A 42,330-nucleotide genomic window follows, 5' to 3' on the forward strand; every position below is an offset into this window, starting at 1 on the left:
GCGAAACGATTCACCAACGAGAACAATTTCTTGTTCTATGCCTGCATACTGTATTAAGTGTTTAGGAAGCACTATCCTGCCTTGTTTATCTAATTCAGTTTCTGTTATACTTCCAACATATAATGAACGTAACTCCATGACGTCTTTTTTAAATTGCGGTAAAATTGATAAACGCTGGATAATAATTTCATATATTGTTGCTGGATATAACCAAAGACAATGTTCAAATCCGCGTGATATTACAATTTTTCCTTGCGATGTTTCACGAAAGATATCAGCAAATTCACGCGGCATACTTATACGGAAATTACTATCAATCCGATGATATTTTTCACCTCGAAATTTTGTTAACATATCTGTAAAATTCTTATTCCATTTTTTTCCATTTATTTCCAGCGCAATAAGTGTATACCTATTTAATCTATTTTGTCAAGTAAAAAAAACTAAATTATCATTTTTTTGTTAACAATTGATTTTATTATTGTTATGTATGTAACTGTTATACCGATGGTTTTAATTGGAAAAAATTGTTTTTTTACAGGTTATTAGCGAATTTATAAAATGATGAATTTAATTTCATTGGGTGTAAACTTAAATCCAATTAACTAGATTAAAAATTTCAAATCTATAGTTGGCGCTTTTTCTTGACAGCAAATCCCTTATTTCTTTAAAATGATTATCACTTTAAACTATTTCAAAAAACAAAAATAATAGAAAAACACACGATAATGAATAGAAAAACTTTTTATGTAACAACACCGATTTATTATATTAATGATGTTCCGCATCTAGGACATGCTTATACTACTATTGCGTCAGATGTTGTGGCGCGGCATAAACGTCTGCAAGGTTATGAGGTATACTTCTTAACTGGGGTAGATGAACATGGTCAAAAAGTTCAGGATGCAGCGGACGCAAAAGGAATAGACCCGCAATCGTTCGTTAACCAAACTGTAGTGCGATTTACTGACTTATGGAAACGATTAAATATTTCCTATACTGATTTTATTCGAACTACGGAACCCCGACATCGACGATGTGTCCAGAAATTTTTTAACGATTTATTAGCTAAAGGTCATATATATAAAGGTATGTATGAAGGGTGGTACTGTATTCCCTGCGAAACGTTCTTTCCTGAAAGCCAGTTAAAACCGGGAAACATTTGTCCTGATTGCGGCCGAACCACACAACGCTTGCGAGAAGAAAGCTATTTTTTTGCATTATCCAAATGGCAAAACCACTGGTTACAATACATTGATTCTCATCCGGACTGTTTGGTTCCAGAAAGCCGAAGAAACGAAATAGTTAATTTCGTAAAAACTGAATTGCGTGATTTATCAATTAGTCGGACAACGCTCAAATGGGGAATTCCGGTTCCAAACGATCCAGGTCACGTTTTTTATGTTTGGTTTGATGCATTAATCAATTATATTTCTGCAATCGGTTATGAAAATAACGAAACGAAATTTAAAAAATATTGGCCTGCAGATGTGCATTTTATCGGAAAAGAAATATTGCGTTTTCATTCGATAATCTGGTTTAGCATGTTGTTTGCCGCAGGACTCGAACCCCCGAAGAAAGTTTTTGCCCATGGTTGGTGGACAGTTGATGGTGAAAAAATGAGTAAATCGAAAGGAAATGTCGTGGATCCCCATGTAATGATTGATCGTTATGGAGTGGATGCATTCAGGTACTTCTTGTTGCGAGAAGTACCATTTGGTGCGGACGGTGATTTTTCAGAGACATCGCTGCGATTACGGTTCGATAGCGATTTAGCAAATGATCTTGGTAATCTCCTATATCGAAGTTTGGTAATGTTTGAAAAATATTTTAATGGGAAAATTCCGACTCCAGGAATAAAACATGAACTTGATACCCAGATTGGTATCCTTCGCAACAAAACAATTCAATCCGCAATCACTCACTACGATAACTTTGCGTTCAGTCATGCTTTATCAGACATTTGGGAATTAATTCGACGGACTAATAAGTATATTGATGAAACAGCACCATGGTCTTATTTTAAAGATAGGAATATTGACCGCGTTGCGACCATTCTTTATGAAATTGCGGAAACAATACGGATTATTGCGTTATTATTATATCCGGTTATGCCGACAACCGCACAACAAATATGGTCTGAACTGGGACTCGAAGTAAAAATCGAAAACGAAACGTATGTAACCCTCACTTCAGAAAATATAATGAAACCAGGATTACAAACTCGACGTGGTAATCCATTATTTCCCCGGTTACAGTCAAAAGGGTAATCCTATGGAAACTATTGAACGACTCAAACAGCAAGTTATTGCCGAAATAGATAAAAATGCACAAGAATTAATTGCATTAAGCATCCAACTCCATGATAATCCGGAGTTATCATTTCAGGAATTCAACGCTGTAGAATGGTTGACTACATATTTATTTAAAAATGGATTCCAAATTGAAAAAGGCATTGCAGAGTTACCAACCGCATTTCGTGCAACTTATAAAGGCACTGAAGACCAGCCAATTATTGGGTTACTAGCAGAATATGATGCGCTACCGAAAATCGGGCATGGTTGCGGGCATAATATTATGGGTGTGGCTGGACCAGGCGCGGCAGTTGCGGTGAAAAATGTTGTACCAGATTTGCCTGGTATCATTCAGGTTATTGGAACCCCTGCAGAAGAAAATGGTGGCGGAAAAATTCTTTTAGCAAAGAAAGGAATTTTTGACCCGTTATCCGTAGCTATGATGGTTCATCCCGGAACAAGAACTGAGGTGGATTATAAAAATATTGCATGTCAATCATTGAAAGTCGAATTTTTCGGTAAATCATCACATGCATCTGCTGCTCCGGAAAAAGGGATTAATGCGTTAGATGCCATCATTCTTTCATACAATATGATCAATGCTTTACGTCAGCATATTCGACAAGATTCGCGAATTCACGGGATTATAACCCATGGGGGAGAAGCTGCAAATATTGTTCCTGCATATGCGTCGGCATCATTTACAGTTCGTTCACCTGATGATAACTATTTAGATGAATTGTTAGAAAAAGTTTTGAATTGCTTTCGTGCAGCTAGCTTGGCGACAGGCGCAAAATTCGAATATCAATTATCGGCAACTCGGTATGCGAGTATGCGAACGAATAAAACATTAGCATTGGCTTTTGAAAAAAATTATCGGAAACTTGGAGTCGAAGTTCAGGAACGAAATCCTGATGCAGGAATGGGCAGTAGCGATATGGGCAATGTTAGTCAAATTGTACCGGCAATACATCCCTCAATAGCTATCGCTCCAGAAACCGTGCAAGAACATTCAATAGATTTTGCTAACGCAGCAATTTCACAAGCCGGACATCAAGGACTGCTAAATGCAGCTAAAGCACTGGCTATGACGACAATAGACTTACTTTTTGATCCTTACCTTCTAATCAATGTGAGAAATGAATTCCAAGAAACAGTTTTACACTAATAATACTAAGGTCCGTGTCGAGTTACAAATCCTTTACTAATAATTCCATTGGTCGGGTCATATTCATATTCTGGTAAACCGATTTCTCGTTCTACAAAAAATGGTATACCAGCTTCTTTAACCCGAGTCCGTTGAGGACCATAACTTGCCAGCCGCCATTTAGCATGCTCATACACTTTGGTCCAAGAATTTGCAAACGGGTCTAGATAGGGTATAATTTGTTCTCGCGTATAATAAATATAGGTGTTATACTGGTCTGTTCGGCTATACCCACTCGGTCCTGCTGTCCACGAATCGCTTCCCGGATTCAGCATATCTTTTGGTATCGAAGAGATATAGGCAATCGGGGTACTTAAGCTTACCAATCGCGGTAAATAATATGGATTGAAATCAGGTGTTCCCCATCCTGGCGGACCACTGCCCCCAATGTTTGCCCAGTAACATAATGGATATGCAGTATTATCTACGTAATAGGACTCTAACGCAGTAGCTAAGGTCTGCATTTCTTTATTAACGCGCGCCACTTTCGTTCGTGTCTGTGCTGCAAGAAAATTGACTATTGCAATAGCTGCAAGAATTGCAATTATTGCGACAACAATCAGTAATTCGATTAATGTAAATCCATAGCTGGCTTTTCTTACGGTCATTTGGGTCATATATTTTTTCCTTTTACCACGTTCTCTTTTGTATAATATGTTTAATTTTCTTTTAAGTTATGTTCACGGCTTGTTTGCATGCTTGTATGATATCTGTTTTTTCATCAGTTGGTACAGCCCGTCCTTCAATTTCAATCCCTTTGGCGACTAACTCATTAAATATTGCACAATCTTCATCGTTAACTGAAACAGATTTTGTAATTTGCCGTTTGCCAGGCTCAAATCGCATTCCGCCAACATTAATACTCTTTACAGCCACACCTCTATTGACTAATTCAAGAACATCTTTAGGACGGGATAGTAATAATATGATATTATCTTTTGCGAAAATATTTTGTTTAATTTTTTCTGCTGCTTCTGCAACAGGAAGAATCGTTACTTTTAATTCCCGGGGAACTACCATCTCGTATAACGCTTTTTGCATTGCATCTTTTGCTACGACATCATCCGCTACAATGATATGGTTTGCATTTAGATACCGGACCCAGCCTACTACCACTTGACCGTGAATTAGTCGATCATCAATTCGAATTAATTTAAGTCCCATAATAAAACAGAATGAAATATTTTGATTTATGACTGTTTTTGTTCTTTCAATTTGATACGACAAAGTTCTGTCGCATTAACCACACCTTCTTTTCCCTTTTCTACAACGCGTTTCGCCAATTCTGATAACGAATATTTATCGCAATTATATATTGCTTCTAATAGCATCGAAAGATTAACACCACAAATTACTTCGATAGGGATATTTTTTCCATACATCCCCAAACAAATATTCGCGGTGCTGCCTCCGAAGATATCTACGAGAACCAGCACGCCATCTCCACGCTCAGCGCTGCGAATTGTTTTTTCAACCTTTTCACAAAGTTGTTGTCTAGATTCATTTGCAGAAAAGGTTATAATAGATACCGCATTACATTCTCCGGCTATTCCGCGACAAACTTGCATCATTTCAGTTGCTAAATTACCGTGAGTAATTAAAACGATACCAACCATAATTCGATATTATAGGATATTATAAAAAGAGAAATTAAACAATACTTTTCCCCCAGGAAGGCTAATTTTATTTTTTCGCAATGATTTTGAAGTAATTAACTGTTGATGAAAGTTTACAAAATCAACAAGACTATGCTATATTATGTACAATGTTATGTTATGTTCCTTCGGTTTTTTGCCATAAACTTCATAAAAAGACTTGACAGAACCTAGCCTATTGGTATATAAGTATATATGTAAACATTATCAATAATTTAACATATTTATTATTTTTCATTTTTTAAATAAAAATTCGCATTTTTTACTTGACAAACTTCTCAAGTAGAGATAAACTTATTTTTGTAAACATAATTTTGTTACTTTATTTTTTGAAAGGAAAGGAGGGAAGAATATGAAGAAAAGTTTATCGCTGTTAGCGATAATCGCCTTAATGGCTACCTATGCGATAGCACAGGCCCCGGTTTATATAGGTGTTCCGGATGTAAAACTCTACGCCGGAAAAAGTCTTTCATCTGCATTTGACTTGGAAGTATATAATACCAAGGACGCCGCTACCACTTGGAGCGTAGTAACCGGGACTGATGTTGCTTCAATAAGTGGCAGTAGTCCGAACTATTATGGTCTTGTGGAAGCTTCATCCACTTGGCGTGCTGTTGCATTTAAAGGCGTCAACGAAGGTGGCGAAGGGATAGCCAATCAAGTAGTGAAATATTCTACTTACTTGGTGAAAAAACTCGGGAGAGTAGCGCTTGGTAGTCCAAGTGATTCAGCGACCGTAGATTTATCTGCTATGGTTAATGCTGCAGGAACACCGAGTTATCCTGGCAATGCGGTTTGGCCAGAATCATTTGCGGATGCGAACGCAGTAGTTGCTGAATCTGGAATCACCGCGAGTATTGATACTGGAACAAAACTGCTCACCGTTAGTAACTCTGCTGCTCTATCAGGAAAGAAACTTGTTCGGATTGAAGCTGGTCCCTCTGCAACTATAAATCCTGCGGATTATGATAAGGGTATTCTTCAAGTATATCCGAATCTCGTGGTTAATGGAAAGTTCAATTCAGGATTATCTGATTGGACTACTCAAGTCTACGGTGACGGTACTGGTATTGGTACAGTGACGGTTGAAGCCAACTACTTAGGCAAGACCAATGTATTTAAAGTTGCCCAGACACCCGGACAAAAAGCGAAAACCACCCAGGTAATTTCGGTTACTCCAAATCAATGGTATACAGCACGCGCGAAAGTTGCCACTGACGCAACTAATATCTAAGCTTCGAAACAGAAAATGTATCTCTACCTGATGGATTTTGCAGGTGGTTCAATTACCCGAAGCGCACATGATATCATCCAGCCAGGACAGGCTGATACAGGTTGGAACGATATGGAAATTTCGTTCTATGCGCGAACCAGTTCACTTGCAGTGCAATTTGTTAGCATTATGGCTGCTGCGTCATCAGCTGGTGCTGCATTGTATTGGGATGATATCGAAGTATTCGCCGCTCCTCCATCAGTTGACGATGCTGAGTTGACGTACGGTAATACAAAAGTTGCGGTTAACAATGGTAGTTTCGATTCTAATACGAGTGGATGGATCTACCAAATTTACGGAGATGGTACAGGAACTGGTACTATCACTTGGGCAGCAAGCCAGAGTGGACGTTCTGGTGTACTCTCCATCAGCCAAGTTGCTGGTGAAAAGATAAAAATATCCCAGTATGGCACCGGAATGGCACAAGAATTTACGCCAGGCAAAAGTGTAAAGCTTTCTGCGTATGTTCTAACCAATGCAGCTGCTGGACAGGGTGGAAAATACTATCTCTATGGATACTCACAATTAGCGGGTTATACTTCTACCAAGAAAAGCTTTGCCGCCATCATTCAACCTGGTGCAATTGGTTCCAGCACGTGGGAAGAAATTAAGGTCGGTGGAATACCAGTAACGCCATATAGTACTCTGCAAGTCGTAGCTATTACGCCGACTGGTAAAGCTGCTCAGACGCATTACGTAGATGATATCACCGTAGCCATGGATAAAGACCCAATCTACTTCTGGGATAGCGCTTTATTCCCATAATAGATTGGTGCAACTTTATCGAGGAACAGTCTAGAATTTACTAGACATTGTAGGGGGAAACAAAATGTTTCCCCCTTTTTTATTTTCAGAAAGTTTAGCGCAAATGTATGTGGTCACGCCTTGAACGAATTAAATTGAAATTTAACCTACCCTTAATCGTAGTAATTCTTTTCTTTTTTTTCTATTTTTTTGATATTCTATTTTTGCGCGGCATGTTTTTCTCATCAGATTTACGGTCGAATGAATTTCAACTCCGTGTCTATCTTGGGCGAACGTTACACCAAGGAAAATTTCCGTTATGGGCGCCAGAATTATTTTGCGGATATCCTCTCCTCGGCGATTATATGGCAGGATTATATTATCCGATAAGTTTAATCTTTTTTTATCTTTTACCAGACATTGCGGCGTTTAATTATTTTATCCTTGTCCATTATCTTCTCATCATGATTTTCGTCTACTATTATGCTCGATTGATTGGTATTTCAAATTGGGGTGCGATGCTCAGTTCGCTCGTATTTACTTTCGGTGGACATACGATTGTTCGTACGGCACAATCTACTCATCTGGTTGCGTTAACCGCATTTCCGATGGTGTTAACCTTGCTAGAATTATATTATCAAAAGAAAAAGCGTCTGTTTTTTATTCTGGCTGCGGTAATCAATGCGATAAGCATATTTAACGGTCATCCAAAAATAATCGGGTTTACGACCATTTTTGCCCTGATTTACCTTGTTATACGAGAGGGAAGCGTTAAACATATTCGAACGATATCGTATTGGAAACAAGCGGGGCTCAATATTTTAATTTTTCTCAGTATAACGATGGGGATTAGTGCAATTCAAATGATTCCTTTCTTTGAACAACAGCAATTCTCGTATCGTGCTGGTGGAGATACCTATGAAAATGCAACCTCTGGTTCTTTCCCTTGGTCTAGATTAATCACACTAATTTACCCCTACTATTTTGGCGGACCCTATGCCTCTCCGGAACTATCATCTATTTTTGTTGAAACCAGCATCTATATGGGAATTGTCAGTTTATTTTTAATCTTGATTGCATTGATACTGCGAAAGCAAGAATTCTATACTAAAATTTATATTTATACCCTCATCATTTCATTCATTTTAGCGCTGGGTAATAATACTCCACTTTATCGTCTTGTATATCCTATACCATTTTTTAGCCATAGCCGAGTCCCGTCGAAAATATTATTTATTACGTCATTTGCCGGCGCGATACTTGCAGGTATTGGATTTGACAGTATTTCTACTTTTTTAACGAAACTTCGAAATACAAACCTTGCTCGGACTATCTTCCGAGAAAGCATCATCATCGGAATTCCTATGCTTATTATCTTCGGTTTAGCTATAACACATACCTATCGTTTAGAACAATTCTCATCCGGAATTTTAGGAACCGATTTTCTTTACGCGCATATCATTTGGCAAACCGGATTGGTTTTCATTACTATCATCCTGATTCTTGTGTGGATTACACAGAGGAAATTATCTCTCAACCTATTAAAAAGCCTTTTTATTGGACTACTATTTATTGACCTGTTCTGGTTTAGCTCTATTCTTAAACAGGACTTAAACAAAGCAATACCTCGTGAATTGAGTCTGCAACCTCCGGCTGTGGTTGCAATTATTAAACAAGATAAATCGGAACTTTATCGCGTGTATAGTTTTTCTAATCAGCTTTATGAAGGATACGATGATATTCATGATAGTATCAGTTTATTAACACGGTTCTCAGGATTATATTATGGTATTCCAACGTTTCATCTGTATGGTCCAGCGAAAATACTCCGCTACTATGAATACCTTGGTGAAATTGAAGCACCGTGGATTAAAATGGCTGAATCGCAACGGACCGAAATGTTGTATAAGAAACTTCCGCTATTATCCGCTGCTAATGTTAAATATATTATTACGAAAATTCCTCTATCACATCCGAATTTGGAATTAGTGAACAAGGGTGGAATTAAAGTATATCGGTTAAAATCGTTCTTACCGCAAACCTATTTTGTTCCTAACGGAGTTGCCTTGAACGATAAGCAGGATATTTTAACCTATTTAAATCGGCCTGAATTCAATCCTGCAGAAGTGGTCATATTAGAGAAATATCCGAACTCGACCTATTTGCAACGGATAAACAATCAATCTGTGAACAATGCTACCATTCGGATTATTGATCAATCGCACCATAAAATCATTTTGGAAACGACCTCAACCGATTCCGGTTTTCTTGTTTTAAGTCAATATTATTATCCCGGCTGGCAAGCGAAACTTGATAATGCCAAAGTACCAATTTATCAAGCGAATTATCTATTTCGTGCGATTGAACTTCCATCTGGAACACATAGGGTAACGTTTCTTTTCCGTCCAAAATCATTCCTTATAGGATGTGGTATATCTGTTGTTACTGTAATTGTTCTTATCGTTTATTTCTTCTTCTTGTTTTATAGACAGCGGAATATCTCATCAACTACTCCTTTCTTGCATTAAACTCGATAATTCGATACAATGGTAAATGATTTTTCATAATGCGTATGACCAAGAAAAGAAAATTAGTTTTTGAATTTGGTTGGGTACTAGTGCTAATTATTTTCTGCGGATGGCTTTTTTTCTTTTACCATCGCTCCCCGCAATATAATATTCTCTTAATCACTTTGGATACTGTTCGTCCAGATTTTTTGGGATGTTACGGTAATCCGCAGGTTAAAACGCCTAATATAGATACCTTAGCCAAACAAGGTGTATTATTTTCTACTGCAGTCTGCGAAATGCCGACAACGACACCATCGCATGCGTCTATTTTAACTTCATTATATCCGCGCGTACACGGAATTTTAACGAACGCATGGAAATTAAACGATAACATTACGACACTGCCGGAAATTCTTAAAGTAAACGGGTATACGACTGGTGGATTTGTCAGTGTTCGGCATCTTGAAAAAAAACTTGGGTTCGCCCAAGGATTTGATACCTTTGATGATAATTTTTCCGGTCTACACCGGAATGCAACCCAAGTAACTGATGTTTCGTTACAGTGGCTCAATTCAGTTAAGAAAAAGAAATGGTTTGCTTGGATTCATTATTTTGATGCGCATAGTCCTTATGAACCGCCGGAACAGTTTGCGCAACTTTATCCTGCGGTAAATAATGGTAGTCAGATGTATGGGAGTTTCAGTCAAATTAGTGCGTTTGAAGAGAAAAAATATATCCCAACGCAAAAAGATATTGAACGAATGCAAGCGTTATACGCGGCTGAAATATCGTATGTTGATAACGAACTAGGGCGTTTATTCAATTCGTTAGATAAAATGGGGCTGCGAAAGAACACAATTATTATAGTTCTCGCTGACCATGGAGAAAGTTTTGACCACGACATATATGCCGCACACGGTCAATCGCTATACGATAGTTCAATTCGAATTCCGTTAATCATTTCCGCACCGCAACTCTTACCAAAAGGAAAACGAATTGACTCACTCGTTCGAACCATTGATGTTATGCCAACGATTTTGGATTTCCTGCGCATAAAATCTGAAACCTTAATGCAAGGGAAAAGTCTTGTTCCAATGATTCGAAATCAACAAACACCTGGAGAACCTTATGTGGTTATCGAACGGCGACATTTTGAAAGTAAAAAGGATTGTTTGCGACGCCATATTCCGTTCGGGGCTCGATACGCTGTCCGTTCAGCAAACTGGAAATATATCTGGAGTGAAACTGCGCCTGAAGAATTATACCATTTACAACGGGACAACCTTGAATTAATAAATATTGCCGAACAGAATCAAAACATAAAAACTGAATATTATAATTACCTGCAGAAATGGTTGCAAGAAAATAGCCGACTCCGGCAATGGGCGTATCAAAAAATTGATGCAGAAACCGCTGAACAACTTCGTAGTCTTGGGTATATACAATAGTTAAACTTCCATATAAAAATCTTTCCCTCCCAATTCAAAATTAACTCAAATTTACATTGTATCCTTAATTGCAATGATTTGAATTGTTCTTTCTAAGTTTATATGGAGTTGAGTGGGTATTGCTTTGAGCAATACCCACTCAACTCCACTATCAGAAACCACGAAAGGAATAGATGGAGTGAGAAAAAGTGGTAAGTTTTAGGAGTTATTGTATATACCCGAGAGACCGGAGCCGTTCTTTAATTTCATCGTCATATTGAGTTTGGGCAGAACTAACCTGTTTTATCTTGAGCCCATCATACGACGGTATTGTCTTCGATAAGTTGAATTGAGCTAGATATTCCGAAATAAAAGCTTCCTTTAATACTTTCCCATCCATATCATCTGCTATGGGTAATCCGGCAGCCGCCAATATGGTAGGAGTAATATCTAAAACGGTAGCAGAATAAATTCGTTCATTCTTTTTAAATTGCGGGCCGGATACAATGATAATACCCGGCGGAGCGTGGAGGTGTGTTCCAGCAAAAGGCAACGTTCCACTTGCTTCCATTCCATGGTCAGAGACGATAATAACGATCGTATGCGAATCGGTTGGTTTGAGCAATTCAGCGAGTAACTCATCCATATATTGATAATAATGCTCAATGATTTTGCTAAATTTAGCTCTATCAGATTTTAAAACATCTGGTGAAATATGAGGAAATTTTTCCGGTTCATAGGTATGCCAATACATATGCTGGATTCCGTCGAGTCCGCGAAGATATATAGCAAAAAAATCAGGTTGATATTTCTGATATAAGTATTTGCCGGCATTGAAATAGAAATCGTCTTCGATAAAATATCGTTTAAGTGGCGCTAATAAACTTGGAGCATAGGGTGCAACATTCCGTAATTGTTCAAAGGTTGCTGTATCCAACATAATGAATCGCTGAAAATCCTGAATGGTTAACTGTTCCGGCTTTCTTTCAAACCGACGAATTGTATCTTCTAAAAATGCTGGATGGATTGATTGCGGACGAAATGTATTCGTCATTTTTTCAACCAACATAAATCCATTTAAGTTGGTATCGACGGGCCATGATGGCCACCAACCAACAATCCCTACTCGATACTTATTCTCATTTAAAATCTCCCAGATTGTTGCGGCACGAATGTCGCGAGCAGAAACTATTCTGGTTTGAACTATTTTTAATCGCGAAAAAAAGTTCCGTAGCCATCTATATCCAAGACTATCTAAATAATCATCTTGAACTAGATGTTGACTCGTATCTTCATGATAATAAATCGGGGTTCGGATGCCAGGTATGGTTAAACTCAAAAAAGAAAATATTCCGTGTTTCTGTGGTAATTTTCCCGTAGCAATTGAAGTCCAGATTAAAGGCGATATTGACGGTTTGAGCGTGGTTAGTGGTCCAGAAACACCGGACTGCATCAATTTGGCAACTTGGGGTAATTTATGTTGCTGAACCAGCGAATGTAATACTTTCCAATCCATAGCATCAATTCCAATAAGCATAATTTTCTGTCTTTTGTTCATTCCACTTGCGGTAAAAGATACAGGGCTAGCAAATGATTGGTGGTGAGCTTTGGCTTGGAATAATGCAGAAACACTTACGGTTACTGTTACACCAGCCAAGATAATATACAGTGTATAGATAATGATTCGTTTGAATTTTCTAGCTAATCCATTATATCGACGAATACTAACCCAACTTAAGCTCGCAATTATGCTTAACAGAAAAAGATTATAGAATAGCTTATTGAATCCATTGGGATTCCCTAAAAGATGTTCAAAAAAGGTTCGACTTGGTAGGTAAAACAATCCGGTTACGTAAATTATCTGGTGATAAAAATAATTTTTTTCTGCGGATAATTTTATCCGAAATAAATGCTGTGCATCATATAAAATAAACTGGATAACGAATCCCAATAACACTGCTATCGCTGTATAAATCAAAATTAAATATACTGTTAATAATCCTGCATCAACTGGATGAAACCACAAATGATTCAACCAAATTAACCAAAAACTCACATACCAACCAAAAATAATGCCGGTGGGCAACCAAATGTGCACTAGATAATTTTTCATAATTAGTCGGAATTCACGATGGTTCTGACAGCCATAATCAATCAAAATTATTAACAACCTGTTTTCTATTATATATTATATCATTAGATGACTAAATGACTGGCTGATAAATGCAAGTTTGGTATTTATGATAAAATATATGTTATAAAGATTCTCGATATTGAATTTAGTGGTTCTATATAGTCGCGGAGATTATGACTTTTGTAATGGCGGAAACTTTCATTGCGCAGAAAAAACGAAAAATCCCTTTTAAATTCTCATACCCTGCCGTGGGTATTTTTTGATTTTTCTTAATTGCTCAACAGAATATTACTCCGATTATCGGGATTTTAACAAGTTATTGGCACCAAAACGGAATTGAACACAGGTTGGTATAACCAAGCGAAAATTATATTCATTTTTGTATTAAATTAAACAAATGAAACGATTTCTACTGTTGCAGTACTAGTTTTACCGCTTAGTAACCTCAATAGCATAGGTTAGTATTAGAATCTTATCAAATACGCTAGATATGGATGTATGTTTGCGGCATTATAATGCCGGAGTATTGAATACATCTCTAAATAGATAACTCCAATGCTCTCGCAGATTATTTTAGTCACGATTGCAATCCGTTTATTTTGCCTACGGATATTTCGGTATCTTTTGCCGCCAGGAAAATATATTTCTTTTACTGAACAGGTAGTTGAACATTTACAGATATTGTCTAAAAAACTTAACGCCACTTTCCTTACTCGGTGGGTAATTAGAGAGCTACAACTCTGTTATCGGTTTCACATTACTCGAGCGAATCAATGGTCTGAAAAAAAACGATATAACCAAAAGTTAAATGAAATCGAAAGCCAACAGCAAGTACTGCAAGTATATTCTTATCCGACACGGATGTCTATTGAAATAACGCGAAATTGTAATTTGCGATGTCAGATATGTCCCCAGAGCTTTCTTGAAGTTGATGGACAAGAAATCTCATCCGATACCATTGATGCTGTAAAATCGCTTATTCCATATCAAGACTACATCGCAGTATTTGGATTCGGTGAATCGTTAACTGCACCACATTTTTTTGATTATCTTGCACGATTACCTTTTACGAACGAACAAACGGTTGCGCTGATTACAAACGGTATTTTGATGACTAAAGAAATATCTCGGCAAATTATCACTAGCCCGATTAATGTTCTGTTGATTTCTCTGGATACGGTAAATCCACAAACGTATCACTTTATTCGCGGAGTGAATTTTTTGCCTCGTCTCATTGAACATATCGAACAATTGAACGAATTAAAATCACAACTGCACACCAATAAACCACAGTTACGGTTAGGGTTTGTAGCTATGAAACGAAATATTGCTGAATTACCTGATTTTATCCGATTCGCCCATCGTGTTGGTGCAGAAGATGTTGATGTCGGGTACCTGAATGTTTTCCGAGAAGAATTGCGTGAAGAATCATTGTATTATGAACCGGAGCTAACGCTTCGATACTTGCTAGAAGCAAAGCAAATCGCGCAAGAACTTAATGTTCGGTTGAATATTCCCGAGTTAGAACGATTTGAGGTAACCAAACAAGGATTTATACTCCGTGAGAAAACTAAGAAACCTTGTGTCGAACCATGGCAGTTTGTTTATATCAATAGTAATGGAACAGTTACTCCCTGCTGTATAAATACGTCTATCCTTGGCGATATTTCTAAAACTCCGTTTTCATTAATCTGGAATAATGAGCTATATCGGCGATTTCGAAAACAAGTCAATACAGCCACCGCACCATATCGTTGCCGATATTGTTTCGATTGTCGCTATAAAGATATTCAAAATATTAATCAGCATATGATTGTGTTACATTCTGCTTAATCAAAATTATCGAATATGTATGAACCATTGGCTATATACTAAGCTCCAACATCTTGAACGGAAACAATTGCGCTCCCGACTTTGGTCATATCCCAGCACACTGTTGGTTGAACCAACGAACCGATGTAATATAGATTGTGTAATGTGTTTTCGTCATTTCAGTCATAATTATTCCATTGGGGATATGCTCCCAATCACTTGGGAAAAATTAGTTCCCATTCTACCTTATGTGCAGGAAGTGAATCTGCAGGCACGAGGAGAACCGCTGTTACATAAACAACTATTATCCTGGGTTAAACAAGCTAAATCCGCTGGAACGAAAGTCAGCTTTTTTACGCATGGTATGCTATTAACTGATGAGATAAACCAACAATTAGTTTCAATTCCCCTAGATTTACTGACGATTTCGCTTGATGCCGCTACTAAAACTCGATTTGAAAATATTCGGCTTCGTGCAGATTTTGATACGATTATTTCCAATATGAAGAATCTCGTTGCATATAAACGGAAAAGAAAAAGCTCGGTTCCGGAATTGAATTTTCATTTTGTTGCAATGCGACAGAATATAGAAGAGTTGCCGGATTTAATTAAACTTGCGAAAGAATTTGATGTAACCAAAGTTATCGTTGAACATCTATGGGTATTTGATATATCAATCATTCATGAAACTTTGTTTTTAGAACCGGAACGAATGCGGCAATATTTCGAGTTAGCGCGAAAAACCGCTCAAGCATTGAACGTAAATTTGGTTTTACCTTCTGAAGAACCGATAAAATTCTGTGAACCTGCAATATTACAACAATCTGGATTAACCCAATTTGAATTTTTAATGCAGAATGAACTTACTCCGACTACACCTAGTAATTTCTACTGTTTAGAACCATGGCAAATTGCCATAATTTATTGGAACGGCGATATTAGTCCTTGTTGTTATACAGACCGCATTATGGGCAATCTGCAGTTGCAAAGTTTCCGCGAAATCTGGAATAACGAACAGTATCGCATGTTTCGGGATCATATCAGAAGTGGCCGATTGCCTAAGGAATGTATCCATTGTCGTCGATTGCAAAAAAGATTGTAGCAGACAATAAATATGTATGAAACCTGCAGTTATTGTTAAAAATGTTTGGAAACAATTTATTTTATATCACCAATTACATGGTACACTTCGCGAAACGATATTGCGATTAAGCTCGGTTCGAAACTTAAGCCATGAAAAATTCTGGGCTTTGAAAGATATAAGTTTCGAGGTTCAACCTGGCGAGACGCTCGGGATCATTGGAGAAAATGGCTCCGGTAAAACCACCTTACTGCGGATTATTCTTGGCATTACTCCCCCTACCCGAGGAAGTGTTGAAATTAACGGACAACTTTCTGCTTTGCTAGAGTTAGCTGCCGGATTTCATCCAGACCTAACTGGGAAAGAAAATATCTATTTAAACGGTGCTATTCTCGGATTATCGAGATCAGAAATTTCACGGAAAATAGACGCTATAATCGAGTTTGCGGAATTAGAAAAATTTATTGATGTCCCTATCAAACATTATTCGGCGGGCATGTATCTACGACTCGGGTTCTCAATTGCTGTCAATATCAATCCGGATATTCTGTTAATTGACGAAGTCCTAGCTGTAGGTGATCAATCGTTTGCTCAAAAGTGTTATGAGAAAATCAACGAATTTAAACGAAACAATAAAACCATCATATTAGTTTCGCATGATTATGGTGCAGTTGAGCGACTCTGTAATCGAGTCATCTACCTCGAGAAGGGAATAATTAAAGAAATTGGTAATGCTAAGTATATTGTGCAAAAACATTTACGTGAGATTGTCGAACGTGAATTGAAATATAAAATACAACAACAGAGCATCCAAAAAATTAGTACGGTCAGTACCCCGCTCCGCTGGGGTACAAATGAAATTCAATATACTCGCATTCGCCTATTGGATGAACACCGAAACGAAAAATATGTTTTCCAACCGGGCGAATATTTAGAAATTGAATTAGAGTATATGGCGCACCAGCCGATTATTGAACCATACTTTGGCATTGGAATTGAAACAGAAGATAAGATTTATATTACCGGTACAAACACTAAACTTCAAGAAATACGCGTCGGTACTGTTTTGGGAAAAGGCAGGATTCGAATCATTTTCCCTCAGTTTAATGTTACCGGCGGAAAATTCTTATTAACTGCGGGAATATTTCGAGACCCAACTAATGAATATACCGCTTATGATTATTATTGTAGTTGCGCATCATTTTATGTGGATAGAACATATGTCAAAGAGGAAGGAATTGTATTATCTCCCCACAAATGGATACATGAAAAAATAGATTAACCTAATAATCTACCTAAAGAAGCATTATTCAAGTATATTCGTTATTATATGAACATCACTTTAATTGCACCACCTTGGTATTTTCTCGATGAGGTTATTTGGTTATCTCAAAATCTGGGACTTGGTTATATTGCAAGTACCTTAGAAAATCAAGGACACCAAGTAACAATCATTGATGCTCTTACTGAGGGAATTGAAATTGTTACCCCTGTCCAGACTAAATATCTTAAGGTTAACAGAATTGGACTCCCTTACAATACTATTGCAGAAAAAATATCACCCAAGACCGATTTAATTGGAATAACCGCTCCGTTTACCGACCATGCTACCATTGTTAAAGAACTCAGTAAGGTGATTAAACAAAATTTCCCGAACATTCCGATTGTGCTGGGAGGAGTATATCCTTCTACCCTTCCAGAACAAGCGCTAACAGATTCGATAGATTTTGTTGTTCGAGGTGAAGGAGAAAACCCTATATCACAATTAGCTGCTGGGACGCCAGTCAAATCAATTCGGGGATTAGTATTCAAAGAAAATGATACCATAATTAATACCGGACAAGCGGAACCTATCATCAATCTTGATGATATTCCATATCCAGCTCGGCATCTCCTACCCATCGAACGCTATATTACCTGTTCACCTCGCAAACGACGTAATCGAAGAACAATAAGTATGATTACCTCTCGCGGGTGTCCCTATCACTGCACCTTCTGTTCAATTCATAAGGTTAATGGATATCGTTGGCGATATCGTTCTCCAGAAAATGTATTGAACGAAATCAAAGAGGTGGTTAAACAGTACCAGATTCAGCATATTGAATTTGAAGATGATAATATTACCATGGATCCCAAACGGGCAGAGAGATTATTTGAACAACTTGCGGTATATAATGGAACGCTAAACGGTGCACTTACTTGGTCTACACCAAATGGAGTTCGTATCGATACATTAAATCGAGATTTATTAAAACTTATGCGTGATTCAGGTTGTGAATCCCTGTATTTTGGTATTGAAAGTGGCGATCCCAAAATATTAATGGCAATGAAAAAACAACTCGATTTAACAAAAGTAGAACAAGTAACTGAATGGTGTGGAGAACTTGGAATACCAGCATATGGATTTTTAATTCTTGGATATCCTGGAGAAGACCATACTAGTTTTAAACGAACGATTAAATATTGTAAGCGATTATTGAAAAAAGGATTACGCGGATTTTGGTGTTTTTTTGTTAGCGCATATCCCGAAACCGAACTATATACGATTGCTAAACAAAAAGGGTATCTTATGTATGACGATACTGAAAACGTCCTGCGTTTATTTGATTATTCTACAGGACGACGAGATGTAATTGACCTTATCACCCCAGATTTTACTCCCGAAGAACTAAAGTGGCGACTAACCTATGCATATTCACAATTAGCTCCGCAAGGGTTCCGACCCAAACTGACCATAACTACACGTATAAAAAATGCTATAAGAATGGCTTTTTAAATTAAGGTATTGTTTGACGTTAACGAATGTAAACTATTTTTAAACCAACCACAATTCTGTACTCTAGATTACAATAATGAACTCACCGTTTTAAAACCTACTCTATCCGTTTTCAGTTTCATATTTACAAATCATTGTAATTTTTGTAGTTATAGGTGGCGCCTTATAAATTAAGGAAATTGCTTTTTTTGGCATAACCTGTGCTTTTTTATCTTATGTAATTTATAACCGAACATACGAAGGAGAAATTGTTATGGAAAAATTATTAACGACAAAAGAAGCAGCAGAATATTTGCGGTTTAATCCACGATATTTAACTCGATTGGTTCGTGAAGGTAAAATTCCGGCTCGTAAAATTGGACATGAATGGCGGTTCCGGATGGATTTATTAGAAAAATGGGCGTGGAGCGACCGACCATCTAACAATTGAGATGGGGTTTTTAGCAAAAATAATTTAATAATAGATACGCAACAGTTAATTTACCAAAAAAAAACCGCGCAAAATTGCAGCGGTTTACTTTCACTAAAAAATACTCACAAATAAGTTCATTTAGTTCTTTTCGAACTTATTTCTTTTTTTTCTTTGCTTTCTTTTTCGCTGCCAAGGCGGATCAACCTCCTTTCATTTAACTACAATTATATTAGACGTAAAAAAATGTTTTGTCAAGAGAAAAATGCTTTTATTGAACAATTTTTTTTATTATTTCAAATAAAAATTTTTGCTCATTTTTTACTTATTTAGCTTAAAACCCTTACCGAATAAGGAAATGCGGGCATTCACATTTCTAAAAAAACTTTCAATAAAATAATTTATAAAATATTTTTTTGATTTTTTTTATTTGTTACGTTTTTCATGTATATTTTAATTTAATTTTCAAAATGTTATTATAAGCTGGGATGATAGAGAATATTTGTATAGAAATGTTTATGGAAGAATCGGATACATAACAAATAGAGCGCGCGATTTGAAGTGCAAAATATCGCGTTAAAATTTGTTTAGTTCGCGCAATTGTACACTATTCTCAATATAGGAAATACCGAACTTAAATTAATATGCTTTAATTTTAACTATACCATGAGCGCAGCTAATATTCCAACGAGAACCCAGCGAACTATTGATAGAAAAAGAAAGGCAAGAACAGGTGAAAAATCGAACATATAAATTTGTAAAGGAACTATTCGTCGGATGAATTGAAGAAAAGGGTCGGTCAGTTTATATATCCATTGTATCAATGGATTCCACAGATTTGGGTTTGTCCATGATAAAATTATCCGTGCGAATAAAATTACTACATAAATATCATACGCGAGATTAATTACCCAAATGAGGATTGGGACTAGATTCATAATCTAATCTCTCTTCTTTCCCTAACGGACCGATGAACCGCTTCAATGATTTTAGTAACATATACTGCTTCTTCTAATTTAACGAGCGGTTCCGTTCCTAAGCGGATATTATCAATAAACGAATCAAGCATTTCGCGACCGGAGCCAAACGGTTTTCGATGTATTGGGCGAGCAACAATGCCTGGATGGGTATATGTATCCGTCATTTTATGTATCATCTGGTCTCGCAAATCAATTGAAATTGCGCCTTTGGTTCCCACCAATTCATAGCGAAAATCATATAGTAACGGCATACTTTCCGGATAAATCCAACAGGAACGAAATGTTCCTGCTGTTCCATCAGTAAATTTCAGTGTTGCGATTAACCAGTCGAAGGTATCAATTCCTAATTGTTTTAAAACATTTTTTTGTCCCACAGCATATACTGAAGAAACTTTTTTCTCGGTTAACCATATTGCCATATCTACACAATGCGATAATAGAAACCAACCAGGTGTAGTGAATTTCGCCCAGCTCAACATTTTCGTTGGGACCCAAATGGTATCATTAAGACAACAATCAATATTGGTTATGGTACCCAGTTCACCTCGTTCGATGCTTTCCTTGGTTTCGACATACGGAGCGTTCCAACGATTTCCAAACAATACTAAACATTTGAGGTTCGCTCGTGTAACCGTATTCGCAATTAATTCTGCTTCACGTACCGAAGTAGCTAATGGCTTTTCAATGGCTAAATGTAATCCTTTTCTTACGACTGCTAGTGATGGAGCGTAATGCAGATGGTCTGGAGTAGCAACGATTACCATATCGAGTTTTTCTTTTTTTAACATCTCGGTATAATCTGCATAAGTAGCAATATTCAATTTCTTTGCAAGCATTCTCGTTTTATTATTTATTTCTGCTACTGCAATTAATTCCGCATATGCATTATGTTGAATAATATCAGCAAATGTTTTCCCGCGAAAACCGTATCCGATAATCGCTACACGAACCATAAATAATTCTCCTTGTATATTTTAATATCTTATTGATATCTTTGTAATGCTAATATCAATGGAGGACAACTATTATTATCATTATGCTGGTGCCGAAGCGGGGAGTTGAACCCCGACGAGGTTGCCCTCACTAGAACCTGAATCTAGCGCGTCTGCCATTTCCGCCACTCCGGCACATAATTACTTGGAAAAGGTTACCTTGTGGCAAGATACTTTATCTTAATTATATCTATTAAAATACCAGACAGACAACCTTAATGTCAAGCCTAGTGTGGAGATTTTATATAAACATCCTATTCTACGTTATATTCTGAAATTCGGACTTTGCGCATACTCAGTAAGGAACTAGGTTAACTGTCTATAAATAATCTATCAACTCAGTAATCACCACATAAAAATTAATTGGGTTATATTTTATTTCTTTTATATTGACAAGTTCTGCAATTTTAACGTATTGTATGATACAATAGCTTTGTGAGTGAAGGGGTAAAATTTGAACGGATAATCACTGAAAATCGACGTGCGCGATACGAATATCAAATCCTTGAAACAATAGAATGTGGTATCGCTTTATTCGGTAGCGAAGTGAAATCTATTCGGAATGGAGCGGTTAGTTTAAACGACGGCTATGTAATGATAAAAAATAACGAAGCGTTTTTATTTAATGTCCATATTGCTCCATATAATGCAGCGAGCCGATTTAATCCGGATCCGCGCCGAACAAGAAAATTGCTATTGCATAAAAAAGAGATTCATCGTCTTTTGGGAAAGCAAACAGCAGGGAAATTAACCATTATCCCCTTGCGCATTTATCTCAAATCAGGTAAAATAAAAATAGAAATAGCTTTGGTTAAAGGAAAAAAGTTATACGATAAACGAGCGGCAATTAAACAGCGTGAATTAAACCGCGAAAAACAAAACATACTTCGGTTAATACGATAGCCATTATTTAACCCATACCATTAAGACGGGGGTGAACTGGGTTCGACAGTAATCGAGGGCGGATAAATGGCGTGTCGAGTTTTCTCCCAGCTCGATAAAACGGGAGAAACAAATAGTCGCAAATCAAGAACTCGCATTAGCTGCCTAATTGCGTAGCTACGTCTGACAAAGTTTCCCTATCAGCTTTGTTAAGGCGTCATCAAGATAGGGGTAGCAATTAATCTTTGCTAGATGGATTAATTGCGAATTGATAATCTAGCTAGCAACAATCACACCCGTCTGAGGTAACGATTGTTGTGAATTTAAAAATCAGACTACACACGTAGACATTTACCGTACTGATTATTGGACGCGGGTTCAATTCCCGCCACCTCCACCAAAATTAAATGGAATTACAACCATAAAGCTGCATTTAATAAATTGATATAAAAATAATGGAGTGTAAATGGCAAATAATATTGACCAAAATAAATTAGTCCAATTATTGCTCGAGCAAAAACTGCTTAATAAACGACAATTGAAAAATGCGCTGACAGAACAGCAAAAAACTGGGAAAAGTTTATCCCAAATACTATTGGACGCGAAATTGGTTACAAGAGGTATATTAGCTGACCTTGAAGCACAAGCTATGGGCGTCGAACAGATTCATTTAACTGAACAACCACTTGACCCAGCAATTCTAACCTTAATTTCCCGCAGAATTGCTGAGCAATATCGTGCTGTTCCGGTTCGTTTATCCGGAGATGAATTAGTTGTCGCGATGGAAAATCCGTATGATGTTTTGGCAATTGATGATATCAAACTACATACCAATAAAATTATCAAACCAGTGTTATGTTCGAGTAAAGATATCGAATATGCCTTAAAACAATATCCTGATGATGGAACAGCGGTTCCTTTAATTGTAACTCGTCATTCGAAAATAACGCAGGTTATTGCGAATCTGATTTTTCTATTGTTGATGTTTACCCCATTATTATTATTAATCTGGTTAATATACGCTTCTACCGATATTGCTAAATGGATATCAAATTATGAACATCTATTTATCGTATTACTCTGGTGGGGTTTCTATAGTATCATTTTATATTGGGGCTATGGAATTTTCTTTGAGGAACAAACCAAAACATCGAAAACAACAAAATCAAACGAGACGTAAACTAATAATATAGTATACCGAATATTTAGCTATATCCATAGGAAAGAAACCAGATCTACTCTCTCCTTGCCTCTTCACACTAAATCAATTTTTATGTATGTTACCACAACGTTTTTTTAAACAAGATTGGTTTATTATTCGATATCGGCTCATCCTGACCCTTGGTTTACTATTTATTCTTCTATTAGTCTTTCGTTTGTTTCAATTACAAATTTGGTTAGGAAAAGAATATCAGGCTCGTTCAGAAAACAATCGTGTCAAGTTAATTAAAACTGGAGCAGCGCGTGGGATAATTTTTGACCAGCATGGAAAACCATTAGCGACAAATCGTCGTGTGTTCTCAGTATTTGTTGATACCTCAGGAGTTGATGTAAAACTAATTCAAAACTCTATCTTTCGCTTAGCAAAAATTCTCAAAATTCATCCAGATGCGATTTTCTCCCAAATACTTACGAGTAAACATCAATTAACTCGAAAACCACAAAAAGTAGCTGAAGATGTGGATTTCCCAACAATTACGGCGATACGCGAACAAGCGATTGATTTGCCCGGCGTATATGTCAAAGATGAATTTCGTCGATTTTATGTTGAGCATAATGTAGCCGCACATGTACTCGGATATCTCGGCAAAATGAGCGATGAAGAATTATCTGCACTAGAATATGAAACCTATGAAGGAGACGAATATGTCGGCAAAATGGGGCTTGAAAAAGTTTATGAACCGATTCTCCATGGTACCAGCGGTGGCTGGGCAATCGAGGTTGATGTTTATGGGAACAAACGCCGTGAATTAGGAAACGTTGAATCAATTGCTGGAAATAGTTTAGTATTAAATCTCGATTTAAACTTGCAGAAAAAAGCAAACGAATTATTAACAGATAAAAAGGGAACAATTATTGCTATGGACCCGAATACCGGCGCTATTTTGGCTATGGTTAGCAAACCTGACTTTGATCCCAATCAGTTGTCGGGTATCGTTCCTGAGCATGTATGGAATAAGATTAGATTTGATCCAGATAGTCCACTACAAAATCGAGGAATTAAAGGTCTCTATCCGCCCGGTTCTATATTTAAAATTATTACAGCATTAGCCGCATTAGAAAAAAAAGTTATTGAACCAACAACGGTTATCAATTGTCCAGGAAAGATGTACTTAGGAAATTGGGAGTTTAAATGCTGGAAAAAAGAAGGACATCATGCTATCAACCTTTTATCCGCAATAACTTATTCCTGTAATGTATATTTCTACCAAATAGCATTGCGAACCGATATCGAACCACTGGAACAGCTTGCCTATGCTTTTGGATTGGGAATGCCAACCGGAATTGATTTGCCCGGTGAACAAAAAGGATTGGTTCCTTCCCGTGCAGTTAAGAAAAAAATGTTAAAACAAGGCTGGTATCCCGGAGATACCGCGCAAACCGGAATTGGACAAGGACTGCTTTGGGTAACGCCTCTGCAGATGTTAAATGTTGTTTGTTGTGTCGCTAATGGTGGAACCGTTTATAAACCATATATTGTTCGCACCATTGAGACAAACGATGGAAAAGTTATTCGCCAATTTAGCCCGCAAAAAATCCGACAATTAGAAGTATCACCGGAACATATTAAAGTGATCCAAAAGGGCATGTGGGGTGTAGTCAATGCTCCGGGAGGGACCGGTGCACTAGCTCGATTACCGAAAATCGAACTCGCTGGGAAAACGGGCACAGCACAAAATCCACATGGAAAAACACATGCCTGGTTTTGTGGTTATGGTCCGTTTGAAAAACCAGAAATAGCTATCATTGTTTTGGTTGAGGAAGGCGGATTTGGAGGGACAACAGCTGCCCCGTTAGCAAAACAATTATTTGAAGCGTATTTTAATACCGAATTAGAATCAAAAACCAGAACATAATCCCGCCTATAACTATGTTTATCTCCACAAGTGCTACATAAAATAATTATACAAGTTTAAAGAACGAAGTTTGAGACGACCTTCAACCAGAGAACCAATTTGTTCTGCTATTTTTTGACAAAATATAGCGGTTTTCTGTATACTTATTTTTAATTTAATCAAGGAGGATGGTTACATGAAACCACAGGTATGGCTTATGAAAATTTTCGTAGCAGCAATTATTGCGAGCTTAGCATTAATGGGTTTCGTTTATTCGCAAGAGAAATCCAGTGATAGTGCAGCGGTGAAAAAGAAATTAGCGGTGATTGATTTTGCCGCAATCGGCAGCGGAATTGATAAAGAACTAGGCAAAGCCATTGCTGAATTAATGCGTAGTTGTTTTATTGATACTGGAAAATACATCGTTATAGATAAAAACAGCATTGATAAAACCATACAGGAAAAGAAAATCACCGCTTCTGAACAAACTGGATTAGACATGGGAAAGTTGCTCAATTCTGATTATGTAGTTGATGGAAGCATCGTAAAAATAGGCACTTCATATATTCTCACTGCAAAACTAGCTGACGTAAAATCTGGTGAGGTACTTCGCGGGAAAAACCTAGTGGGAAAAAGCGATGACCAATTACCGGATATGGCAAAACAAATGGTTGGTTTGTTAATTGCCTCAGGTGAACCATATGCTACAAATACTACGGTAACTGTTATCACTACCGTTTCAACCACAACTACTATCACTGTATTGAAGTGAGATAAACAATTAAACAAACTGCTAACAAACAACAACACGATACCGAAATAAAAATTCATGAGACCATTATTAGTGAAAAGGAAATATCAAATATACCCTGAAACCGAACAATAATGTTAAGAATAACCTTATAATTGTCTCAAGGTGAAATTTAATTCCAATATGAATACCTTCCAAATTAAAGAGTTGGCTACCAAGTATATTATGAATACTTATGGGGAGCGTGACTTGGCTATAGTCAAAGGACAGGGAGCTATATGTTGGGATGCCGATGGAAAGGAATATCTTGATTTCGTTGGTGGAATAGCAGTTAACATCCTGGGACATTGCCATCCAGCGGTAACCCAAGCGGTTAAATCGCAACTCGATACTCTTATCCACGTATCCAACCTTTATTATATCGAACCACAGGTTAAACTTGCTGAACTCCTGTGCAATCTTTCATTTGGAGAAAAATGCTTCTTTTGCAATAGTGGTGCGGAAGCAAATGAAACCGCAATCAAATTAGCCCGTAAATATGCAAAATTAACGTTTGGCTCCAATAAGTTTGAAATTATTACGATGCTCGGTTCATTTCATGGAAGAACCTTAGCGGCCATTACGGCTACAGGCCAACCAAAATATCAACAGGGATTTGAACCACTAGTACCCGGGTTTGTGTATGCAACTTTTAACGATTTAGATAGCGTAAAACAGAAAATTAACGAATATACCTGCGCGATTATGGTTGAACCGATTCAAGGTGAAAGTGGAATACATCCTGCAACTTCTGAATTTCTTGCAGGATTACGAGAGCTGTGTAACCGATATAATTTACTGTTGATCTACGATGAAGTCCAATGTGGATTAGCACGAACTGGAAAATTGTTTGCGTATGAACTCTATAATATCCCGCCGGATATAATGACACTTGCAAAAGGTCTTGGCGGCGGTGTCCCGATTGGCGCAACTATTACTACGAACAAAATCGCCAATGCTTTTTCTCCTGGAAATCATGCATCAACTTTCGGCGGAAATCCATTATCTACTGCTGCAGCTTTGGCTACGCTCCAAACCATTCAAACAGAACGATTATGGGAAAATGCAGCACAATTCGGTGCATATTTCTATTCAAAACTAGAAGACTTACAAAAGAAATATTCTTTTATAACCGCAGTCCGGGGAAAAGGATTGATGCTCGGCATTCAGCTTGACCGTGCAGGAAAACCGTTTGTAGCTAAATGCGCAGAAAAAGGATTGTTGATTAATTGTGTAGCAGATAACGTGCTTCGTTTTTTACCACCACTAATTATTCAAAAGAATCATATCGATTCAGCAATCCAGATTCTTGAACAAGTATTTGCGGAGGTAAAATAAAAAACAATTATTTTATGAAACGAGACTTAATTTCAATCAATGATCTATCGGCATCGGAAATTGAACAAATTATTTCAACAACGACAGAGTTAAAAAAACAGTATAAATCAGGTAAAACTATCCAACCATTAATTGGAAAAACATTGGGGATGATTTTTCATAAACCTAGTGCGCGAACTCGGATTTCATTTGAGGTTGGAATGTATCAACTCGGTGGACATTGCGTGGTTCTATCCGAAAAAGAAATCGGAATGGGTACAAGGGAGGCGGTCGAAGACTTAGCGAAATTATTCTCACGATACCTTGATGCAGTCATGATTCGAACGTTCAGTCATGAATTGGTTGTAAAACTTGCCCAGCAGTCAACGATTCCCATTATCAATGGATTAACTGATTTTAGTCATCCTTGTCAAATTCTATCTGACCTCGTGAGTATTGTTGAAAAAAAGGGAACGATTAAAGGATTAAAAATTGCCTATATTGGCGATGGAAATAATGTTTGTAATTCCTGGTTATTTGCTGCGGGAAAACTCGGATTAGAACTAGCGGTTGCTTCGCCGGAAGGATATTTGCCGCATCCAGATGTAGTCAAAATCGCGCAGGGATATCCCACGGGAAATAAAATCAGTATATATACTAACCCAGAAGAAGCTATTAAAAACGCTGACATCGTTTACACTGATGTCTGGGCAAGTATGGGACAGGAAAAGGAGCACCATCATCGTTTAGAAATATTTAAACCTTTCCAAATTAATGAAGCATTAATGAAACATGCTAAACCGGATGCATTGATTATGCATTGTTTACCAGCGCATCGCGGTGAAGAAATAACCGATGCTGTGATTGATGGCCCAAATTCAATCGTTTTTGATCAAGCAGAAAATAGATTGCATACGCAAAAAGCTATTCTCTGCTGGCTTATAAAACCTAATGACTTTAGGTAGAATGTTAATTAATCGTTATGGATAGCAGAACCGCATCACTTGATTTTTATTGAATGAAACGTTTTTATGTCAGAAAAAAAACCTAAATCTCCAACCGTTGAAATAGACGGAATTACTTATTTACGTATACCAATTAAAACGCATATTATTACCTCTCAAGATGAGATGACTGATGTTGTCGCTAAATATACTGCGGGTCTAATCCAGCCGGGAGATATTGTAGTGATGAGTGAAAGTGTGGTAGCGATATCGCAAGGACGAGCAATTCCAGTTGATCAAATTCATCCAGGATTGATTGCACGAATCTTATGGCGGTTTGTGCGGAAAGTATCGTATGGCATAGGATTACGAAGTCCTGAAAGTATGCAATGTGCCGTTGATGAAGTCGGACGAGTTCGGATACTTTTTGCCGCGGTTATCGGTGCGCTCGGTAAATTGATTGGACGTCGTGGTGATTTCTATCGGATTGCAGGAATGCAAGCTGCAACAATTGATGCAGCGTTTACCACGCCGATTGAACCATATCATCGCTGTGTGATTAAAGGACCAAAAGACCCGGAAAGTGTTTGTCGTAAAATAAAAGATAAACTGGGCGTCGATGCAGCAATAGTTGATGTAAACGATATCGGCGGCTCTTGGGTACTCGGCGCAACCGAAGGAGTGAATAGACCATTATTAGAAAAAATTATGAAGGATAATCCTCTGGGACAGTCCGACGAACAAACACCAATCGGAATCATTAGAAAAATTCAAAATAACTTGCCAGATGAGATAAACAGTTAAAGATCCCTTATATTCGTATATTAGGTCAATTCAGTGGTAATTAGTGTTTAGGTTTAATATCTATCCATATTTTGGGTTAACATTATAGCGTTTTCGGAATAAACTGGTATTTACAAAGGTGGACTTGTTATGCCGAAGAAAAAATCTGATATTATTTTATCTACAGAAATCCAAGCTACTCTAGAAAAACTGTATGCGGCAAAACAAGAGCTTGAACGAAAAGTTCAGACGCTATATCGAGTTAATGATTTTATGGCGTCAGTGACCGATCTCAAGAAGCTTTTAACATTAATTATGGAAGAAAGCAAAGATATTGTTGAGGCAGAAGCGAGTTCTTTACTTCTCTATGACGCCAAGACTGATGAACTATATTTCGATGTTGCTAAAGGTGGAAAAGAAGAGGAAATAAAACAAATTCGGTTACGTATGGGCGAAGGGATTGCTGGTACGGTTGCAAAAACAAGAAAAGAATTAGTGGTCAATGATGTCAAAAAAGATAAACGATTTGCCCAGCGAGTTGATAAAGCTACTAAATTTGAGACGCGCAATATCCTTGCAGTACCGATGATTCGTAAAGATCGGCTTATTGGTGTCGTTGAAGCGATTAATAAAAAGAACCAGGGACAGTTTACCGATAAAGATACAGCGATTTTGCGGGTTCTCGCCGATTTAGCTGCTATTGCTATCGAAAATGCGCAACTCTACGCTGCAAAAGTACATGCAGAACGGCTTGCGGCAATGGGTGAAGCGGTTGCGGGGTTAGCTCACTACATTAAAAACGTTCTTTCCGGAGTAAAAGGTGGAATGGAATTGGTGGAAACCGCGATTAAAAATCACAATCAGCAATTATTAGAAGAGAGCTGGACTATTCTCAAAAACAGTAATATGAAAATCGCGAAACTTATTGCTGATATGCTTAACTATTCTAAAGACCGTAAACCGGAATATAAACTTTGCTCTCTAAATAAAATTATTGAAGATACGTTAATGACCACACAGAAGAAAGCAAAAGAACGAAATGTTATACTTCAAACGCAGTTAGACCCGAATATGCCGGCGCAAGTCTGTGTTGACCCAACTGGTATAAATGATATTCTTTTAAATCTTATTTTTAATGCGGTTGATGCTATCGATCACGGTCATGGTAAAATAACTATCAGTTCTAAATATGACACTACAACGGACCAAATTCAATTATCGGTTACTGATAACGGAACTGGAATACCGCCTCATATTGTCTCGCGGATTTTCGACCCTTTTTTTAGCACCAAAGGGTCTGGAGGAACTGGACTCGGACTTGCGGTAACCCAGAAAATCGTTAACGAACATAACGGAACTATTTCTGTAAAGTCAGTACTAAATAAGGGGACAACATTCACCATTACGATACCAGCAAAACGAACTTAAATTTATACCTATTCCATTGTTTATAACTATTCTATAGAGGAAATAAGGTAAAAAAAAAAGCGATGAAATTAACGAATAATCCCATCGCTTTTATAAATCCTACCCGAGCATTAAAATTTATTAATCACCGGTAATTCAGCTAGCGCTTTATCTACCATTTCTTTTGAATATTCAAAATCTTCAAGTTGACCAGCAAGGAATTTATCATATGCACCTAAATCGAAATGACCATGCCCACTGAAATTGAATACGATAACCTTCTTTTCACCAGTTTCACGACATTTAATTGCTTCATCAATTGCTACACGAATAGCGTGCGATGTTTCAGGCGCCGGTAGGATTCCTTCAGTTTGTGCGAATAATTTTGCTGCTTCGAAAACCGGAATTTGTTTCACCGCCACTGCTTCAATAACCCTCTCTTTAACCAACGCGCAGAGTAACGGTGCATCGCCATGATACCGCAATCCGCCTGCATGGATACCTGGCGGAACAAAACTATGCCCGAGCGTATACATCTTGAGTAGCGGAGTCATCATTGCTGTATCTCCAAAATCATATCGATATTGCCCTTTGGTTAATGAAGGACATGCGGTAGGTTCAACAGCAATAAATCGGATATCTGATTTCCCATCAAGTTTGTCTTTCACAAACGGAAAAACAAATCCTGCAAAATTACTTCCTCCGCCAACACATCCGATTAGAATATCCGGCTTTTCATTAACGAGCGCAAGTTGTTTTTTCGTTTCCAAACCGATAATAGTCTGATGCAGGAGAACGTGGTTTAATACGCTACCGAGCGAATATTTTGTATCTTCATGGGTCGCAGCATCTTCAACCGCTTCAGAAATTGCTATCCCTAAACTACCAGGACTATCCGGATTTTTTGCTAAGATACTTCGTCCAGCATTAGTCAAATTTGTGGGTGAAGCAAATACTTCTGCACCCCAAGTATGCATTAATGACCGACGATATGGTTTCTGTTCATAACTCACTTTAACCATATACACCGTACATTTCAAACCAAATAAACAACAGGCAAACGCTAAAGCACTGCCCCACTGTCCTGCACCGGTTTCGGTAGCAATTCGCTTAACGCCCTCTTGTTTATTATAATACGCTTGTGCAACAGCAGTATTCGGTTTATGACTTCCTGGTGGACTAAGACTTTCATTTTTATAGTATATTCGAGCAGGGGTTTTTAACGCTTCTTCCAAACGAAACGCACGATGGAGTGGAGTCGGTCGCCATAGTTTTAATACATCGAGAATATCATCTGGGATTTCTATCCATCGTTCCTGGCTAACCTCTTGTTTAATCAATTCCATCGGAAAGATGGGCGCTAGTGCTTCTGGTCCGATAGGTTCACCGGTAGCAGGATTCAATGGTGGGGGTAGCGGATTCGGTAAATCCGCTTGCATATTATACCACTGTTGTGGCAATTCTTTTTGACTCAATAGAATCCGATATTCATGTATCATTCAAAAAATTCCTCCTAAATTGAGATTACACAGATTCTAACGTTCTGTGAAATGTTTCTGATTATTTCCGCATAATTTTAATTTGACTAAATTTTATACCATATCTGCCGTTTTCCTGCAACAAAAATTTATAAATTGAACTTTTCAAAAAATGTTATTTTCGCTGCTAGCACTTGTAATTGATTTGTGAATATTAATATACCTAGTACAATTAGGAATACTCCTGCTATAATTTCAATGGCGTGCAAATATTTTTTCATCCAGTTGAATACCCCAAAAAATACATTTACCGCGAGTCCTGCGATAAAAAATGGAATCCCTAACCCCAGAGAATAACTAGCAAGCAGTCCGATACCCTGATACACTGTTTCCTGGGTACTCGCATAGACCAAAATTGCGGCTAGAATTGGACCAATGCATGGACTCCAGCCAAACGCAAACGCCATTCCAATTAGCAGTGACCCGATTAGAGTTAACGGTTTTCCTCTGGTTTGAAATCGTTTTTCATATTGAAGAAACTTGATATTAAACAGCCCAGCGGTATGCAATCCAAAAATGATAACAACTACACCAGCAATTTTACTTAAAACATTCATTTTTGACTGTAAAAATCCACCGATATACGTTGCGGTCGCACCAAGGAGAATGAAAACGATTGAAAAGCCGAGAATAAACAATACTGAATTAATCGCAACTTTTTTGAGAATTCTACTTCGATTAGACACATCGTTAGTTCTTTTCATTTCCTCAAGAGAAACGCCAGAGATAAACGAAATATATCCCGGTACTAACGGTAAAACGCACGGGGAAATAAACGATAATAAACCAGCAATAAACGCGGTTATCAACGATACTTGCATAGTTTTTAATACCAAGGCAACACAGGAGGTTCGTGGAAGTAATTATATAATCTCTCTTAACAGTATCGGCATTCTCTATGGTTAATTTTCTTTCAATGCTTTTTCCCGAGGCACATATTCAAGTTTGAACGTATCCGCAACCTGTTTAATCGTCAGTTTCCCATTCATCATATTTAATCCTTTAAGTAACGCAGGGTCATCGAACATCGCTTGTTTATATCCTTTATTTGCCAACGCTAACGCATAGGGAATCGTCGAATTTGATAACGCAAATGTTGACGTTCGTGGCACTGCACCGGGCATATTCGCTACACAATAATGAATAACTCCGTTAACAATATATGTCGGATTACTATGCGTTGTCGGGTGACAGGTTTCGATACAGCCACCTTGGTCAACCGAAACATCAACAATTACCGCACCTTTTTTCATCGTTGCAACCATCTGTTTGGTAACCAAAACAGGAGCACGAGCGCCAGGGATTAGCACAGCACCAATTAAGATATCCGCATGTTTCACTGCAGTACGGAGATTATGCACATTCGAATGCAAGGTTACAACATTTTTCGGCATAATATCCTCTAAATATCTAAGTCGGTCTATATTGATATCGAGAATGGTTACGTTTGCCCCTAACCCTGCAGCAATTTTCGCCGCACTTTTGCCAACCACACCGCCACCGATGATAACTACTTCTGCGGGTGCCACTCCGGGAACGCCACCTAATAAAATTCCACGACCGCTAAAGGGTTTTTCCAGATATTTAGCTCCTTCGACCACCGCTAAACGTCCTGCAACTTCACTCATTGGAGTCAATAACGGTAACGTGCCATCAGGAAGTTGGATGGTCTCATACGCAACTGCGATAATCTTACGTTCAAGCATCGATTCAGTTAATTCTCTACTTGATGCAAAATGGAAATAAGTAAATACTATTTGTCCGGGTTGTAACATCGGGTATTCTGCTGGCTGTGGTTCTTTCACTTTAATAATCATATCTGCTTTTTCATAAATTGATTTTGCGGTAACAACTATTTTAGCGCCGGCTTTCTCATATTCAGAATCCGGAATCGCGCTAGCTAATCCCGCATCTTTTTGTACATACACTTTATGTCCGGCTTCGACTAAATATTCAACTCCAGCAGGAATCATCCCACAACGATATTCGTTTTCTTTAATTTCTTTCGGAATACCAATAATCATAAAATCCCTCCTTTTATAGCGACTAATTACAGCGACACAAATCCGGTTAAAGGATTTTAATAACGGCAATCATCGTAAATCCAATTATTATTATCGCAGGTATTCGCTTTTTTCTGCTAATAGACTAACCGAAAATGAACGAAACCGTCAATAGAAATCTCATTTATGACTACTATGTATACTATACGTTTAGCCACTTTGAACCATCAAGACCTTTTGTACCCATCTACCGACCTTATATTTTCCTTAAATACATTTTGCATAGTTCGGTATCTCTGGCGGAAAACTCAATATTGCCCAACCAGGCGCGCTAATTTATAGATGCTTCGCTTGCTGTTGCGTTCTTATTTCATCTTGCGTTAAGATATTTAACGAAATATTTTCAAAACCATGTTTTGGTATGTTGCTTCATTTCACTATCTCGCCAATATAAAAGGAATCAAATATGAACGTTCTGCCAACCGGACCGTTACCTAATAAGCGCAGCATTAAAACCTACTATAAAGATATGGCGCGATGGAATTTCGATATTGCCTATGCAGGATACTATGCATTTCCTTGGAAAGAAACTGTTGGGAAACTGAAATCGTTCTATTTAGAGTTCACAAAAGAAGCACATCATCGAAATATGCCAGCAATCATTCAAATTCAGTCAACAGTTGCGTTCCTCGATGATATTCCACTGACAGAAGCACAGTTTTATCTGGATAATACTCCGCATATGTATGCCCATTTTTCTGAATGGGGTTTAAAAAACTTTTTTGCTTCGTTTGCTTCCGAGATATGGTTAACCTACCTTCAGAAGCTTACCAAATTATTTATTCAGGAATATAAATTTGATTGGATAGTTTTCGAGGAACCGATGTATATTGTTGATATTCCAGGAACGAAAGACCGGTTCTACTCGGTATTCAAACAAAAATATCCAAACCTGCCCTATCCAACCAAACATTTAGAAACAGTAGGGTATGTTAAAGTTCAAGAATTGAAACAGGAAATCCAATTGCAGTTTTATAGCCGGTTAACGAAATACGCTAAGAAAATTGGCGCAAAAAAAGTTGGAATCATGCCTTGGTTCTTTTCGCCAACGCACGAAAATACCCCGACCGAAACATTTCATACCGCATGTAGTACTGGACGAATGGTAATGCTTCCGAGTCTTGATTTTGTTGTTGTCCGCATGCAACCGGATAATATTTATGCGGACGCAATGTTGAATACTTCTGGTGAAGCACTTCCGCGATTATATTATTTAGAAAGCCTTGCCCATTCATTGGGCAAACCGGTTATCGTTGTTAATAACCCAACAAACGAACATCCTACTCCCCAATATCCATCAGAACGACTCATTCCGGTAGATTATTTCAAACGATGCACATTAGCGATCGCTGCTTCAGCACCAAATGGGATAACCCGACATTGGTATGGCAAACATTATGAGCAGGAAAAGAACCAGATGGAACTATATACCTCGGTAAACGAAATTTTACCTCGGCTGGGATACCCGCAGTCAGCGTTTGCTTTTGTTTATAGCCATCGCGCACATTGGCATACACTTCCCTTAAAACCGTTTGAAGTTTGGAAAAACTATTGGCATATTGCACGTGCTTTACTATTTGACTATAAATTCCCAATTCATACATTCTATGCAGAAACAATTGCAGAATGTTTAAAACTGAATCCGCAGGTGCAGGTGCTAATATTCGACGAATATTTCCCATTGACTAAAGAAGAAGTGCTTATCGTAGAACAATGGTGGAATGCGCAACCGAATCGTATGCTGATATACTTCGGTTCGGGTAACGGTTACTCCCCTCACAGTAACCGTATCGGGTTACATCCCGATATTCTCGAAGCACCATATATCTTAGGATTATTTGGGATAACTCCACCGGTTACGATAAAAACGAAACAAGGTATTTCTCGATTTATCGAACCAGAAATAACTGATTTTGGAATTGATTTAACCTTTACTGGAACAAGTTTCACCCAAGATGGATTCTGGGGAAAAGAATTAAATATTGCTGCTCCACAAGTTGCGAAAGTCGAACTTGCTGATACAATGAATACCGAAATTTTCTATACTGGAACCGGAAATCTGCCAGTCGTAACAATGCGAACAAATGAGATTAAGAATAAAGCGATGTTTGTTGGATTAAGTCTTTTGTGGGAACGGGGTTTACCGCCGTTACGTGAACTAATCCGGTATGTCAATAATCGGTTAAATTTACATCGGTGGGTAACAAATATGTCTGAAGGTATCCTCTGGTCTCGAAATAAGTGGAATTACCTCATCCTATCAAATATCGAGAATGAACCCGGCATGGCTACGGTTCAACTGCCAAACTACGGCAAGCTATGGGATGTTAGAACGCGACGATTTATGGTAGAAGAAACTCAGCGGAGTGAAAATATCCAGAAAACGCATGTTGATATACCGGGGTATGACTTCCGTGTGTTCCGCTATGTAGATTATTATGACCAAGTGATTGATATTTATGGAATGACTTCCGTAACCGAATTTGTTTCGGAAAATAAACAGACTTCGATTCAATTATTCACAAAACAACCGGTAACTTTGATTCTGAAATCTAAACCAAAATCGGTTACTATAGACCATAAGTCTACCCGCCCAAAAATTATACCTTTCGCTACCTTCCTTGAATGCACAATTCCCTGTAAACCCGGTGAGCATAATATCATACTTAAGTGGTAATAGCCAAAATATATCTGAAATTAAAATTCTACAATCAATTTTCTACAATCGGGACTAGTCATCACGAAGAATGCAGGAATAAGCCCCTAGTGTTAGTTCGAGTGAACAATGACTCAGTAATTGTTCGATTTTAATCCAAATCAATTATAAAACGGTCTCTTATTTTTTCACAAATGAACTTTCAGTAATGGTTTGGTTTCCGCTGGCATCGATAGCTAAAACTTCAAACATGTGTTTTCCATGTTTTAGCGTCCTGAAGTATTCTTCCGGAACTTTTATACTTCTACACGATGCTGGTAAAGTAACTTGGAACGATCCGACGATAACCTGATACCCAACAATTTCAATTCGTTCTTCCGGAAAACCTTTCGCTGGGGCAGTAACCGGTTCCCAACTAATCGTCAGTGAGTTTACCCCATTTTGTACCGCTGAAACTTTCGGACCTGCGGGAACAGCATGCGATAATTGCACCATACTTTCCAGTCGGGTTCCACTTATTGTCGTCCCTATAAACTTGTATTTGCCTTTCGGAAACTGTGCTAGGAGTTCTTGAAGTGGAACTTCTGTCAGTGGCGGTTCTGCACCTTCGAAAGACATCTCGGTTAAACCATATTTTTTGAATCCTTCTTTAGTGGCAACCTCAAAAATTTTTTGTCCGTTCGGATGGATTATACTGAGTGTATTCCAGTCCTCCGCATCAAGGAAGACGTGAACACCCAAATCGTTGTCGGTTGAGTTATATTCGAAAAAAATTCTGGCTTCAGCAAATTGCGCTGCGTAAACAGGAACAACAGTAACAGTAGCACTGACCATAATCACCATAACTCCTATGACTATGGTTAACCAAGACACAATATTACTCGATTTTGTTTTCATTACATTCACCTTTTTTAAAATTGAAGTTGCTAGTTAAAATTAATTTTGTTATTTTATATTATAGTATGAATAATTTGATTTTGAATACAAAAAAGTTGATTTTTATTTAAAAATTCATCAACTACCCTACACTCCGTTAAATCGGTAGTTTTGACTTTAAGCACGGGGAAGTAGTGGAGAGAGATGAGAATTGAACGGTTCAATTCTCATCTCACACCGTTCTAAGAACAATTTTGAACTCGGAATCATCAATCCGTTCAAAAATGAATAATTCAAGAAAGTTTCTGAATTCTTTTCTCTTTTATTCTTATATTGGTTAAAGAATCAGTTGGTGAAATTCGCTATTTCATTATGATTAGTAAAATGAAGAGTTTATACGTATGGGAGAAGTTAGCCCATGGTATACTAAATTCAAGACTGATGGATGGAATTCATCGAATAGGATAAAAACAAATTGCTAGTTCTTTTTTTTTTTGTCCAATATTAGTATCTCTAATATCTGGGTATAAACATCATTATTTAACACCTAGGTAAATAGTCGTTATCCCCGCTGTAACTGAACGATACCTGACCTTATTCCAACCGGAATCAATAAGTATCTGGCTAACCTGTTTGTGGTCGTAGAATTCTTGAATTGTTTTCGCTAAATACGAATAAGCGGTTTTATCTTTCGAAATTACTCTACCAAGAGTAGGAAGATACCAATGTAAATAAACGTAATAAAAAAGATAAATAACCCGGTTTTTCGGGCGGGTTAATTCTAATGCAACTATTTTCCCACCAGGTTTAGTTACCCGCCGAATTTCGTTAAATAATTTCGCTAAATCTGATATATTCCTTAATCCAAAAGCGATCGTGACACAATCGAACGTATTATCCTGAAACGGAATTTCGAGTGCATCCGCCTGAATAAAACTAACCCTATTTCGGGGTTCGGAGTTTGGAATTTGTTGGCATTGTGTTGCTTTTTTAGCGATGGCTAACATCTCGTAACAAAAATCGAGTCCGATAATTAACTTCGCTGGGGATTGCGTTGAAAAAGCATACGCCAGTTTCCCGGTTCCCGTGCATACATCAAGGACATAACTTGCTGGCTGAATATCAGCTTCGCGAACGACTCGTTTCCGCCATCGTTTATCCTGATTGAAACTCAAAATAGTATTCAGTAAATCATAGGTAGGCGCAATCGATGAAAATAAACTGCGAACATATTTCTCTTTATCATTCATAGGTTAACTACTGAAACTGCTGAATTGCGTAATTTAAAATTTAGCATTTAGCATTTTAAATTTGCAATTTACATTGCTAATTTTTACAATTTAAAATGCGTTTCCCTTAGAAGTATCTCAGTATCTCGTATTTGCTATTTCGTTGCGCTGGGATTTTCCCAGCATTTCTGATTAAGTGAACCAACTCATCGACAGAAGTTTTATATCGCACGCCGGTTGCATCTACCACTTTCTCTTCCATCAGGATACCGCCGAAATCATTCGCTCCGAAAGATAACGTTACCTGCGCAAGTTTCGTTCCTTCAGTCACCCACCCTGCATGAATGTTTTTAACGTTATCCAACATAATCCGAGCAATAGCAACGGTTTTAAGATAATCGATACCTCCTGCCATCGCTATATGCGACAATTTCGTCCGATGCGGAGAAAATGTCCAAGGGATAAATGCGCGGAATCCACCGGTTTTATCCTGCAATTCGCGAATGCGGAGCATATGTTCAATCCGTTCTTCTAATGTTTCAATGATACCGAATGTCATCGTTGCAGTCGTCTCCATACCAATACTATGCGCTGTTTCCATACATTCCAGCCATTGTTGGGTAGATATTTTATGCGGACTGATAATCTGGCGAACTCGGTCAACTAAAATTTCCGCTGCTCCGGGTAACGAATCTAATCCTGCGGATTGAAGTTCGAGTAGCACCTGTTTTATAGACAATCCAGTTTTTTTAGCTAGATGATATATTTCCGGAACGGATAACGAATGTAAATATATCTGCGGATAATGCGATTTGATATCGTGTAATAGTCTCGTATAATAATCGAGAGATAATTCCGGATGGAGTCCTCCCTGCAGCATCACTTGCGTTCCACCAAGTTGAACTAATTCTTCAATTTTCGCTAGCACTTCTTCGTTGCTTAAAACAAACGCTTCGTCACTATTCGGAGTTACATAGAACGCACAGAAATTACATTGGCAATAGCAGACGTTAGTAAACGTTATATTCCGGTCGATAATAAAGGTGACAATATCTTTCGGATGAAACTGTTTACGTCGGATATCAGCGATTTTACCAAGCGAAATTAAATCTGCTGTATATAATAAGCAACCCTCTTCTTGATTCAACCGTTCACCTTGATACGCTTTTTCTAAAATAGAATCAACATTCATTATATATATCTAACTATACTTATATCAATTATCGATAAACTTCAGTTCTTTGCATTCAGGACAAAGATTTAACTTCGCTGCTTGTTCATAATAGAACAACAATGCCTTGATCATCTGTTCATTCAAATCATATCCTAGTCGAGTATAATAGTCATGCATATCAGTAGCAGAATTCGGTATAGTTCGTTCTGCAACTTCTGCTACTTGCACCAGATGCGATAAACCATATCCTAGTGATTCTTTTAAAGCGCGCGTTATTTCATTTACCTGCTGCATATTTCGTTCTGCAAATTCTTTTCTAACCGCCCAGACGACGAATACTACCGGATACCCACAGTATTCCTGCCAGAGTTTACCTAAATCATATTGATAAAGACTATCGGGAAAAGGTTCAGCTAACGTATCGTCTCCGATTAATAACGCAGCATCGGAGTTAGACAACATATCTTTGAGATTCGGTTGCATCACCAGATATTCTGGTTGCAGATTGAAATCCAGCGATAAAATGATTTTTAATAAAACTTGTGAAGTTGCACTCGCACTGCTTAATGCGATTTTTCTTCTATCGAGTTGTTCAATCGGTATTTTACTAATTAACATCACGCTTTTAACCAATTCAACTGAATTAAGGCATAAATGCGGAATTAAGAGATAATCCTCCTGATGCCAAGCATATTCAATCGCTGATATCGGACTTAGATCAAGCTTACCCTCCGCTAACCATTGATTCAATTCTGCCGGAATGCCGGTAACCAAATCCGCATTGAATGGAATTATCCCCGACTCAATACCATAATATACGGGCAACGAATTTACATAAACCAATCTACCTACTTTTGGTTTCATAAGACTGCTTGAATATCGGATTTCGGATATAGGAATTTATTTAACATGTGGATTTTGGATTTGGAATTTAATTTAGATATCGGCTATCCGTTTCGACTGCTACCCTACCCGCTTCGTGAATTAATTTAATTAATGCCGGTTTATCCAGATATTCCTGCACTTCCGCACCAGCTGCATGAACGATTTTCTCTTCAACCGAAGTCCCGCCCAAATCATCCGCACCGAAACATAACGCAGTTTGAGCCATTTTCGGTCCCAGATACATCCATAACGCTTTAATATGGTTAAAATTATCTAGCAGGATTCGACTAACGGCGATAACTTTCAAATCATCATATCCCGTCGTTCCGGTTACTCCAGACAATCGGGTATATTTTGGATGGAAAGCAAGTGGAACGAAACATTGGAATCCGCCGGTTTTATCTTGTAACTCACGTAATGCTAGGAGATGGTCAACCCGTTCTTCCAACGTTTCCATATGACCATAGAGCATGGTTGCATTGGTTTTGATTCCGAGCTGATGCGCAATCTGATGGATTTCAAGCCATCGAGAGCCGGAGATTTTTTTCGGGCAGATTTGCTGACGCACCCGCGGACTGAATATTTCAGCGCCACCGCCGGGGATAGTATCTAATCCCGCCTGTTTAAGTCGAATTAGCACTTCACTCACTTCAATGTTCGCTAATTCCGCAAAATGGTCAAGTTCAACGGCGGTAAACGCTTGAATACAAAATTGCGGATTGATTTGTTTAATCCGTTGCAGCATCTCTTCATAAAACGAGAGTGGTAACGATGGATGCATTCCGCCGACGATATGAATCTCAACCAAACCTAATTCCGCTACAGCTCGAATTTTCTTTTCAATTTCATCTAAGGTTAAGGTATATGCATCCGAGTCTGTTGTGTCGCGGGAAAAAGCGCATAACGGACAACGCGCACCGCAGATATTCGTCGGATTAATATTGATATTTGAACTGAAATAAGCATAATCCCCTACTGTTCTTTTCCGAACGATATCGGCTAGATACCCGAGAGTTAAGATATCCGAACTTTGCATCAACCGAATACCATCTTCCCGAGTTAACCGTTGTTCCGATTCAACTTTCTGGATTAGGTCGTTTAACGGATTATTCTGCGAAATAAAATTCATCGTGAAATATAAAATGCTAAATTTGAATTGATAAATGCGATTTATTTCGGTTCCCAGCGCTGATATAAATCATGGTCAATATCTAATAAATCTAATACTTTCCCGACAACAAAATCGACTATATCTCTAACTGTTTTCGGCTGATGGTAGAATCCCGGCATCGGTGGAACGATATCAACGCCGATTCTCGCTAACTTCAGCATGTTTTCTAAATGGACTATTGAATAAGGAGCCTCACGTACAAGAAGAAGAAGAGGGACGCGTTCTTTTAGGGCTACTTCACAAACTCTATGTATCAGGTTTTGGT

The 42,330-nt window shown here is 37.9% G+C and carries 35 protein-coding genes, 1 tRNA gene, 1 other RNA gene and 1 pseudogene (1 of these 38 cut by a window edge); 21 read left to right on the forward strand and 17 right to left on the reverse strand.

Annotated features, from left to right (window positions below):
- Nucleotides 1-354 carry the 5' portion of a division/cell wall cluster transcriptional repressor MraZ gene (mraZ, locus tag N3A72_05760; protein ID MCX7919108.1) on the reverse strand. Its footprint begins 159 nt before the window's first position, so 354 of the gene's 513 nt are visible here — the first part of the coding sequence; it begins with the start codon at nucleotides 352-354; its stop codon lies beyond the left edge, outside the window.
- A gap of 374 nt (nucleotides 355-728) precedes the next feature.
- Between mraZ and metG the strand changes: the two genes are divergently transcribed.
- Both metG and N3A72_05770 read left to right on the forward strand, forming a co-directional pair.
- Nucleotides 729-2,270, forward strand: coding sequence for a methionine--tRNA ligase (gene metG, locus N3A72_05765; protein MCX7919109.1), 1,542 nt, complete (start codon nucleotides 729-731; stop codon nucleotides 2,268-2,270).
- 4 nt (nucleotides 2,271-2,274) lie between these two features.
- Nucleotides 2,275-3,462 carry a M20 family metallopeptidase gene (locus N3A72_05770; protein MCX7919110.1) on the forward strand — a complete coding sequence of 396 codons (1,188 nt, stop codon included), beginning with the start codon at nucleotides 2,275-2,277 and terminating at the stop codon, nucleotides 3,460-3,462.
- A 515-nt stretch (nucleotides 3,463-3,977) separates the two neighbouring features.
- Here the strand turns inward: N3A72_05770 and N3A72_05775 are convergent.
- The 3 genes and pseudogenes from N3A72_05775 to N3A72_05785 all read right to left on the reverse strand — a co-directional run bounded on the left by N3A72_05775 (nucleotide 3,978) and on the right by N3A72_05785 (nucleotide 5,117).
- Nucleotides 3,978-4,109: pseudogene (locus N3A72_05775) on the reverse strand (prepilin-type N-terminal cleavage/methylation domain-containing protein).
- 61 nt (nucleotides 4,110-4,170) lie between these two features.
- Nucleotides 4,171-4,665, reverse strand: a complete 495-nt coding sequence (locus N3A72_05780) for a PTS sugar transporter subunit IIB (protein MCX7919111.1) — start codon at nucleotides 4,663-4,665, stop codon at nucleotides 4,171-4,173.
- Nucleotides 4,666-4,691: 26 nt separating this feature from the next.
- The gene (locus N3A72_05785) at nucleotides 4,692-5,117 is read right to left on the reverse strand and encodes a PTS sugar transporter subunit IIA (protein MCX7919112.1); all 426 of its coding nucleotides are present in this window, start codon (nucleotides 5,115-5,117) and stop codon (nucleotides 4,692-4,694) included.
- Between the two features lie 391 nt (nucleotides 5,118-5,508).
- On the opposite strand from N3A72_05785, the gene N3A72_05790 reads away from it, so the two are divergent.
- From N3A72_05790 to N3A72_05805, 4 genes are all read left to right on the forward strand, one after another.
- Nucleotides 5,509-6,390, forward strand: a complete 882-nt coding sequence (locus N3A72_05790) for a hypothetical protein (GenBank protein ID MCX7919113.1) — start codon at nucleotides 5,509-5,511, stop codon at nucleotides 6,388-6,390.
- 30 nt (nucleotides 6,391-6,420) lie between these two features.
- Nucleotides 6,421-7,194: a hypothetical protein gene (locus N3A72_05795; protein ID MCX7919114.1), complete on the forward strand. Its 774-nt coding sequence runs from the start codon at nucleotides 6,421-6,423 to the stop codon at nucleotides 7,192-7,194.
- A gap of 107 nt (nucleotides 7,195-7,301) precedes the next feature.
- A complete protein-coding gene (locus N3A72_05800; protein MCX7919115.1) occupies nucleotides 7,302-9,701 on the forward strand; it encodes a YfhO family protein in 2,400 nt (799 codons plus the stop codon).
- Nucleotides 9,702-9,745: 44 nt separating this feature from the next.
- On the forward strand, nucleotides 9,746-11,131 hold the full coding sequence (locus N3A72_05805) for a sulfatase-like hydrolase/transferase (protein MCX7919116.1): 1,386 nt from the start codon (nucleotides 9,746-9,748) through the stop codon (nucleotides 11,129-11,131).
- A 205-nt stretch (nucleotides 11,132-11,336) separates the two neighbouring features.
- Here the strand turns inward: N3A72_05805 and N3A72_05810 are convergent, their stop codons facing one another.
- Entirely contained in the window at nucleotides 11,337-13,223 is a 1,887-nt protein-coding gene (locus tag N3A72_05810) for an alkaline phosphatase family protein (protein ID MCX7919117.1), read from the reverse strand.
- A gap of 576 nt (nucleotides 13,224-13,799) precedes the next feature.
- Here N3A72_05810 and N3A72_05815 point away from each other — a divergent pair.
- The 5 genes from N3A72_05815 to N3A72_05835 all read left to right on the forward strand — a co-directional run bounded on the left by N3A72_05815 (nucleotide 13,800) and on the right by N3A72_05835 (nucleotide 19,343).
- Nucleotides 13,800-15,077: a radical SAM protein gene (locus N3A72_05815; GenBank protein ID MCX7919118.1), complete on the forward strand. Its 1,278-nt coding sequence runs from the start codon at nucleotides 13,800-13,802 to the stop codon at nucleotides 15,075-15,077.
- Nucleotides 15,078-15,096: 19 nt separating this feature from the next.
- Nucleotides 15,097-16,158, forward strand: coding sequence for a radical SAM protein (locus tag N3A72_05820; GenBank protein ID MCX7919119.1), 1,062 nt, complete (start codon nucleotides 15,097-15,099; stop codon nucleotides 16,156-16,158).
- 16 nt (nucleotides 16,159-16,174) lie between these two features.
- The gene (locus N3A72_05825) at nucleotides 16,175-17,419 is read left to right on the forward strand and encodes an ABC transporter ATP-binding protein (protein ID MCX7919120.1); all 1,245 of its coding nucleotides are present in this window, start codon (nucleotides 16,175-16,177) and stop codon (nucleotides 17,417-17,419) included.
- Between the two features lie 48 nt (nucleotides 17,420-17,467).
- The gene (locus N3A72_05830) at nucleotides 17,468-18,913 is read left to right on the forward strand and encodes a B12-binding domain-containing radical SAM protein (GenBank protein MCX7919121.1); all 1,446 of its coding nucleotides are present in this window, start codon (nucleotides 17,468-17,470) and stop codon (nucleotides 18,911-18,913) included.
- A gap of 253 nt (nucleotides 18,914-19,166) precedes the next feature.
- Nucleotides 19,167-19,343: a helix-turn-helix domain-containing protein gene (locus N3A72_05835; protein MCX7919122.1), complete on the forward strand. Its 177-nt coding sequence runs from the start codon at nucleotides 19,167-19,169 to the stop codon at nucleotides 19,341-19,343.
- Between the two features lie 638 nt (nucleotides 19,344-19,981).
- On the opposite strand, the gene N3A72_05840 is transcribed toward N3A72_05835, so the two are convergent.
- The 3 genes from N3A72_05840 to N3A72_05850 form a co-directional block, all read right to left on the reverse strand.
- Entirely contained in the window at nucleotides 19,982-20,260 is a 279-nt protein-coding gene (locus N3A72_05840) for a YggT family protein (protein ID MCX7919123.1), read from the reverse strand.
- Nucleotides 20,257-21,255 (reverse strand): Gfo/Idh/MocA family oxidoreductase, encoded by a 999-nt coding sequence (locus N3A72_05845; protein MCX7919124.1) that lies wholly within the window; start codon nucleotides 21,253-21,255, stop codon nucleotides 20,257-20,259. Before N3A72_05845 ends, N3A72_05840 begins: the two co-directional genes overlap by 4 nt.
- Nucleotides 21,256-21,342: 87 nt before the next feature.
- Nucleotides 21,343-21,429, reverse strand: a tRNA-Leu gene (locus tag N3A72_05850).
- 300 nt (nucleotides 21,430-21,729) lie between these two features.
- On the opposite strand from N3A72_05850, the gene smpB reads away from it, so the two are divergent.
- The 9 genes from smpB to N3A72_05895 all read left to right on the forward strand — a co-directional run bounded on the left by smpB (nucleotide 21,730) and on the right by N3A72_05895 (nucleotide 30,494).
- Nucleotides 21,730-22,197: an SsrA-binding protein SmpB gene (gene smpB / locus N3A72_05855; GenBank protein MCX7919125.1), complete on the forward strand. Its 468-nt coding sequence runs from the start codon at nucleotides 21,730-21,732 to the stop codon at nucleotides 22,195-22,197.
- A 27-nt stretch (nucleotides 22,198-22,224) separates the two neighbouring features.
- Nucleotides 22,225-22,576, forward strand: a transfer-messenger RNA (tmRNA) gene (gene ssrA, locus N3A72_05860).
- Between the two features lie 66 nt (nucleotides 22,577-22,642).
- On the forward strand, nucleotides 22,643-23,356 hold the full coding sequence (locus tag N3A72_05865; protein ID MCX7919126.1) for a hypothetical protein: 714 nt from the start codon (nucleotides 22,643-22,645) through the stop codon (nucleotides 23,354-23,356).
- A gap of 97 nt (nucleotides 23,357-23,453) precedes the next feature.
- Nucleotides 23,454-25,253: a penicillin-binding protein 2 gene (gene mrdA / locus N3A72_05870; GenBank protein ID MCX7919127.1), complete on the forward strand. Its 1,800-nt coding sequence runs from the start codon at nucleotides 23,454-23,456 to the stop codon at nucleotides 25,251-25,253.
- A gap of 175 nt (nucleotides 25,254-25,428) precedes the next feature.
- Nucleotides 25,429-26,004 carry a hypothetical protein gene (locus N3A72_05875; protein ID MCX7919128.1) on the forward strand — a complete coding sequence of 192 codons (576 nt, stop codon included), beginning with the start codon at nucleotides 25,429-25,431 and terminating at the stop codon, nucleotides 26,002-26,004.
- Nucleotides 26,005-26,166: 162 nt separating this feature from the next.
- Nucleotides 26,167-27,360 carry an acetylornithine transaminase gene (locus N3A72_05880; protein ID MCX7919129.1) on the forward strand — a complete coding sequence of 398 codons (1,194 nt, stop codon included), beginning with the start codon at nucleotides 26,167-26,169 and terminating at the stop codon, nucleotides 27,358-27,360.
- A gap of 14 nt (nucleotides 27,361-27,374) precedes the next feature.
- The gene (gene argF, locus N3A72_05885) at nucleotides 27,375-28,304 is read left to right on the forward strand and encodes an ornithine carbamoyltransferase (protein ID MCX7919130.1); all 930 of its coding nucleotides are present in this window, start codon (nucleotides 27,375-27,377) and stop codon (nucleotides 28,302-28,304) included.
- A gap of 66 nt (nucleotides 28,305-28,370) precedes the next feature.
- Nucleotides 28,371-29,087 carry a coenzyme F420-0:L-glutamate ligase gene (locus N3A72_05890; GenBank protein MCX7919131.1) on the forward strand — a complete coding sequence of 239 codons (717 nt, stop codon included), beginning with the start codon at nucleotides 28,371-28,373 and terminating at the stop codon, nucleotides 29,085-29,087.
- Between the two features lie 129 nt (nucleotides 29,088-29,216).
- Nucleotides 29,217-30,494, forward strand: a complete 1,278-nt coding sequence (locus N3A72_05895) for an ATP-binding protein (protein ID MCX7919132.1) — start codon at nucleotides 29,217-29,219, stop codon at nucleotides 30,492-30,494.
- A 110-nt stretch (nucleotides 30,495-30,604) separates the two neighbouring features.
- Here the strand turns inward: N3A72_05895 and N3A72_05900 are convergent, their stop codons facing one another.
- From N3A72_05900 to ald, 3 genes are all read right to left on the reverse strand, one after another.
- The gene (locus N3A72_05900; GenBank protein MCX7919133.1) at nucleotides 30,605-31,972 is read right to left on the reverse strand and encodes a TrpB-like pyridoxal phosphate-dependent enzyme; all 1,368 of its coding nucleotides are present in this window, start codon (nucleotides 31,970-31,972) and stop codon (nucleotides 30,605-30,607) included.
- A 128-nt stretch (nucleotides 31,973-32,100) separates the two neighbouring features.
- A complete protein-coding gene (locus N3A72_05905; protein ID MCX7919134.1) occupies nucleotides 32,101-32,832 on the reverse strand; it encodes a cytochrome c biogenesis protein CcdA in 732 nt (243 codons plus the stop codon).
- A gap of 81 nt (nucleotides 32,833-32,913) precedes the next feature.
- Nucleotides 32,914-34,035, reverse strand: coding sequence for an alanine dehydrogenase (gene ald, locus N3A72_05910; protein MCX7919135.1), 1,122 nt, complete (start codon nucleotides 34,033-34,035; stop codon nucleotides 32,914-32,916).
- Between the two features lie 445 nt (nucleotides 34,036-34,480).
- Here ald and N3A72_05915 point away from each other — a divergent pair, with 445 nt between their 5' ends.
- On the forward strand, nucleotides 34,481-36,751 hold the full coding sequence (locus N3A72_05915; GenBank protein MCX7919136.1) for a hypothetical protein: 2,271 nt from the start codon (nucleotides 34,481-34,483) through the stop codon (nucleotides 36,749-36,751).
- Nucleotides 36,752-36,910: 159 nt separating this feature from the next.
- On the opposite strand, the gene N3A72_05920 is transcribed toward N3A72_05915, so the two are convergent.
- The 6 genes from N3A72_05920 to N3A72_05945 form a co-directional block, all read right to left on the reverse strand.
- Nucleotides 36,911-37,627, reverse strand: coding sequence for a hypothetical protein (locus tag N3A72_05920; protein MCX7919137.1), 717 nt, complete (start codon nucleotides 37,625-37,627; stop codon nucleotides 36,911-36,913).
- A 515-nt stretch (nucleotides 37,628-38,142) separates the two neighbouring features.
- Nucleotides 38,143-38,856 carry a bifunctional demethylmenaquinone methyltransferase/2-methoxy-6-polyprenyl-1,4-benzoquinol methylase UbiE gene (ubiE, locus tag N3A72_05925; GenBank protein ID MCX7919138.1) on the reverse strand — a complete coding sequence of 238 codons (714 nt, stop codon included), beginning with the start codon at nucleotides 38,854-38,856 and terminating at the stop codon, nucleotides 38,143-38,145.
- 106 nt (nucleotides 38,857-38,962) lie between these two features.
- On the reverse strand, nucleotides 38,963-40,027 hold the full coding sequence (gene mqnC, locus N3A72_05930) for a dehypoxanthine futalosine cyclase (GenBank protein MCX7919139.1): 1,065 nt from the start codon (nucleotides 40,025-40,027) through the stop codon (nucleotides 38,963-38,965).
- A 24-nt stretch (nucleotides 40,028-40,051) separates the two neighbouring features.
- Nucleotides 40,052-40,873 carry a menaquinone biosynthesis protein gene (locus N3A72_05935; GenBank protein MCX7919140.1) on the reverse strand — a complete coding sequence of 274 codons (822 nt, stop codon included), beginning with the start codon at nucleotides 40,871-40,873 and terminating at the stop codon, nucleotides 40,052-40,054.
- A gap of 67 nt (nucleotides 40,874-40,940) precedes the next feature.
- Entirely contained in the window at nucleotides 40,941-42,023 is a 1,083-nt protein-coding gene (gene mqnE, locus N3A72_05940) for an aminofutalosine synthase MqnE (protein MCX7919141.1), read from the reverse strand.
- A 41-nt stretch (nucleotides 42,024-42,064) separates the two neighbouring features.
- On the reverse strand, nucleotides 42,065-42,330 hold a 266-nt coding region (locus N3A72_05945; protein MCX7919142.1), incomplete at its 5' end, for a UbiX family flavin prenyltransferase.

It is taken from the genome of bacterium, assembly GCA_026416715.1.
GTDB lineage: Bacteria > UBP4 > UBA4092 > JAOAEQ01 > JAOAEQ01 > JAOAEQ01.

Coding starts and splice junctions, on each gene's coding strand:
- metG (MCX7919109.1), top strand. CDS start 729: ATGAATAGAAAAACTTTTTATGTAACAACACCGATTTATTATATTAAT.
- N3A72_05770 (MCX7919110.1), top strand. CDS start 2,275: ATGGAAACTATTGAACGACTCAAACAGCAAGTTATTGCCGAAATAGAT.
- N3A72_05780 (MCX7919111.1), bottom strand. CDS start 4,665: ATGGGACTTAAATTAATTCGAATTGATGATCGACTAATTCACGGTCAA.
- N3A72_05785 (MCX7919112.1), bottom strand. CDS start 5,117: ATGGTTGGTATCGTTTTAATTACTCACGGTAATTTAGCAACTGAAATG.
- N3A72_05790 (MCX7919113.1), top strand. CDS start 5,509: ATGAAGAAAAGTTTATCGCTGTTAGCGATAATCGCCTTAATGGCTACC.
- N3A72_05795 (MCX7919114.1), top strand. CDS start 6,421: ATGGATTTTGCAGGTGGTTCAATTACCCGAAGCGCACATGATATCATC.
- N3A72_05800 (MCX7919115.1), top strand. CDS start 7,302: ATGTGGTCACGCCTTGAACGAATTAAATTGAAATTTAACCTACCCTTA.
- N3A72_05805 (MCX7919116.1), top strand. CDS start 9,746: ATGACCAAGAAAAGAAAATTAGTTTTTGAATTTGGTTGGGTACTAGTG.
- N3A72_05810 (MCX7919117.1), bottom strand. CDS start 13,223: ATGAAAAATTATCTAGTGCACATTTGGTTGCCCACCGGCATTATTTTT.
- N3A72_05815 (MCX7919118.1), top strand. CDS start 13,800: ATGCTCTCGCAGATTATTTTAGTCACGATTGCAATCCGTTTATTTTGC.
- N3A72_05820 (MCX7919119.1), top strand. CDS start 15,097: ATGAACCATTGGCTATATACTAAGCTCCAACATCTTGAACGGAAACAA.
- N3A72_05825 (MCX7919120.1), top strand. CDS start 16,175: ATGAAACCTGCAGTTATTGTTAAAAATGTTTGGAAACAATTTATTTTA.
- N3A72_05830 (MCX7919121.1), top strand. CDS start 17,468: ATGAACATCACTTTAATTGCACCACCTTGGTATTTTCTCGATGAGGTT.
- N3A72_05835 (MCX7919122.1), top strand. CDS start 19,167: ATGGAAAAATTATTAACGACAAAAGAAGCAGCAGAATATTTGCGGTTT.
- N3A72_05840 (MCX7919123.1), bottom strand. CDS start 20,260: ATGAATCTAGTCCCAATCCTCATTTGGGTAATTAATCTCGCGTATGAT.
- N3A72_05845 (MCX7919124.1), bottom strand. CDS start 21,255: ATGGTTCGTGTAGCGATTATCGGATACGGTTTTCGCGGGAAAACATTT.
- N3A72_05865 (MCX7919126.1), top strand. CDS start 22,643: ATGGCAAATAATATTGACCAAAATAAATTAGTCCAATTATTGCTCGAG.
- mrdA (MCX7919127.1), top strand. CDS start 23,454: ATGTTACCACAACGTTTTTTTAAACAAGATTGGTTTATTATTCGATAT.
- N3A72_05875 (MCX7919128.1), top strand. CDS start 25,429: ATGAAACCACAGGTATGGCTTATGAAAATTTTCGTAGCAGCAATTATT.
- N3A72_05880 (MCX7919129.1), top strand. CDS start 26,167: ATGAATACCTTCCAAATTAAAGAGTTGGCTACCAAGTATATTATGAAT.
- argF (MCX7919130.1), top strand. CDS start 27,375: ATGAAACGAGACTTAATTTCAATCAATGATCTATCGGCATCGGAAATT.
- N3A72_05890 (MCX7919131.1), top strand. CDS start 28,371: ATGTCAGAAAAAAAACCTAAATCTCCAACCGTTGAAATAGACGGAATT.
- N3A72_05895 (MCX7919132.1), top strand. CDS start 29,217: ATGCCGAAGAAAAAATCTGATATTATTTTATCTACAGAAATCCAAGCT.
- N3A72_05900 (MCX7919133.1), bottom strand. CDS start 31,972: ATGATACATGAATATCGGATTCTATTGAGTCAAAAAGAATTGCCACAA.
- N3A72_05905 (MCX7919134.1), bottom strand. CDS start 32,832: ATGCAAGTATCGTTGATAACCGCGTTTATTGCTGGTTTATTATCGTTT.
- ald (MCX7919135.1), bottom strand. CDS start 34,035: ATGATTATTGGTATTCCGAAAGAAATTAAAGAAAACGAATATCGTTGT.
- N3A72_05915 (MCX7919136.1), top strand. CDS start 34,481: ATGAACGTTCTGCCAACCGGACCGTTACCTAATAAGCGCAGCATTAAA.
- N3A72_05920 (MCX7919137.1), bottom strand. CDS start 37,627: ATGAAAACAAAATCGAGTAATATTGTGTCTTGGTTAACCATAGTCATA.
- ubiE (MCX7919138.1), bottom strand. CDS start 38,856: ATGAATGATAAAGAGAAATATGTTCGCAGTTTATTTTCATCGATTGCG.
- mqnC (MCX7919139.1), bottom strand. CDS start 40,027: ATGAATGTTGATTCTATTTTAGAAAAAGCGTATCAAGGTGAACGGTTG.
- N3A72_05935 (MCX7919140.1), bottom strand. CDS start 40,873: ATGAAACCAAAAGTAGGTAGATTGGTTTATGTAAATTCGTTGCCCGTA.
- mqnE (MCX7919141.1), bottom strand. CDS start 42,023: ATGAATTTTATTTCGCAGAATAATCCGTTAAACGACCTAATCCAGAAA.